Genomic DNA, 50,797 nt, shown 5'->3' on the forward strand with positions numbered 1-50,797 from the left:
ACTTCGTCCTCGCGGGCGGTGACGACGACAAGGGCGGCGGCAAGAACGGCGGCTCCTCGAACGTGGCGGGCGGCGGCAAGGACGACTCCGGCGTCAAGGACGACGGCCCGCACAAGCTGACGACGCCGGAGACGGTCCTCACCGACTACAAGAAGGACCCGGGCCGCTCCAGCGGACTCAACGGCGTCGACCTCGACAAGGCCGAGGCGGCCGGGGTGAAGAACCCCAAGGACGTGCAGGCGCAGTACCAGTCGGGCAGCAAGGACAACCCGATGGCGCAGAAGGTGCTGACCTTCGGCGGCGTCTACGGCGACATCAAGGACCCCGAGGGCGTCGTGGACCACATGTTCACCAACGCCGAGAAGGAGGCCGGGGAGGGCGGCACGAGCGGCGGCAAGGTCACGCTGGTCGGCAGCCCCAAGGAGTACAAGCCCGCCGAGCTGGACGGCGCGGTCCTCAAGTGCCAGGAGATGAAGGTCGACCTCGGTGCCGCCCTCGGCGGCGGCTCCACGAGCGGCTCCACGGCCGGCGCCTCCGGTCCCAGCGAGATGTCCGCCTCGACCTGCATCTGGGGCGACCACAGCACCATCGGTTACGTCGTCACCACGGACGTGGCGAGCGCGCTGTCCGGCGGGGCCGCGGATCTGGACGAGGCCGCGACGACGACCGCCAGGTTCCGCGGGGAAGTCCGCGTCAAGAGCTGACACCGGCGGGCCGCCCGCGCGCGGTCCGGCCGCCTCCGGTCCAGGGCATGGGCCCGGTCACCCGACCGGGCCCCCTTGCGTCAGGATGTCGGGAACACCTAAGCGTTTCGGAGGGGAACACCCCATGAGCTACCACCAGCCGGGCCCGTACGGCGAGCAGCAGCCACAGCAGCCGGGGCCGTACGGCGGCGGCCAGCCCCCGCAGGGGCCGTACGGTCAGCCGCAGCAGCCCGGCCCCTACGGGCAGCCGCCGCAGGCCCCGCAGCCCGGCTACGGCTACCCCCAGCAGGCTCCGCCGCAGCAGCCCGGTTACGGGTACCCCCACCAGGCTCCGCCGCAGGCGCCCCCGCAGGGGCCGTACGGCCAGCCGCAGCAGCCCGGCCCCTACGGGCAGGTCCCGCCGCAGGCCCCCTATGGACAGCAGGCCCCTTACGGGCAGGTGCCGCCCCCGCCGCCCGGTGGCGGCAAGAAGAAGACGGGGCTGATCATCGGCGCCGTCGCGGTGATCGCCGCCCTCGGTGTCGGCGCGTACTTCGTCCTCGGCGGCAGCGACGGCGGCGGTGACGGGGGCGGTTCCTCCTCCGTGGCGGACGACGGCGCGCACAAGCTGGTCACGCCCGAGACGCTGCTCAGCGAGTACAAGAAGGACGCGAGCCAGACCGGCGGCTTCAACTCCAGCGACATCGCGGCGGCCGAGAAGGCCGGCGTGAAGGACCCCAAGGACGTCGACGCCGGGTACAAGACCGAGTCCGCCGACAACCCCCTGGCGCAGAAGGCCATCCAGTTCATGGGGGTCTACGGCGAGGTCGGTGACCCGGGCAAGGTCGTCGACAGCATGTTCGCCAAGGTCAAGAAGGACTCGCAGGAGCCCGGCGCGCAGACGGGCAAGCTGGTCGGCAGCCCGAAGGACTTCAGCACGGACGACGTCGTCCTCAAGTGCCAGGAGTCCATGATCAAGAACGACAGCGCGGGCGGCAGCAGTTCCTCCGCTCCCAAGGAGATCCGCATGCCGGTCTGCATCTGGGGTGACCACAGCACCGTCGCCGTCGTCGTCCCCATCGAGGTCGCGGACGCCATGGCGGGCAAGGTGTCCCTGGACGACGCCTCGGCCACCGCGCTCAAGGTCCGCAAGGAAGTCCGCGTCAAGCTCTGACGCCCCAGCACCGTTCACGAGGGGAACCCCGAACGCAGTGAGCCACAACCAGCCCGGCCCGTACGGCGCTCAGCCGCCCCAGCAGCAGCCCGGCCCGTACGGGCAGCAGCCGCAGGCCCCCTACGGGCAGCCCCCGCGCCTCCGCGGGGCGGTGGGGGCAGGAAGAAGACCGGGCTCGTCATCGGCGCCGTGGTGGTCGTGGCCGCCGCCGCCGTCGGCGGGTACTTCCTCTTCGCCGGGGACGACTCCTCCTCCGTCGCCGACGACGGCAAGACGTACAAGCTGACCGCTCCCGCGACCGTTCTCGGCGGCTACAAGAAGCTGGACGCCTCGGCCGGCGGGGGCGGCATGTCGTCCGGCGACCTGAAGGACCTGGAGAAGCGGGGTGTCAGCGACCCCAAGGACGTCCACGCCGCGTACCAGCACGGTGAGGGCACGACGATGAAGACCTTCAACTACCTGGGCGTGTACGGCGAGGTGGACGACCCGGAGAAGGTCGTCGACGCCATGTTCGCCGAGATGGAGAAGAACTCCCTGAACGGCTCCGACGGGGGCATGAAGCTCATCGGCAGCCCGAAGGAGTTCACGCCGGACGGCTTCGCCGACGGCGTCATGAAGTGTCAGATGGGCGAGTTCTCGATGGGCGGCGAGGGCGGCACGGAGGACTCCGGTGTCCCCGACAGCTTCCAGACGCCGATGTGCGCCTGGGGTGACCACAGCACGGTGGCCTACGCCGTGTTCTCCGACGCCGGCGCGACCGGCAGCGGCAAGGACATCGCGCTGAGCGACGTCGCCGCGCAGGTCGCCGAGCTCCGCGACGACGTACGCGTCGAGGTCAAGTAGCACCCGGACCACCCCGGACCACGACAAAGGGGGCGCCCGGCGAGCGAATCGCCGGGCGCCCCCTTTCGCGTACGTACGGCCGGGGCCTACGCGGACTTCTGCTCCCCGGTCCCCGGGCCCCGCACCTCGCGCGGCACCAGCGTCGGGTTCACGTTCGAGCGGACGACGTCCGCGGTGATGACCACGCGGGCGACGTCCTTGCGGGACGGCACCTCGTACATCACCGACTGGAGGACCTCTTCCATGATGGCGCGCAGGCCGCGCGCGCCGGTCTGGCGGAGGATCGCCTGGTCCGCGATGGCCTCCAGGGCCTCGCGCTCGAAGTCCAGCTCCACGCCGTCGAGTTCGAACAGGCGCTGGTACTGCTTCACCAGCGCGTTGCGCGGCTCGATGAGGATCTGGAGCAGCGCCTCGCGGTCGAGGTTGTGGACCGAGGTGATCACGGGGAGGCGGCCGATGAACTCGGGGATCATCCCGAACTTCACCAGGTCCTCCGGCATGATGTCCTCGAACTGGTCCTTCTCCTCCAGCTCGCGCTTGGAGCGGATGGTGGCGCCGAAGCCGATGCCCTTCGCCCCCGCCCGCGACTCGATGATCTTCTCGAGGCCGGAGAAGGCGCCGCCCACGATGAAGAGCACGTTCGTCGTGTCGATCTGGATGAATTCCTGGTGCGGGTGCTTGCGGCCGCCCTGCGGCGGGACCGAGGCGGTGGTGCCCTCCAGGATCTTCAGCAGGGCCTGCTGGACGCCCTCGCCGGACACATCGCGGGTGATCGACGGGTTCTCGCTCTTGCGGGCGACCTTGTCGATCTCGTCGATGTAGATGATGCCCGTCTCGGCCTTCTTGACGTCGTAGTCGGCGGCCTGGATGAGCTTCAGGAGGATGTTCTCGACGTCCTCGCCGACATAGCCCGCCTCCGTCAGCGCCGTCGCGTCGGCGATGGCGAACGGGACGTTGAGCATGCGGGCGAGCGTCTGCGCCAGGAGCGTCTTTCCGGAGCCGGTCGGGCCGAGCAGCAGGATGTTGGACTTGGCGAGTTCGATCGCGTCGTCACGGCCCTGCGCGCCGCCGTTCTCCCCGGCCTGGACCCGCTTGTAGTGGTTGTACACCGCTACCGAGAGGGCCTTCTTCGCGGGCTCCTGGCCCACGACGTAGCCCTCAAGGAATTCGTAGATCTCACGAGGCTTGGGCAGTTCCTCCCAGCGGACCTCGCTCGTCTCCGCGAGCTCTTCCTCGATGATCTCGTTACAGAGGTCGATGCACTCGTCGCAGATGTACACACCGGGGCCTGCGATGAGCTTTTTGACCTGCTTCTGACTCTTTCCGCAGAACGAGCACTTGAGCAGATCGCCGCCGTCACCGATGCGTGCCACGAGGTGCTTCCCCTTCGCCTGGGAGACGCCACGTTCAGCGGCTCCTGGTGCCTCATATCCGACGGTACCTTGCCGGGCCCCCCGTTCGGGCCCCCCTTGGCACGGTTCGCTTCGACGACGTCGTGCGCGAACCATGCCAAGGAGCGGCAGATGTTACAGCGCCTCGTCAGACAACCGCGGCGTTGTTCATCTTCCGGGTCGAGATGATCTGGTCGATCAGGCCGTACGCGAGGGCGTCCTCGGCCGTGAGGATCTTGTCGCGCTCGATGTCGTCGCGGATCTTCTCGATCGGCGTCGTGGAGTGCTTGGCCAGCATCTCCTCCAGCTGCGCGCGCATCCGGAGGATCTCGTTGGCGGCGATCTCCAGGTCGGAGACCTGACCGCGGCCCGTCTCGCTGTAGGGCTGGTGGATCAGGACGCGGGCGTTCGGCAGCGCCATGCGCTTGCCCGGCGTGCCGGCCGCGAGGAGGACCGCGGCGGCCGAGGCGGCCTGGCCCATGCACACCGTCTGCACGTCCGGCTTGACGAACTGGAGCGTGTCGTAGATGGCCGTGAGCGCCGTGAAGGAGCCGCCGGGGCTGTTGATGTAGATGGAGATGTCGCGGTCCGGGTCCATCGACTCCAGGCACAGGAGCTGCGCCATGACGTCGTTGGCCGAGGCGTCGTCGATCTGGACGCCGAGGAAGATCACGCGCTCCTCGAAGAGCTTCGCGTATGGGTCGTACTCGCGCACGCCCTGCGAGGTGCGCTCGACGAAGCGCGGGATGACGTAGCGGGACTCGGCGCGGGCGCCGGTGAACTCCGCCTGCGGGGACTGGTACTCGGCGCGGGTGCGCTCGTAGAGGCCGCTGCCGGGGTAGTTGTTCATCTGTGTGTGTCTCCTAAAGGAGCGTGGGCTGGGTTTCGGCTGTCGGGGCGCTGAGGGGTGCCTCAGGCTCCCGTGCCGCCCCCGCCCGGCATGCCGGCGGCGGTGGGCATGATGTCGTCGATGAGGCCGTACTCCTTGGCCTCCTGCGGGTCGAACCAGCGGTCGCGGTCCGAGTCGCGGGTGATCTGCTCGACGGTCTGGCCCGTGTGGTGGGCGGTCAGCTCCGCCATCCGCTTCTTGGTGTGCAGCAGCCGCTCGGCGTGGATCTTGATGTCCGAGGCGGAGCCGGCCAGGCCCGCGGAGGGCTGGTGGATCAGGATCTCGGCGTTCGGCAGCGCGAAGCGCTTGCCGGGCGTGCCGGCGCTGAGCAGGAACTGGCCCATGGAGGCGGCCATGCCCATCGCGATCGTCACCACGTCGTTCTTGATGTACTGCATGGTGTCGTAGACGGCCATGCCCGCGGTGATCGAGCCTCCGGGGCTGTTGATGTAGAGGAAAATGTCCTTGTCGGGCTCTGCGGCCAGCAGCAGCAGCTGCGCGGTGATCCTGTTGGCGATGTCGTCGTCCACGGCCTGGCCGAGGAAGATGATCCGCTCGCCGAGCAGCCGGTTGTAGACCTGGTCGCCGAGGCCACCACCGATGGAGGGGTCGCCGGCGGCGGAGGGCATCAGATTCATCACGTATCCACCTGCTCGTCTTGCGACGGCGCCGGGCCGTCTCACTCTTCACTGGGGCTGGGACCCCTCGTGCTCGCCGCTCCGGGCGGCTCCGGGGACTCCCCTGCCCTCGTATTCATGGACCCTAACGCGCGGGGTCCTCCGGGGAATCCCGCAGAGCCAACTGTTCGCTGTGAGCGCAGGTAGCGCCGAGATGCTCGCGCGGTTCCCCGCGCCCCTGACGGGGCACGACTGCGGGCCCCCGGGATCGTGTCCCGGGGGCCCGCAGTACGTACGTCAGAGCTGGAGGGCTCAGGCCTCGGTCTTCTCCTCGGAGGAGGCGTCGGCGTCGGCGGAGGTCTCGGCGGCGGGCGCCTCGTCCTCGTCCTCGTCGCTGAGGTCGATGACCTCACCCTTCGTGTCCTTGACCGTGGCGGCCTCGACGACGACCGCGAGGGCCTTGCCGCGGGCGACCTCGCCGACCAGCATCGGGACCTGGCCGCCTTCGACGACGGCCTGGGCGAACTGGTCGGGGGACATGCCGGAGGACTGCGCGCGCCGCATGAGGTGCTCGGTGAGCTCCTCCTGGTTGACGTTCAGCTTCTCCTTGTTGACCAGCTCGTCGAGGACGAACTGCGTCTTGATGCCCTTCTCGGCCTGCTCCTCGGTCTCGGCGTCGAACTCTTCCTCGGTCTTGCCCTGGATCTCCAGGTACTTCGCGAGGTCGAGGCCCATCTGGCCGAGCTGGTGGTTCACCAGGTTGTGCTTGCGGGTCTGGATCTCGTCCGCGAGGAGCTTCTCGGGGACGGGGACCTCGACCAGCTCGAGGAGCTTCTCCAGGACGCGCTCCTGGGCCTGCGTGGCCTGGTCGTACTGCTTCATGTTCTCGAGGCGCTTGCGGCTGTCGGCCTTCAGCTCGTCGAGGGTGTCGAACTCCGAGGCGAGCTGCGCGAAGTCGTCGTCCAGCTCCGGCAGTTCGCGCTTGGCGACCTGGGTGACCTTGACGGTGACCTCGGACTCCTTGCCGGCGGCCGAGCCGCCCTTCAGCTCGGAGGTGAAGGTGGCCTCGCCACCGGCCTCCAGGCCCTTGACGGCGTCGTCGATGCCTTCGAGCAGCTCGCCGGAGCCGATCGTGTAGGAGACGCCGGACGCGACGCCGTCCTCCAGGACCTCGCCGTCGACCTTGGCCTGCAGGTCGATCGTCACGACGTCGCCGTCCTCGGCGGCACGCTCGACCGGGGACGTGGAGGCGAAGCGCTCGCGCAGCTCCTCGACGGCCTTGTCGACGTCCTCGTCGCTGACCTCGACCGCGTCGACCTCGACCTCGATGCCGGAGTAGTCCGGGATCTCGATGGTCGGGCGGACGTCGACCTCAGCGGTGAAGTTGAGGGTCTCGTTGTCCTTCAGCTCGGTGATGTCCACCTCGGGCTGGCCCAGGACGTTGAGCTCGGCCTCGTTGACCGCCTCGGTGTAGAACTTCGGGAGCGCGTCGTTGACGGCCTCCTCCAGCACGGCGCCGCGGCCGAACCGCTGGTCGATGATGCGGGCCGGGATCTTGCCCTTGCGGAAGCCCTTCACCGTGACCTGCTGGTTGATCTTCTTGTACGCCGCGTCGAGGCTGTCCTTGAGCTCCTCGAAGGGCACCTCAACAGTGAGCCGAACCCGAGTCGGGTTCAGGGTCTCCACGGCGCTCTTCACGGTTCGGTCTCCTTGGTGGGCTGACTGCTGGTTTCTGCCCGGATCAGAGACACACGGGCACACAGCTTGCATAGTAACGGCAAGCGGGAGCCGACCCACAACGCGATCTTGTGGGGAGAGACCTGCTGGTCGGGGTGGCGGGATTTGAACCCACGGCCTTCCGCTCCCAAAGCGGACGCGCTACCAAGCTGCGCCACACCCCGTCGGTGCGACACGTAGGGTACATGCCCGCAGGCCGTGCGGCCCCCGGTCGCGCGGGGGTCGTGGGCGGGGCCCGGAAGACGTGTGCGGCGCGGGGGGTGTGCGGCACGGGCCGGGGACCCGCTACGATGCCTGTCGTACCGCGGCCCGAGGGCCCTGGTGCGGCGTGCGGGCGTAGCTCAATGGTAGAGCCCTAGTCTTCCAAACTAGCTACGCGGGTTCGATTCCCGTCGCCCGCTCTGGTGAGACCTCCGGCCCGGCCCGCTGAATCCAGCGGCCGGGCCGGCGGCGTTTCCCGCCGCGCGGCCGATTCAGAAGCCGGCCGATTCAGAAGCTGATGGAGTTGATGGTCTCCGCCAGTTGCTGCATGAACCGCTCTATGGTGGGCGCCATGCCCGTCGAGGCGAGGAAGAAGCCGAAGAGCGCCGCGACGATCGCCGGGCCCGTCTTGATCGACCCCCCGCGGATCATCACTACGAGGATGATCGCCAACAGCAGTACCACTGACAGCGAAATGGCCACACTGATCACACCCTAGGTCGGTCGCTCTCCCGGCCCGGGGGGTACGACCCCGCACGCCCCCGCCACCGACCATGGTGCCACCAACAGGCGTACTCCATGCGGCCCATGACGCATCGTCGACCCCCACTTCGCGCCCCGGAGTGCGGCGGCGCCCCCGAGGGCGCGGGCCACGGCGCGGTGCCGCACGGGAATTCGCGGACCCGTGTCCATAGGGAATTCACCGTGATGCCCGCGAACACCACACACGATGTTCGCAGGAAATTCGAATTGTTGCGGGCGGCACAGCGCGGTTTCTCGGACCGCCGACCAAACGGACATTCCACCGGAGTCGACTGCGGGAGTTATGCACCATTTAAGGCGCATGAATGCGGACGTAGGGGACGTAATCGCGGCCGAATCCCTCTGCCTACCACCGTCATTCCCGGGTATGCGGACCCGATAAGCGGTAATCGCATCGGGGCCCGACCGAGGGATTGACAGGGATCGTGTTGACGAAAGTGACGAGGGTTTTACGAAGACCGCGCGGCGACGCTAGGGTGCGTCAGATGTTCCACGCTGCCACCACCCCCGTAGGCGCAGTGCGGTCCCGGATCGTCTCACCGAGCTCTTGGTGGGAGGGCCTGTGACCAACTCGGTGCAACCGCACGGACGTCACCGTGCGCCGCTCCCCCCGGCCCAGGTGCCGGCGGCCGGACCCCCGCCCCCGCGCTTCCCCCATCCGACCCATCGGGCCGCCACCGCTCCCCCCACCCCGGCCGGCCATCGCGCGGCCGCCCGCTCGGCGAAGCCCGCCAAGCAGCGCGACGCCTTCTTCGACAACGCCAAGTACCTGGCGATCGTCCTCGTGGCGATGGCCCATGCGTGGGAACCCCTGACGGATCACAGCCGCGCCGCCGAGGCGCTGTACATGACCGTCTACACCTTCCACATGCCGGCGTTCATCCTGATCTCCGGCTACTTCTCGCGCAGTTTCGACATGCGGCCCGACCGGCTCAAGCGCCTGGTGACCGGGGTCGCCGTGCCGTACGTCATCTTCGAGGTCGCCTACACCCTCTTCAAGCGCTGGGTGGACGACGATCCGGGCCAGCCCATCAGCCTGCTCGACCCGTGGTACCTCACCTGGTTCCTCGTGGCGCTCTTCGTGTGGCGGCTCACGGTGCCGCTGTGGAAGATCGTGCGCTGGCCCGTGCCGCTCGCGCTGGCCATCGCCATGCTCGCCGTCATCTCCCCCGACATCGGCGACGACCTCGACCTCCAGCGCGTCCTGCAGTTCATGCCGTTCTTCGTGCTCGGCCTCTTCCTGAAGCCCGAGCACTTCCAGCTGGTGCGCCGTCGTGAGATGCGGGTCCTGTCCGTGCCGGTCTTCGCCGCCGCCGTGCTGCTGGCCTACTGGGCGGCGCCCCGCATGACGTCCGTGTGGTTCTACCGCCGGGACAGCGCCCAGGAGCTGGGTGTGCCGTGGTGGGTCGGCATCGTGATGACGCTGGCGCTGTTCGGCTGCTCGGTGGTGCTGACCGCCTGCTTCTTCGCGTGGGTGCCGCGCCGCAAGATGTGGTTCACGGTCCTCGGCGCGGGCACGCTGTACGGCTATCTGCTGCACGGCTTCCTCGCCAAGGGCTCGCGCTTCTGGGGCTGGTTCGAGGATTACGCGTGGTTGCACAAGCCGCTCGGCGAGGTCTTCGTGACGGCGGTCGCCGCGACGGTGGTGACGCTGCTGTGCACGCCTCCCGTGCAGCGCGTGTTCCGTTTCGCCATGGAGCCCAAGATGGAGTGGGCCTTCAAGCGGGACGCGGCGGAACTGGCGCGGCAGCGCACCCGGTCCACCTAGGGGGACGACTTACGAGGGGCGCGCCCGGCGGCGGAACACGCTGCCGGGCGCGCCCTCGTCATATATGTACGGGCGGGGTCAGGCCGCCGATTTCAGGGCCGCACGGGCCGGGATCGTGGTGGCGGCCAGGCCGAGGAGCAGGACGGCGCCGACGAAGGAGCCGTAGACCAGCGGCGGGATGTAGGGGGCCTCGCCGGTCAGGCCGTTCATCATCGGGACGAGGGTGGCCAGGGCGATGGCCGAGCCGATGGCGATGCCCGCGACGGCGACGATCAGGGCCTCCCAGCGGATCATCCGCATCACCTGGCGGCGGGTGGAGCCGATGAGGCGCAGGGTGCCCAGTTCGCGGCGGCGGTCGAGGACCGTCATGACGAGGGTGTTGGCGGCGGCGACGGCCGCGAAGCCGCCGAGGACGGCCGCCATGGTGGTGTTGGCCCAGGCGTTCAGCTCGCGGTCCATGGACTGCGCCGTGGTGTAGCCGGCGCGGTCCTTGAGGGTGCCGAGGCCGGCGAGGTCCCGGGCCGCGCCGCCCTTGGCCCACAGTTCGGTGCTGAAGGCCGAGGTGACGTGCCCCCGCACGTCGGCGGCGGGCAGGGTGAGCTGGGAGAGGCCAAGTCCCCTGCCGTACGTCGCGACGATCTTCGGGGACGCCTTGGTGCCGTCGGGCAGGAGCAGGGCGAGGCGGTCGCCCGTGGTGACGTGGGCGGAGCGGGCGAGCGCGGTGTCCACGGCTATCTGGCCCCGGCCGAGGGTGAGACCGCCGGTCTCGATCTTCAGGTCCTGGACCTTCCGGAGGTCGGCGGCCGTGCCGGTGATGCCCTGTGTGGAGGCCGATTCCAGCCAGCGGTCGGCGCCCGAGCCGACGGGGACGAGTACGGACGTCTTGAGCAGGGTGACGGCGGAGGTGACCCCGTCGGTGTTCCTGGCCTTGGTGAGGGCGCCCGGGGCGAGCCCGCCGTCGGAGGTGACGATGTGGTCGGCGGTGATGGCGGCGCGCTGCTGGTCGGCGGCGACCCGGTCCTCGCTGGTGTGCATGAAGACCAGGACGGAGGAGAACGCCATGGCGAGCACGATGGGGGTGATCGCGGAGGCCAGCCGACGGGCGTTCGTCCGGGAGTTGGCGGCGGCGAGGAAGCCGGAGGCGTCGGCGCCGCGCAGCGGGAGGCCGAAGAGGGCGGCGCAGGCCCGGGCCACCAGGGGGCCGAGCAGGGCCACGGCCAGCATGAAGAGCATGACGACGCCGAGTGCCGCGTTGGCCGCGTCCTCGCCGGCGGCGCTCGCGGCGATGCCGGAGAGGACCACGCCGCCGACTGCGGCGGCGACACCGAGCGGCGTACGTATCCAGCCGACGCGCACGCGCTCCACCGAGGCCTCGCTGAGGGCCTGGCCGGGCTTGATGCGCGAGGGGCGGCGGGCGGCCAGGTAGCCGGCGCCGAGGGCGGTCAGTACGGCGGCGCCGACGGCGGCGGTGAGCGGCAGGTAGGAGACGGACAGGTCGACGGCGCGCGGGATGGCGCCCTTGTCCTTCAGCTGCCCGAACCACCAGGTGGCGAGGGCGATGCCGGGCAGCAGACCGGCGGCGCCGGCGAGCGGGGCGACGAGCAGGGTCTCGGTGGCGATGGTGCGGCGGATCTGGCGGGGGGTGGTGCCGATGGCGCGCAGCAGCGCGTATTCGCGGGCGCGCTGGCCGACGGAGAGGGCGACGGTCCCGGCGGCGGTGAACACGGCGGTCAGGGCGGCGATGCCGCCGAAGGAGCCGCCGAGGGCGACGAGCATCTCCTTGGCGTAGCCGAGGAGGGAGTCCTCGGTGGCCCCTCGGTCGTCGCCGGTGTGGACCTCGGCCTTGGAGCCGAGGGCGTGTGCCGCCCGGGACTTGAGGGTGGCGTCGGAGACGCCCGGCTCGGGCAGGACGGCGATGGCGTCGATGCGTCCGGGGTGGCCGGACAGGCGTATGGCGTCGGAGTCGGTGAACCAGGCGGTGGCAGTCTCCTGGCCGCTCTTGACGGTGCCCGAGACGCGGAAGGCGCGCGGGCCGTCCGAGGTGGTGAGCGTGATGTGGTCGCCGACGGCGGCGCCGGGGGCTGCGAGGGCCACCTCTCCGGTGCGGGGGGCGCGGCCCGCGCTCAGCTTCTCGCCGGTGAAGGCGGTGGAGCCCCAGCCGTGGGCGGTGACGTCCTTGTCGCCGGACCGGACGGGGAAGGTGACGTCGGCGACGGCGGCGCGGGCGCCGGGCACGGCCCCCGCCTTGGTGACGAGGGAGGCGTCGAGGCGGGCCCGGTCGGGCAGCGGGGTGGCGGTCTCGGAGCGGGAGTCGCCGCTGCCGGTGACGAAGTGGGCCTCCTGGTCGGCGGCGGCCACGACCGGCGCGTTCGCGTACCGCACCGGGGGTACGGAGGCGCGCAGGCCGGTCTCCAGGAGGATGCCGCAGGCGGCCACGATGAGCGAGGCCATCATCAGGGCGACGAAGGTGCCCGCGAAGGCGGCGGGTTTGAAGCGGACGGCGGCGCGGGCGAGGCCGTTGGGGACGAAGGCCATTACGCGGCCACCCCCGCGTAGGCGGGCGCGGTCAGGGTGGTCATGCGGGCGGCGATCTGCTGGGCCGACGCGCGCTCCAGGCGGTCGACGATGGCGCCGTCGGCGAGGAAGAGGACGCGGTCGGCGTAGGCCGCCGCGGCGGGGTCGTGGGTGACCATGACGACGGTGGCGCCCATGGCGTCGACCGCCGAGCGCAGCAGGCCGAGGATCTCGGTGGCGGTGGTGGTGTCGAGGGCGCCGGTCGGCTCGTCGGCGAAGATCACGTCCGGTTCGGTGATCAGGGCGCGGGCGATGGCGACGCGCTGCTGCTGGCCTCCGGAGAGCTGCCCGGGGCGGCGGCGCCCCTTGTCGCCGAGGCCGACGCGGGCCAGCATCGCGGCGGCTGCGCGCCGGTCGGGGCGGTGGCCCGCGAGGCGCATGGGCAGGACCACGTTCTGCTCGACGGTCAGGGACGGCAGCAGGTTGAACGCCTGGAAGACGAAGCCGAGTCGGGTGCGGCGCAGGGCGGTCAGTTTGTTCTCACTCATGCCGGTGATCTCGGTGCCGCCGAGGTGCACGGTGCCCGAGCTGGGCCGGTCAAGGCCCGCCGCGCACTGGAGGAACGTCGACTTGCCGGACCCGGAGGGCCCCATGACGGCGGTGAAGCTGCCGCGCGGCAGGGCGAGGTCGATGCCGGCGAGCGCGTGCACGGCGCCCGCGCCGCGCCCGTACTGACGGCGGACCCCGCGCAGTTCGACGGCCCAGTCGCCGGGCCGGGCGCCCGGCACCGGAGGCGTCACGACGGCTCCCGCGCGCTCTTCGGTCCGATGCTTCCGTCGCAGCCCCATGGCTGTGCCGCCTTCCGTTCGTCCGCCGCCGAGCCGTCTCGGAGACATCCCTGATCGATGTCTCGAACCTACGGATCAAGCAGTGGCCGCCACCATGAGGACGGCTGGCGAACCGGAGGTGGGGTTAACCCCCGTGACCTCCTTCAGCTTCCGCCGCCCAGCGCCTTCTCGAAGCTTCCGCCGCCCAGCGCCTCCTCGCGGTTTCTGCCGCCCAGTGCCGCCCGTAGCCGTTCCACATGGCCCCGGACCCGTTCGGCGGGGAGCGCCGCGCCCGTGCGGCAGCCGCCGCACAGGCCGCCCGGCAGCGCGGCGGCGGATTCCCCCGGTTCGCCGCACGCGGTGCACTCCACGATGTACCGGGATGCCGGTGTCGGCGGGGGCGGCGGGAGTTTGGCCAGCAGGCGGGCGCGTACGAAGCCGTAGGGGTGGGCCACCTCGGACGGCAGACCGGCGGCGAGCGCCCGCAGGAGCTGCGCCTCGGTGGCCTCCCGCGCGAACCACTCGGCGGCCAGCGGCGCGAGGGCCTCGCAGTCGGTGGCGGACAGCATCAGGCGCGGGTCGGTCCGGCCGAGCCGCGCCAGCAGGTCGTACGCCTGTCCGGTCGGCGCCTCTTCCACGGGTGCCGGGTCCGCGTCCCGCGCCGGGTCCCCGGCGAAGAAGGCCGCCCACCAGGCGTCGTCCCGTGGCGTGCGGGAGAAGAAGGTGTGCCAGACCCAGCGCGGGCCGCCGTCCGCGCCGGTGACGGGCCGTCGTACGCGCCGCAGGTGCCCCTCCCCGGACAGGACCCGCAGGACGGTCGAGAGCGCGCACTGGCCGTACGGCAGGTGCTTGGCGAGGGTCTTGATGGACATGTCGGCGCCCTCGGGGAGCCGGTCCAGGTACCCGGCGACGGCGGCCTCACGCTTGGGCAGATGTGCGAAGTCCCGCCGGGAGCGGGGCGCTTGCCCCGGGGCGGACTTCTTCCCGTAGCCGGGGTTGGCCAAGGGATGCGCGCTCGGGCGCAGGGCAGGACTAAGCTGGTCCATAGCCATCCGATCGGTCTTGCGATCTTGTGGTCAGACCCTCGCGTGGTGCTGAGAACACCGCACGGGGGTCGCTTTATGCGACTTGTGCGGCGCACGCTACACGGCGGCAGCCCTGCGTGGCGACTCGGTCACGAAAAGTCATCTGCGGCCCGTGGTGTGCCCCAGGGAGGGTGGGCGGGTGAGACCGCCCTTCCATTCCTTGCAAAAGAGGCTCGAATCCCGTGCCCCGAAGCTCAAGCGTCAACGGGCCGGACCTTGCCAGCAGTTGAAGCATTCGCCTGACCCGATAGCTACGGTGTGCTTACGCTTGAACACGATCCGAAATCGACCCTCCGTGACGCTGGAGGCAGGCGTGACACAACCCCGCGCGCTCGACGCGAGCGCCTCACCACTCGACTATTACGGCGCCGAATTGCGCCGCCTGAGGAAAACGGCCGGACTGAGCCAGGCGCAGTTGGGCGACTGCATCTTCTGCACGGGGTCCCTGGTGGGCCAGATCGAGACGACGAAGAGGGTGCCCACGCGGGAGTTCTCCGAACGGGTGGACGCGGCGCTGGGGACGGACGGCCAGCTGTCGCGTCTGGTGGGCCTCGTGCTACGCAGCCAGCTGCCGAGCTGGTTCCAGGCGTTCGCTGAAATGGAGGCGCGGGCCGCGTACATCTCTACGTATCAAGCGCAGTTGGTGTACGGGCTTCTCCAGACGGAGGCCTACGCGCGGTCCGTGCTGGGTGTCACGACAGACGACAACCTCGCTGCGCGGGTTGAGGCCCGCATGGACCGACAGCGCGTCTTGGCGAAGGAGAACCCGCCACTGCTGTGGGTGGTGCTGAGCGAGGCAGTACTGCATCAGGAGATCGGAGGCCACGAGGTCATGCGAGAGCAGCTCGCCCACCTCCTGCGGTTCCGCGACAAACAGTGGGTGAACCTCCAGGTCCTGCCCTTCACGGCAGGTCAACACGCGGGCTTGCCGGGCACGTTCACCACGCTCCGCTTTGATGTCGACCCTGACCTCATCTACACCGAGGACTTCGTTCAGGGGCACATGACGGCCCATCCCGAGAAGGTCAAGGAAAGCTCTCTTCGCTACGCTCGCTTGCAGGCATCCGCCCTGTCCGTGGAGGACTCGGCGGAACTGATCGCGCGCGTAATGGAGGAACGGTATGGGGACCAACCAGCGGCTGACGGGCGCGACATGGCGTAAGTCGAGTTACAGCGGCGACAATGGTGGGGCATGCGTCGAGTGTGCGCCAATCGGCCTCGTGGCCTGGCGCAAGTCGTCGTACAGCAGTGACACAGGGGGCGAGTGCGTCGAGTGCGCCCCGCTCGGTGGTGCCGCCTGGCACAAGTCGTCGTACAGCGGGGACACCGGGGGTGACTGCGTCGAGGTCGCCGACCTCAGCGCGCACGTCGCCATACGCGACTCCAAGGACCCGGAGGGCCCCGCCTTCACCGTCGCGCCCGGCGCCTTCGCCGCGTTCGTCTCGGCGGCGGCCAAGGGCAGCGTGTGACTCAGGAGACGGTCGCGGCGGGCCGCTGGTATCCCGACGGGACAGCCGGTCTCGTCATCTTCCTCGTCGCCATGGCGACCCTGGTCGCCATGGTGTTCTACGGGCGGTGGAAGAGGAAGCGGGGAGAGGGCTAGCCGTCAGATGACGGCCGCCTCGGCGGGGCGAGCTTCTGCAGAGAGGCGCCCTTGACCTTGTCGCGGCTCATGGCATGAGGTGCGTCAGCGGCGGCTTTCGATCTTCATGTCGCCGGTGGTGACCGCTCCTCCAGTTGCGCGAGGGTGCGGGCGCCGATGATGGGGACCGTCACGCCCGGGGAGTGCAGGTTCCAGGCCAGTGCGACCTGGGCAGGTGTGTGGCCCAGCTCGGTGGCCAGCTCCTTCACCACCTCGGCGATGGTGAGGTTGCGGTCCGTGACCCAAACCCAGCGCGGCGTTCAGGCCCTTGCGGTCGCCGGCACTCTCGCCGGCGACCGGGCCCGCCGGGTTCTGGTCCTTCCTGCCGTACTTGCCGGTGAGCACCCCGCCCAGCCGTCTGCTCTCCGTGGCCGGCGCGCCCGAGCAGTGCCCGCAGCTGAACCGCATGCTGGACGTCGTCGTGGACGGACTCAGGCCCCGCTGAGCGAGGGCGGTCGTGGTAACCCGGCGGGCCGGGGGTCGGTCGACGCGGGTCCGCTCACGCCTCCCGGCAGATCAGCAGCAGCGCCCTGTCGTCGTTCACGTCCTTCGCGACCGCCTCGATGAGGTGCCAGGCCGCGCCGTGGAAGCCGCCGGCCACATAGCGGTCGGCCTCGCCCGTGAGGCGGTCGATGCCCTCGGCGATGTCCCGGTCGGAGGTCTCCACCAGGCCGTCGGTGAAGAGCATCAGGACGTCGCCGGGGCGCAGCATGCCCTTCACCGGGTCGAACTGCGCGCCGTCGTAGACGCCGAGGAGCGGGCCCTGGCCCGTCTTCTCCTCCCAGCGGCCGCTGCCCGCGCTGAGCTGGAGGCCCGGCGGATGGCCCGCCGAGAAGAGTTCGTAGTCGCCGGTCTCCAGGTCCAGGACCAGATGGATGGAGGTCGCGAAGCCCTCCTCCCAGTCCTGGCGGAGCAGATAGCCGTTGGCGGCGGGCAGGAAGGAGTGCGGGGGCAGCGAGCCGAGGAGGCCGCCGAACGCGCCGGACAGGAGCAGCGCCCGCGAACCGGCGTCCATGCCCTTGCCGGACACGTCGGTGAGGACGACCTCCAGGGTGCGGCCGCCGTTCGTCCGGGCCGCGACGACGAAGTCACCCGAGAACGACTGCCCGCCCGCCGGGCGCAGCGCCATCTCGCGGTGCCAGCCGCGCGGCAGCTTCGGCAGCTTGCTCTGCACCCGGATGCGCTCGCGCAGGTCGAACAGCATCGTGCCGCCGCCGCGCCAGGGCACGCCGACCCGGCTGCGGAACTGGGCCACGACCAGCCCGAAGAAACCGCAGGCGGCCACCACCAGAACCACGCCCGGCGTGACGCGCGAGGGGCCTTCGGCATACGGGCCGAGCCGGACGGTCTCCACGATCAGCGCCACGGCGGTGGCCGCGTACAGGCCGAGGAGGCTGGCGGGACGCAGCAGCAGTCCGCCCGCCACGATGGGCAGCACCAGGGCGGCGGGCGCGCACCAGACGTTGTTCACCATCGTGCCGAAGGCGATCAGCGGGACGGTGACGAGCAGCCCGGCCAGGGCGACCCAGTCCGAGCCGTCGCCCCGGAAGTAGTCGACCCCGGATTTGCGCAGCACTATGCGGACCCGGTGCAGCCGCTTGTTCATCCGGGCCGTGAATGTCTCGGCCTGCGCCCGCCGTTCGCCGCGCTCGCCTCGTGCTCCTCGTACCGCCATTGCTCGTGGACCCTATCCAGCGGGCCGCACCCTTCGCACGGGAGGTCCCGCTTGTCCCTCGTCAGAGGCACGGGCGGACGGGCCGTGACGGCTTGTTCCAGCCGTGGGAAATGCCCTCGCATCAGGTGGTATCGCCCTGGTAGGCATGCGGTATGACGACAGACTCACGCGGTATGCCGACAGACTTGCGGGTCCTCGCCGAAGCCGAATGGGACGACTGGTTCGCAACGTTCGCCCTCGCCTTCGGCGGGACGCCCACGCCGGCGGGGAAAGAGGAGCTGTGGCGCGACCTCGTGGAGGCCGACCGGATGCTGGGCGCCTGGGACGGCGACACCTGCGTGGGCACGGCGGGGTCCTTCTCCTTCCGGCTCTCCGTGCCGGGCGGCGCCCTCGTGGACGCGGCGGGCGTCACGACGGTGAGCGTCGCGGCCACGCACCGCAGGCGCGGCATCCTGACGGCGATGATGCGCAGGCAGCTGGACGACGTGCGCGCGCTCGGCGAGCCGCTGGCCGTGCTGACCGCCTCCGAGCCGGTCATCTACGGCCGGTTCGGGTACGCCCCGGGCACCCTGCAGCTGAAGGCGGACATCGACACGACGCGGGTACAGCTGTCCGTCCCGCCCGGCACGGACGACGTACGGCTGCGGTACGCGCGGCCCGCCGACGTCCTCGACGCGTGCGAGGAGCTGTACGCGCGCCGGGTCGTCGCCCGTCCGGGGATGCCGGCCCGGCAGCCCGGCTGGGAGCGGCTCGGACTGTTCGACCCGGAGAGCGAGCGGGACGGCGCGTCGCCGGTGCAGTGCGTGGTCGCCGAACGCGCGGGCGAACTGGTCGGCTATGTGCGGTTCGCCGTCAAGCCCGAGTTCGACTGGAAGGGCCCCAAGGGCGTGGTGCGGGTGCGGGACCTGGAGGCGGAGGACCCGGCGGCGTACGCGGCGCTGTGGCGGTTCGTCTTCACCATCGACCTGACGACGTCGGTCCTCGCGTACAGCCGTCCGGTGGACGATCCGCTGCTCCAGCTCGCCTCGGACATCCGGCGGTGCGATCTCGCGGTGCGGGACTCGCTCCACGTACGGCTCGTGGAGGTGGGGGCGGCGCTGGCGGCGCGTACGTACCGTACGCCGCTGGACGTCGTCCTGGAGGTCGAGGACGCCTTCTGCCCCTGGAACGCGGGCCGTTGGCGGCTCGCCGGTGACGCGAAGGGCGCCTCCTGCGAGCGGACCCGGGACCCGGCCGACCTCGCCCTGTCCGTACGGGAACTGGCCGCCGCCTACCTCGGCGGGACCTCCCTGACGTCACTGGCGGGCGCGGGGCGGGTGCGGGAGCTGCGGCCGGGGGCGCTGGCGGAGGCGTCGGTGGCCTTCGGGTCGGACGTGGCGCCTTGGCTGCCACACGGATTCTAGGGCGGGTTCCAGGGCGGTGCGTGTCCTTGTGCGGGGCCTTGTGCGTGTCCTTGTGCGGGCCGGGGTCTCAGGCCGACAGGGGCAGTGGGGACTTCGGCTTGCGGGTGGCCAGGTAGAGGGCGACCAGCCAGGCGACCGCCGAGTGGCCGACGGCGACGTTGAGGACGAGGACCACCCAGCGGAGTTCCGCTCCCCGGTTGAAGGCGATGAGGGACGGCAGGATGTAGAGCACGACGGTGAGCACCGCCAGGACGAGGCCGCCGAGCGAGCCGAGATCGAAGCCGAGATGGAAACTGGGCATGTTGAACTCGAACATGAAGAGAACCCCCCGTGGAGCTGGTCACGCGACCGCTGGTCAGGCGGTCGAACTGGTGAGCCGATCTTAGTCGCGTCGCGTCAGCGCGTGTCCCGCCGTCAGCGGGCGCCGGGGCGTTGGCAGGTGGGGCACCAGAAGAGGTTGCGCGCGGCGAGGCCGGCGGTGCGGATCTCGCCGCCGCAGAGGTGACAGGGCTGGTTCGCCCTGCGGTAGACGTACACCTCGCCGCCGTGGTCGTCCACGCGCGGCGGACGGCCCATCGCCTCCGGCGTGTGCTCGGGGCGGACGGTGTCGATGCGGTTGAGGCGTACGCCCTCGCGCATCAGCTCCACGAGATCCGCCCAGATCGCCTGCCATCGGGCCTCGGTGAGGTCCTTGCCCGGGGTGTACGGGTCGATGCCGTGCCGGAAGAGGACCTCGGCGCGGTAGACGTTGCCGACGCCCGAGACGACCTTCTGGTCCATGAGCAGCGCGGCGACGGTGGTGCGGCTGCGGGAGATCCGGCGGTACGCCTTGTCGGGGTCGTCGCCGTCCCGGAGGGGGTCCGGGCCGAGGCGCTCGTGTATCGCCCGCTTCTCGTCGTCCGTGATGAGCGCGCAGGTCGTCGGGCCGCGCAGGTCGGAGTAATAGGTGTCGTTCCGCAGGCGGAGGCGGACGGTGTCCGTGGGGGGCGGCGCGGGGTGCTCGCCGAGGGCGTACTTGCCGAAGAGGCCGAGGTGGATGTGGACCCAGTCGGCTTCGCCGAACCCCAGGAAGAGGTGCTTGCCGTGGGCCTCGGCGGTTTTCATCGTCCGGCCGTCGATCAGGGCGGCGCCGTCGGAGAACTTGCCTTGGGGGCTGGTCGCCGTTACGGGGGTGCCCTGGAAGCGGGCGCGGTGGTCTGCCGCGAGGCGGTGAATGGTGTGGCCCTCCGGCATGGTCCCTCCGGGGGTTGAATGAATCAGCCCCTCCGGCGTTTGAGGAGCGGGGTCCGGGGCGGAGCCCCGTGGCTTAGCTCCGGCTGGGGGCTACGCGGTCAAAGAATCGCCTTGAGGGCTCGTCCTCAAACGCCGGACGGGCTGAAAACCGGCGGCGTCGTCCGGCGAAGAGTCGCCCTAAAGGCTCGTCCTCAAGCGCCGGACGGGCTGAAAACCGACGGCGTCGTCCGGCGAAGGATCGCCTTGCGGGCTCGTCCTCAAGCGCCGGACGGGCTGGGGTGGCAGCGCCGTCCGGCGGAGGGGGGCCGTTACTGCTGGGGGTGCCCGGCCGGGATCGGCGGAAGGTCGCCCGTTTCCTCGTAGGCGGAGAGCATGTCGATGCGGCGGGTGTGGCGCTCCTCACCCGAGTACGGCGTGCTCAGGAAGATCTCGACGAACTTCGTCGCCTCCTCCTGGGAGTGCATCCGACCGCCGATCGAGATGACGTTGGCGTCGTTGTGCTCCCGGCCGAGCGCCGCGGTCTGCTCGCTCCAGGCCAGCGCCGCGCGGACGCCCTTGACCTTGTTCGCGGCGATCTGCTCGCCGTTGCCGGAGCCGCCGATGACGATGCCGAGCGCCTCGGGGTCCGCGGCGGTCCGCTCCGCGGCACGCAGGCAGAACGGCGGGTAGTCGTCCTGGGCGTCATAGATGTGGGGCCCGCAGTCGACGGGCTCGTGGCCGTGGCCCTTGAGCCATTCGACCAGGTGGTTCTTGAGTTCATAGCCGGCATGATCCGAGCCGAGGTACACGCGCATGCGTCCGAGTGTGGCACGTCGGGCACCGGGTAGCCGCGATCGGGGCCGGGCCTTCGGGACCAAGGTCCCGACCAGGTACGGCCAGTCCGGGGCGGGCGCAGGCCAGGTCCAGGCCAGGTCCAGGCCAAGTGGCTTGAATGCAACGATCCGGATTCAGGACTTCCGTCCCGATCGCTCCTGAGTTTGAATGCGGGGGCTCGTGACCCGAGAACTTAAGGATTCGTCCATGACCTCGCAACCCTCCCTTGCGAAGGCAGACAGCAACCCCCCATCCCCTGGGGATCCGCGGTCTGGCGACACTGGTGACACCGGCGACGGCCTGAAAGCGGGTCTCAAGAACCGCCACCTCTCCATGATCGCGATCGGCGGCGTCATCGGCGCCGGCCTCTTCGTGGGATCCGGCTCCGGCATCGCCGCCGCGGGCCCCGCCATCCTCGTCTCGTACGCCCTCGTCGGCGCCATGGTCGTCCTCGTCATGCGGATGCTGGGCGAGATGGCCGCCGCACGGCCGACGTCCGGCTCCTTCTCCACCTACGCCGACCAGGCGCTCGGCCGCTGGGCCGGCTTCTCCATCGGCTGGCTGTACTGGTTCTTCTGGGTCGTCGTCCTCGCGGTGGAGGCCACCGCCGGGGCCGTGATCCTCAACGGCTGGGTACCCGCCGTCCCGCAGTGGGGCTGGGCGCTCATCGTGATGCTGGTGCTCACCGCGACCAACCTCGTCTCGGTCGGCTCGTACGGCGAGTTCGAGTTCTGGTTCGCCGGCATCAAGGTCGTCGCGATCGGCGCGTTCGTCGTCATCGGTCTGCTCGCCGTCTTCGGCGTGCTGCCCGGCTCCGACAACCCCGGCGCCGGATTCGCGCACCTCACCGACGCGGGCGGCTTCATGCCCAAGGGCGCGGGCGCCATCCTCACCGGCGTACTGATGGTCGTCTTCTCCTTCATGGGCAGCGAGATCGTCACGCTGGCCGCCGGTGAGTCCGAGGACCCGCAGCGCGCGGTCACCAAGGCGACCAACAGCGTGATCTGGCGCATCGGCGTCTTCTACCTCGGCTCGATCTTCATCGTGATCACGCTCCTCCCGTGGAACGACAAGTCGATCACCGAGGACGGCAGCTACGTCGCCGCACTCAACTCGATCGGCATCCCGCACGCCGGTCAGGTCATGAACGTCATCGTGCTCACCGCCGTGCTCTCCTGCCTCAACTCCGGGCTCTACACCGCCTCCCGCATGGCGTTCTCGCTCGGGCAGCGCGGCGACGCGCCCAAGGCCTTCGCGCGCACCAACAAGCGGGGCGTGCCGCAGGCCGCGATCCTCGGCTCCGTCGTCTTCGGCTTCCTCGCCGTCTGGTTCAACTACCAGTGGAAGGACACCGTCTTCGACTTCCTGCTGAACTCCTCGGGCGCCGTGGCCCTGTTCGTGTGGCTGATGATCTGCTTCACGCAGCTGCGGATGCGCGGGATCATCCTGCGCGAGGAGCCGGAGAAGCTCGTCGTGAAGATGTGGCTCTTCCCGTACCTGACCTGGGTGACGATCGCGATGATCTCGTTCGTCCTCATCTACATGCTGACCGACGAGACCGGGCGCAAGCAGGTGCTGCTGTCGCTCCTCGCGGCCGCGTTCGTGGTCGTGTTCTCGGTCGTGCGGGAGAAGATCCGGCCCCGTGAAGAGGCCGAGCAGGTCTGAGCGGTTCCCCTAGGGGTGCCGTCAGGGGTCCCATTGAGGTCCCGCGTTAAGTTGACGGAGGTTGTCAGCTTTTCGCGGGACCCTCTGCGTTGTCCGGCAGATGTACGCGGCTCAGGCGCCACGTACGCGGCACAACGGAGGCTCCTCGTGGATTTCACCGGTTTCAGCGCCCAGCGACTCGTGTTCCGGCCCGGCGACCCCGGGTACGACGATGAGATCGCCGGATTCCAGACCGGCTTCGCGACGCGGCCCGACCTCGTCCTCGGCGCCACGAGCCCCCAGGACGTCGTCGCCGCCGTGTCGTACGCCGGTGAGCACGGGCTGCCCGTAGGGGTCCAGGCCACCGGCCACGGGCTGCCGGGGGCGTCCCGGGGCGGCCTCCTGATCAGTACGCGGCGGATGGACTCCGTGCGCGTCGACGCCGCCGCCCGCACCGTCACCGTCGGCGCCGGCGCCCGCTGGGGGCAGGTCGTCGAGGCCGCCGCGCCCCACGGGCTCGCCCCGCTGAACGGCTCGGCACCGGGCGTCGGCGTCGTGTCGTACACCCTCGGCGGCGGCCTCGGCATCCTCGCCCGGCAGTTCGGCTACGCGGCCGACCACGTCCGCTCCCTCGACGTCGTGACGGGCGACGGCACTCTGCGCCATGTCACCGCCGACAGCGACCCCGAACTCTTCCAGGGGCTGCTCGGCGGCGGCGCGACCCTCGGCGTGGTCACCGAGCTGGAGATCGGCCTCGTGCCGGTGGCGCGGCTGTACGGCGGGGCGATCGCGTTCGACGGCCGCACGACGGACCCCGCCGCCCTGCTGCGCGGCTACGAACGGTGGACGCGGACCCTGCCCGAGGAGCTGACCTCCTCGCTCTGCGCGCTGCTCTACCCCGACATCCCCCAGCTCCCGCCGCTCCTGCGGGGCCGCTACCTGATCTCGGTGCGCGTCGCGTTCACGGGGACGCGGGCCGAGGGCGAGCAGCTGGTGGCGCCGTTGCGCGCGCTGGCCCCCGCCGTGTCGGACACCCTGCGGGAGATGCCGTACACCGAGAGCCACACCATCCACGGCGACCCCGACTTCCCGCACGCCTACTACGGGGACAGCGTGCTGCTCAGCGGCCTCGACGTCGACGCGGCCGGTGAACTGCTCGCGCTGACCGGCCCCGACGCCGACTCGATGCACGTCGTCCAGATCAACCACCTGGGCGGGGCGCTGGCGCGGCCCGCGAAGAACACGGTGCCCCACCGCGGGGCGGGCTGGCTCGTCCGCGTCCTCTCCCCGCTGGACGGCACGGACGTGGCGACCGTACGGGAGCTGCACGCGCGGGCGTTCGGGCGCGTGGCGGGGCAGCGGCTGGGCCGCTCGCTGAACTTCGCCTTCGGCGGCGCCGACCGGCCCGAGGGGCTGTACGACGCAGAGACGCGGAAGAGGCTCGCCGGGCTGAAGGTCGCGTACGACCCGGCGAACCTCTTCAGGCGGAGTTACGGCGTCGGTGCCAGCTGACGGGTGGTGCAGGGGTGTTGACGGGTGCGTCGGCTGGCGTGTTCACCGGCGGGCGTGTTCGCCGACGGGCGTGTGCGTCAGCGGACGTGTGCGTCAGCGGGCGTGTTCGCCGGTGGACGTGTTCGCCGGTGGACGTGTGCGTCGGCGGACGTGTTCGTCGGCAGGCGTGTTCGCCGGTGGACGTGTGCGTCAGCGGTCGAGCAGCTTCCAGGCCGTGGGCAGCGCGCCCATCGCGAGGGCGGCCTTCAGGGCGTCGCCGATCAGGAAGGGCGTGAGTCCGGCGGCGACGGCCTGGGTCAGCGACATGCCGGTGGCGGCGGCGAGGTACGGCACGCCGACCGCGTAGATGATCGCGGAGCCGAGCACCATCGTGCCCGCGGTGCGCAGCACGGAGCGGTCGCCGCCCCGGCGGGCGAGGGCGCCGACCACGGTGGCGGCGAGCAGCATGCCGAGGACGTAGCCGAGGGAGGGGGCCGCGACGCCCGAACCCGCCTGCGCGAACCACGGCATGCCGGCCATGCCGACCAGCGCGTACAGCGCGAGGGAGAGGAAGCCGCGGCGGGCGCCCAGCGCGGTGCCGACGAGCAGCGCGGCGAAGGTCTGACCGGTCACCGGCACGGGGGAACCCGGGACGGGCACCGCGATCTGGGCCGCGACACCGGTGAGCGCGGCGCCGCCGAGCACGAGGGCGGCGTCCTTCACACGGGACGCGGGCAGCAGGTCGGCGAGGACCTGGCCGGGACGGGGGGTGGCAGCGGCGATGCTCATCGGGGACTCCGCGGGAGGGCTGGGGCGGGTTGGGACGCGTCGACGCTATCCCAGGCGGGGGCGCCCTCACAGCGGCTCCGGGTGACAACCCCGGGGCGGGGGCTTGGTGGGCTCCGGACAAAGGGCCTCCCGTACACCTCGCCGGGCGTGACGCTCGTCACGGAGGTCGGCGGGTGGGTGGCCCGTTTTGCGCGGAGGGGCGCCGCCCGGGGAGACTGTGGAGTCCCGCCAAAGTCTCCGTGACGCCGTGAGCCCGTGATCCCGTTACCCGTAACGCCTTGAGCCCGTGACGCCGTAAGCCCGTAAGCCCGTAAGCCCGTAGCCCTAACGCCTTAAGCCCGTAATCCCGTAGTCCCGTAGCCGTACGCCGTAAGCCCGTAAACCCGTAATCCCGTAGGCCCGTGACCCCGAGAGCAGCGCTGAGCACCATGCACGACCCCCAGGCCTCGGCCGCTTCCTCCACCGAGCCGCTCGGCGGCGGGCTCAAGCAGCGGCATCTGACGATGCTCGGGCTCGGCGGCGTCATCGGGGCCGGGCTCTTCGTCGGCTCGGGGGCGGGGATCGCCGTCGCGGGGCCCGGGATCGTCGTCTCGTATCTGATCGCGGGCGCGCTCGCGATGTGCGTGATGCGGATGCTCGGCGAGATGTCGGCCGCGATGCCCGCCTCGGGCTCCTTCTCCGTGCACGCGGAGCGCGCGCTGGGCCGCTGGGCCGGGTTCAGCGTCGGCTGGCTGTACTGGTTCCTGCTGGTCGTCGTGCTCGCCGTGGAGGCGACCGGCGCCGCGCAGATCGCCCACAGCTGGGCGCCCGCGGTGCCGCAGTGGGCCTGGGTGCTGCTCTTCATGCTGGTCTTCACCGGCGCCAACCTCGCCGCCGTGAAGAACTTCGGCGAGTTCGAGTTCTGGTTCGCGACGCTGAAGGTCTGCGCGATCGTCGCGTTCCTGGTGCTGGGGCTGCTCGCGATCTTCGGGGCGCTGCCGGACACGGACCCCGTGGGCCTCACCCACCTCAGCGGTGACGGCGGTTTCCTGCCCAACGGCTGGGCCGGCGTGGTCTCCGGGGTCCTCGCCGTCGTGTTCGCCTTCGGGGGCCTGGAGGTCGTCACGATCGCGGCCGCCGAGTCCGACGACCCGGTCCGCTCGGTCGCCCGCGCGGTGCGCAGCGCCGTCTACCGCATCCTCTTCTTCTACGTCGGCTCGATGCTGGTCATCGTGACGGTGCTGCCGTGGACCGCGCAGAAGGCGGGAGCCAGCCCGTACGTCACCGTGCTCGACTCGATCGGGGTGCCATCCGCCGGGACCATCATGAACATCGTGGTGTTCGTGGCCCTGCTCTCGGCGCTCAACGCCAACCTCTACGGGTCCTCCCGGATGGTCTTCTCCCTCGCCGAACGCGGCGAGGCCCCGAAGGCCCTCCTGAAGGTGTCCGGCGGCGGGGTCCCGCGCCGCGCGGTCCTCGCCTCGGTCGCCTTCGGCTTCGTATCGGTCGTACTCAATCTGAAGTGGCCCGACTCGGTCTTCCTCTACATGCTCAACTCGGTCGGCGCGGTGCTGCTGTTCGTCTGGGCGCTGATCGCGGTGTCGCAGCTGCGGCTGCGGCGGCGCATCGAGCGGGAGGCCCCGGAACGGCTGGTCCTGCGAATGTGGGCGTTCCCGTATCTGACCTGGGCGGCGCTGGTCGCGATGGCCGCCGTACTCGCCCTGATGCTGAACGACGACGGGGCGCGGCCCCAGCTGCTGTGGTCGGCGGGGGCGACGGGCGTGGTGCTGGCGGTCGCCGGGCTGCGGGAGTGGCGGGGCCGGCGCCGGCCGTGACCTCGCGTGAAGCGTGAACGCGCCGTGAACTTCTTGTGGCGGTTTCTTCACGACGTGTAAGCGTCGTGTCCGTATACCGGTCGGTGGTTCCCTGTCAGCGGTGCCGGACCTCAGACTGTGGGCCCGCTCGACTCCCCCGCCCCGGCTCTCGACCCGTTTTCTCCGTCCCGGTTCCTGGTCCGCTTCCTCCCGTCCCGGCTCTGCCGGTCATGACCCGCTTCCCCTTCCGCCCCTCCCCCGTCTCGGCTACTGAACAGGGCACGCCCATGTCTCGGACGTCCAGCTCCAAGGACGCCGCATCCGCACCCGATGCGACACCAGCACCTGATGCCGCACCCAAGGCCGACTCACCGCTCGTCCACGGCCTCAAGCAGCGGCACCTCTCCATGATCGCCCTCGGTGGCGTGATCGGCGCCGGCCTCTTCGTGGGCTCCGGAGCGGGCATCGCCAAGGCCGGGCCCTCGATCGTCCTCGCCTACGCGATATCCGGCGCGCTCGTCATGCTCGTGATGCGCATGCTGGGCGAGATGTCGGCCGCCAACCCGGCCTCGGGCTCCTTCTCCGTGCACGCCGAACGCGCCATCGGCCCCTGGGCGGGCTTCACGGCGGGCTGGGGCTTCTGGTTCCTGCTCTGCGTCGCCGTGGGCCTGGAGGGCATCGGCGCCGCGAACATCATGGTGGGCTGGTTCCCCGGCACCCCGCAGTGGGCCTGGGTCGCCCTGTTCATGCTGGTCTTCTGCGGCGCGAACCTCACGGCCGTGAAGAACTTCGGCGAGTTCGAGTTCTGGTTCGCCGCCCTCAAGGTCGGCGCCATCGCCCTCTTCCTCGGCATCGGCGTCCTCGCGATCCTCGGCATCCTGCCCGGCTCGGACACCCCGGCCCCCGGCCTGGAGAACCTCACCGGCGAGGGCGGCTTCATGCCGAACGGCACGGACGGCCTGATCATCGGCCTCCTCGCCTCGGTCTTCGCGTACGGCGGTCTGGAGACCGTCACCATCGCCGCCGCCGAGTCCGAGAACCCGGTCAAGAGCGTCGCCAAGGCCGTACGCACGGCGATGTGGCGCATCGCCCTCTTCTACGTCGGCTCCATGCTCGTCGTCGTCACGCTGCTGCCGTGGGACAACAAGGACGTCGCCACCAAGGGCCCCTACGTCGCCACCCTCGACCACCTGGGCATCCCCGGCGCCGGGCAGATCATGAACGTCATCGTGCTGATCGCCCTGCTCTCCGCGATGAACGCCAACATCTACGGCGCCTCGCGCATGTCGTACTCCCTGATCGAGCGCGGCCAGGGCCCCAAGGCGCTCGGCCGGGTGTACAGCGGCGTGCCGCGCCTCGCCGTGCTGGCCTCGTCGGTCTTCGGCTTCGGCTGCGTGCTGCTCAGCTACTGGAGCCCCGACCAGGTCTTCCCCTGGCTGCTCAACATGATCGGCGCGATGATCCTCGTCGTCTGGATCTTCATCGCCGTCTCGCAGCTCCTCCTGCGCCGCCGGACGGAGCGCGAGGAGCCGCAGAAGCTGGTCGTGCGGATGTGGGCCTACCCGTACCTGACCTGGGTGGCGCTCGCCGCGATGGCGTACATCTTCTTCCTGATGACCGAGCAGCCCGACACGCGCAAGCAACTGCTCGCCACGGGGGCGCTGACGCTGTGCCTCGCCGTCATCGGTTTCGTGCGGCAGAAGCGGGCGGAGCGGGGGGCGGTCACGGCCGCCGAGTAGGACACGTTTACGCGGAGGGGCCCTGGGTCGATGACGACCCGGGGCCCCTTTGTCGTATCCGGGGGGGCTTCGTCGTTTCGGGGGGCTTCGTCGTTTCGGGGGGCTTCGTCGTTTCGAGGGGGCCTAGGGCGAAGGGCTGATCAACTTGTGGGGCCTACTGCTGTTAGCCTGCACTTGCGCATGACTTGCAATAAGAAGTAAGAAGCAGTGAGAAGCAGCAGTCGGAGGGCTCGGACCATGGCCATTTACACGCTTCCAGAACTTCCGTACGACTACGCGGCGCTCGAACCGGTCATCAACCCGCAGATCATCGAGCTGCACCACGACAAGCACCACGCCGCGTACGTGAAGGGCGCGAACGACACCCTGGAGCAGCTGGCGGAGGCGCGCGACAAGGAGACGTGGGGCGCCATCAACGGCCTGGAGAAGAACCTGGCCTTCCACCTCTCCGGCCACATCCTGCACAGCATCTACTGGCACAACATGAACAGCCCCAAGGACGGGGGCGGCGGCGAGCCGCTGGCCGCCGACGGCGTCGGCGAGCTGGAGGACGCGATCACCGAGTCCTTCGGCTCCTTCGCCAAGTTCAAGGCCCAGCTGACCAAGGCCTCGGCGACGACGCAGGGTTCGGGCTGGGGCGTCCTCGCCTACGAGCCGCTCAGCGGCCGCCTCATCGTCGAGCAGGTCTACGACCACCAGGGCAACGTCGGCCAGGGCTCCACGCCGATCCTGGTCTTCGACGCCTGGGAGCACGCCTTCTACCTCCAGTACAAGAACCAGAAGGTCGACTTCATCGAGGCCATGTGGCAGGTCGTCAACTGGCAGGACGTCGCCAAGCGCTACGAGGCCGCCAAGCAGCGGGGGAACGCCCTGCTGCTCACTCCGTGAGGCGTGTCCGGCGCGTGGGACATCTCCCGTGCGTGAGGCCGGCCGCCTCGTGAAACGTCCTGCCTCGTGATCGTCTTCTCAACTTTCGCCGAGGCGGGCGGATAAAGGAGAGACCCCCGTGAGGACGTGACTCACGGGGGTCTCTCTGTTGTACGGGGCTACCGGCTGCGCGGGCTCACCGGCTGTGCGCGGCGGCTCGCGGGGTCACTCGAAGTTCGGGCCCTCGGTCCGCGTCCGCTTGATCTCGTAGAAGCCCGGCGTCGAGGCGACGAGCAGCGTCCCGTCCCACAGGCGCGCCGCCGCCTCGCCCTTGGGCGCGGGGGTGACGACGGGGCCGAAGAAGGCGATCTGCTCGCCGTCGGCGCCAGGGACGGCGATGACGGGCGTGCCGACGTCCTGGCCGACCTTGTCGATGCCCTCCTTGTGCGAGGCCCGCAGCTCGGCGTCGTACACGTCGGAGTCCATGTGGTCGACGAGGTCGGCGGGCAGGCCGACCTCCTCCAGAGCCGCGACGACGGCCTCACGGGTGGCGCCCTCGCCACGGTTGTGGAAGCGGGTGCCGAGCGCGGTGTAGAGCTTTCCGGTGATCTCCTCGCCGTGCTTCTGCTGGGCGGCGATGACGACCCGCACCGGGCCCCAGGCCTGGGTGGCGAGCATCTCCCGGTACTCCTCGGGCAGCTCGTCGAGCCTGTTCTCGTTCAGGACGGCGAGGCTCATCACGTGCCAGCGGACCTCGACGTCACGGACCTTCTCCACCTCCAGCATCCAGCGCGAGGTCATCCAGGCCCAGGGGCAGAGCGGGTCGAACCAGAAGTCGACCGGGGTCTTGACGGTGTTCTCGGACATGTCTCTCCCTAGGGAATGTGTTCGGCGCCTGGGGAGGGGAACGTCGGGGGTCCGTCGGGGCATTCCCGGATGTCGGCGGCCGACGCCACATGCGAGGATCGTAGACATTCGTACGAGTCATGCGAGTCACAAGGGAGTGCCGCCCGTGCCCGGTGAGAATCTGTCCCGCGACGAGGCCCACGAGAGGGCCGCGCTGCTGTCCGTCGAGGGCTACGAGGTCTTCCTGGACCTGCGCTCGGCGGTCGGCGACGGCGGCGGGGAGCCGCGCACGTTCCGCTCGGTCACCACGATCCGCTTCCGCGCCGAGGCGGGCGCGGCGAGCTTCGCGGACCTGGTCGCGCCCAGCGTCACGGCGGTGTCCCTCAACGGCAAGGACCTGGACCCCGCCGCGGTCTTCGACGGCACCCGGATCGCGCTGGACGACCTGGCCGAGGAGAACGAGCTGGTGGTGGACGCCCAGTGCGCCTACAGCCGCACCGGTGAGGGCATGCACCGCTTCGTCGACCCCGAGGACGGCGAGGTCTACCTCTACACCCAGTACGAGCCGGCGGACGCCCGCCGGGTCTTCGCGGGCTTCGAGCAGCCGGACCTCAAGGCGCCCTACCGCTTCGAGGTGCGGGCCCCCGAAGGCTGGACGGTGTGGTCCAACGGTGTCGGTGAACTGACCGACGGCGTATGGCGGTTCGCCGAGACGAAGCCGATCTCCACCTACATCACGGCGGTCGTGGCCGGCCCCTACCACCACGTCACCGACACCTACGAGCGCGTCCTGGCCGACGGCACGCGCCTGGAGATCCCGCTCGGCGCGATGTGCCGCAAGGGCCTCGCCCCGCACTTCGACGCGGACGACGTCTTCCTCGTCACCAAGCAGGGCCTGGACTTCTTCCACGACAACTTCGACTTCCCCTACCCCTTCGGGAAGTACGACCAGGCCTTCGTGCCGGAGTACAACCTGGGCGCGATGGAGAACCCGGGCCTGGTGACCTTCCGCGAGGAGTTCATCTTCCGCGGCAAGGTGACCCAGGCGTCGTACGAGCGCCGGGCCAACGTGATCCTCCACGAAATGGCCCACATGTGGTTCGGCGACCTCGTCACCATGCGGTGGTGGGACGACCTGTGGCTCAAGGAGTCCTTCGCCGACTTCATGGGCTCCTTCTCCATGGTCGAGGCGACCCGCTTCACCAACGGCTGGATCACCTTCGCCAACAACCGCAAGGCCTGGGCCTACCGCGCCGACCAGCTGCCCTCCACGCACCCCGTCACCGCCGACATCCGCGACCTGGAGGACGCCAAGCTCAACTTCGACGGGATCACCTACGCCAAGGGCGCCTCGGTCCTCAAGCAGCTCGTCGCCTACGTGGGGCGCGAGGCCTTCCTGGAGGGCGCCCGGCGCTACTTCAAGCGCCACGCGTACGGCAACACCGTCCTCGGCGACCTGCTTTCGGTCCTGGAGGAGACGTCCGGGCGGGACATGACCTCCTGGTCGCGGGCCTGGCTCCAGACGGCGGGCGTCAACTCCCTGACCCCGCAGGCCATCTTGAACTCGGAGGGCCGGATCACGGAACTGTCCGTGCTCCAGGAAGCCGCCGAGTCCCACCCCGAACTGCGCCCGCACCGCGTGGCGGTGGGCCTGTACCGCAGGACGGCCGGCGGCGACCTGGAGCGGTACGCCCGCGCCGAGGTGGACGTCGACGGGCCCCGCACCGTCGTGGCCGAACTGGCCGGCGAAGCCGCTCCCGAGCTGATCCTCGTCAACGACGACGACCTCACCTACTGCAAGATCCGCTTCGACGAGACCTCCCTCGCCACGCTGCGGGAACACCTCGGGGACCTCACCGACCCCCTCGCCCGCGCCCTGTGCTGGTCCGCGCTGTGGAACCTCACGCGGGACGGCCTCATGCCCGCCCGCGACTTCATCGGGCTCGTGCTGCGCTTCGCCGGGCACGAGAGCGACATCGGCGTCCTCCAGATGCTGCACGCCTGGGCCAACTCCGCCCTCACGCACTACGCCGCCCCCGACTGGCGCGAGGAAGGCGGGCGGGCGCTCGCCGAAGGCGCCCTGCGGGAACTGCGGATCGCGGCGCCGGGCAGCCAGCACCAGCTGACGTGGGCGCGGTTCTTCGCGGCGGTGGCGTCGTCGCCGGCCGACCTGCAACTGCTGGAAGGGCTCCTCGCCGGCACCGCCAAGATCGACGGCCTGGAGGTCGACCAGGAGCTGCGCTGGGCCCTGCTCGGCCCGCTGGCCGCGCACGGCGCCGCCGACGAGGACACCCTCGCCGCCGAACTGGCCCGCGACGACACGGCCTCCGGCAAGCGGCACCACGTGCGGTGCCTGGCCGCGCGGCCCTCGGCGGCCGTCAAGGCGCAGGCGTGGGCCTCCGTCGTGGAGTCGGACGCCCTGTCCAACGCGCTGGTCGAAGCGACGATCGCGGGCTTCGCACAGCCGTCCCAGCGGGAGCTGGCCGCGCCGTACGTCTCCAAGTACTTCGACGCCATCGAGCGGGTGTGGACCGAGCGGTCCATCCAGATCGGCATGGACGTGGTGCGGGGCCTGTTCCCGCACCTCCAGGCGGACCAGGCGACACTGGCGGCCGCCGACGACTGGCTCACCGCCCACGCCTCCGCCGCGCCCGCGCTGCGCCGCCTGGTCCTGGAGTCCCGCGACGACCTGGCCCGGTCCCTGCGGGCGCAGGCGTGCGACGCGGGGGCCTAGGCCGGCCGGGGGAACGGGCCTCCATGTGACCCGGGGTCCCGTTCCCCCACCCCGACCGGGGCGTCGCCCTGCCCCGCCGCTTCGCGGCGGGTGTCTCCCACCCACCCGCCCGTTTACCCCGGGTCGGGCGGTGGAGATAGGGGCGCGGGGCCTGGCCCCTACGCCCTGCGCCGCCGCTGCGCGGCGGATGTCTCCCACCCGCCCACCCGTTCACCCCGGGTCGGACCGTGGGCGTAGGGGCGCGGGCCGGACCCGCCGACCGAAGGCTCCGACCGCCCAGCCCGGGTCCGGCCAACTCGACGCCAGTAACGGGTGGGTGGGTGGGAGGACACCCGCCGCGAAGCGGCGGCATAGGGCGGGTCCGCCAGCCGAAGAACCCACCGCAGCACAGGACCCGGGCAACACAACGCCAGTAACGGGTGGGCGGCCGGGTGGGAGACACCCGCCGCGAAGCAGGCGGACACAGGCCCCGCACGGAGCGCCGCGCCCGAGGGACGGACAGGCGGACCCGGCGCCCGGAGCGGGAGATCATCGGCAGTCGAACGCCCGTGCTTTAGGGCGGGCCTGTCCCGCTTTGTCGACGGGTCTGTAACAGCGGTTAGCGGCCCGCACGGCCGAGGGAACGACCCCGGCATGAACCAGAACGCCCCGCTCCCGCTCCCCCTGCGGCACCTCCCCCACGCCCACCCCCGCATCCTCAGCACCGCCCAGCTCCGCGCACACGGCGTCTCCGCCGCCGACGCCGGCGCCCGGTGCCGCCCGGGCGGCCCCTGGCAGCAGCTCCTGCCGGGCGTGTACCTGCTGCACCCCGGCCCGCCGACCAGCGAGGAGCGGCTGCACGGCGCCCTGCTGTACGCCGGGCGCCCACCCGCCCGCGAGGCCGCCGCCGTGCCCGCCCAGCCCGGCGCCGGCGAGCCGCACGCCCCGTACACCGACGCGATGATCACGGGGCTCGCGGCGCTCACCCTGCACCGCTTCTCGGCCGTTCCCCCGCTGCCGTCACTGGAGCGCGTCGACGTCCTGGTGCCCCGCACCCGCCGGCTGCGTTCCATCGGGTTCGTCCGGCTGGTGCGCGGCACCGCGCTGCCGGCCCCCCAGCAGATCACCGGGGTCCCGGTGGCCCCCGTGGCGCGCGCCCTCGCCGACGCGGTGGCGCAGCTCACCGACGCGGGTTCGGTGCGCCGGCTGCTCACCGAGGCGGTGCGCGGCGGCCACTGCGAGCCGGCCGCCGTCGTCGGTGAGCTGCGCGCCGCCCGGCTGCTGGCGCTGCCGCACGTCGTGGACGCCGTGGACTCGCTGCTCGCCGAGGGCCGGGCCATCGCGGAGGACCGGCTGTACCGGATGGTCGCGGAGCACGGCCTGCCCGATCCGCTGTGGAACGTCGAGCTGCGGCTGCCCGGCGGCCCGCACCTCGGCGGCGTCGACGCCTACTGGCCGGAGCAGGCCGTCGCGGTGGAGCTGGACACCCGGGCGCCCCGGCAGAGCCTGCGTCAAGGCGACGAGGCCCTGTGGTCCGAGTACGCCCGCAAGCGTGAGCATTTGGAGCGGCTCGGCATCACCGTCGTCCACCTCACCCCGAAGAAGTTGCGGGACGCGGCGGAGCAGCAGGCGACCGTCGTGCGCACCGCGCTGATGGCGTCGGACGACCGGGAGCCGGCGGCGTATGTCGTGGCGCTGCCCCGCTAGCGGCCGGCCGGCCCAGCATGCGCGGCTTTGTGCCGACTCAGCGCTTATTGAGGACCAGCTCCGTGTTCCGGTCCCCCGCCTCGCCGCCCAGCGCGGGCTTCGCGCCCGGCGCGTTGAAGGACAGTTCGCGGTAGAGCGCGGCGAGGCCGGTCTGGGAGAGGTCGGTGAAATCGGTGCGGTGCGGGGCGGCGGACTCGATGAGGGTGGTGAACAGGGAGAGGGTGCCGTCGTGGTTGTCGGCGACCTCCACGACCCGCGCGAGCTGCGGGAAGTCGATGTGCGAGGCGGTGGAGACCTCCCAGAACGCGCCGTGCGGGGTGCGGTGCGGGGTGATCGCGTTCTTGTGGCTGTGGCCGTTGACCCAGGCGAGCACCGAACGGTGGCGGCCGAGCAGCGCGCGGATCTCCTCGCCGCCGTGCCGGGCCTCGCCGGGCCGGGCCGGGTCGTGGCGGAGGTTGCGCATGGTCCTGCTGGTGTGGTGGCTGAAGACGACGACGTACGAGGGTCCGCCCTGGAGCCGTTCGGCGGCGGCCAGCTCGCGCTCCAGCCAGCGCAGTTGGGCGGTGCCGAGGGACCCTTCGTAGTGGCCGGCGGGGTCCGTGCTGTCGAGGCTGATGCCGAGCACGTCGTCGCTGATGCGGAAGGAGTAGTACTGCGTGCCCGAGGCGAGGTTCTCCCGCGTGTAGCCGTGGCCGACGGGGCCGGGGCCGGTGTGGGCGGGGTCGAGGTGCGCGCGGACGTACTCGGCCGGTGTGAAGGGCGCCCGTGACGCGTCCGGCGTGATGGACCGCATGCGCCGCGCCTCGCTCCGCAACAGCTCCTTGAAGTGGACGCCCTTGGGGTCGCGTCCCTTCTTCACGGCCTTCCACAGGGCGGCGCCCCGCGCCTCGTCCAGGGACATCAGCTTCCTGCCGCCGACGGCGAACTCGGTGAGGTAGGAGTCCTGCGGCGCCCAGCAGCCGCCGGGCAGCGCGTCGTGGTTGCCGACCGTGGAGTACCAGGGCAGGCCGAGGCCGGGGCTGTTGACCTCGCGGACGGCGGAGTCGAGGAAGCCGGGCAGGCGCGGGAAGCCGAGCGCCTTGTCGGTGTCGCGCAGGGCGCCGTCCGGGTGCCAGTACAGCTTGAGTCCGCTGTCCTGCACGCCCTCGTAGCGGCGCGGGTCCCCGGTGTTGGGGGTGATGCGGCCGCCGCTCATCACCTTGAGGTACCAGTCGAGTTCGGCGCGGGAGTTGTTGTCGGTGTTGTCGCCGGTCGTCACCACGCAGTGCAGCGGGGCGCCGGTGGCGGGGGCGCCGCGCAGGGCGTTGACGCGCTCGACCAGGGAGACCGCGCCGGCCACCGAGAGGGACTCGTGGGGCCGCCAGGCGCTGGCCGTCTGGGCGCGCAGGTACTCGTAGCGCAGGGGGTGCTGGACGTCCACGAGGTGCAGGTCGGTGAATTGCACGAAGGCGGCCAGCGGGGTGCGCCGGTTCTCGCGCCCCGCCTTCGCCGCCGCGAGGTCGCCGCGCACCACCCGGGGCCAGCCGGGCCCGTCGCCGAGCCTTCGGTAGCCGGACGTGCCGCGCGGGGCGGCGGCGGTGAGCAGGGTGGTGCCGGCCTGGTAGGGCGCGAGGGGTGCGGCGGAGGCCTGCCGGGAGCGGGGCACGGTGACCCGCCCGGCGGGTGCGGCGTTGCCGGAGCCCGCGCCGGGGCCCAGCGTGTGGCCGATGCCGGCGGCGAGCGTGACCGCTCCGGTGGCGGCGAGAAGGGCACGGCGGTCGAGGCGCCCGGCGGCGCCGGCCGTGGCCGAGGCGAGACCCGCGGCGGCCGTGGCGGTTGCGGTGGCGACAGAGCGTGTGCGCGGCATGGCGCGGTCTCCCCGAGTGCGAACGCGTCGGCAGTGGTCGCGGGCGCCGGGGCCGGGTCGGCCCGCGAACTTCCCGCTCATACCGGATCGTTGGCATCGGCGGTGACCTGTGCGTGAACGCGGGCGCAACGCCCGGCGCAGATCACCGTACGTGGATCACCGGGCACCCTGCGCGGTCACGTACCTCTTTCCGGGGAGAGAGGAGACGCTTGCTCCCTGTTCACCTTCCGGGGAAGGCGAGACCCGTCAGGGGCTCACCGGCCCGGGGTCGGCGGTGCGGGCGATGTGCCCGTCGGCGGGGCGGCTGCGCCACATCTCCAGGCCGATGTCGACGAGTCCGACGCGGTCGAGGTCCGGCACGGCCTCCAGGGGGTGCCAGGCCGCGAGGTCCGTGGAGCCGTCGGTCTCGTGGCGCAGTTCGCCGCCGGTGATCCGCCCCTCGTACAGGAGCCGCACTCCGTGGAAGTCGGCGACGGCGCCGAGTCTGCGCGGGTAGCGGCGGCGCAGGGAGTCGACGCCGAGGAGCGTGACCGGTTCGACCACGTACCCCGTCTCCTCGTCGGCCTCGCGGATCACCGTGTCGTACGGGTCCTCGCCGTGGTCCATGCCGCCTCCGGGCAGCGTCCAGCGTTTGCTGCCGTCGCCCGCCACCCAGCGGGCGAGCAGCACTTGTCCGTCGCGTACGCATACGGCGTAGGCCGCCACCCTGAGTTCCTTGTGCACAGACCGACGCTAGTGCCCCCGGCCCGGATTGGCAGGGGAGTACTCCGGGCCGGACCAGCTCCAGGGGCTCGCGGCGGGGGTCTCGACGGCCTCGGCGAGGGTGAAGCGGACCGTGCGGGAGCCGTCGCCGGCGTGGTGGGTGCGGGCGGTTCCGGTGAGTTGGAGGGCGGTGCCGCTCGTCCAGTCGAGGAAGAGCAGGCCCGCCCGGGGGTCGGTGTGGAGGTTGCCGAGGGACAGGAACATGGCGTTGCCGGGGTAGTCGTCCCACTCCAGCGTGGTGGGGGACGTCACGCGGACGAAGCCGGGGTTGCCGCCGCGGTGGCCGGCGTCGGCGCCGTGCGCGTGGACCGTGGCGAGGAAGAACGTGTCGCTCGCGGCGGCGAAGTCCCGCTGCCCGGCGGTGAGGCGGGTGCCGCGCCGCGGCTCGCCGGGGCCCTCCTCGCGTCTGCCCGCGTGCAGCGAGCGCTTCTGGAGGTACTTCGGGCAGTTGGCGAAGACCTGGTCGGCCTCGACGGCGAGGCCGCCGGGCGTGGGCCGGGACCTGCCGTTCAGGCGCATCCGGCGCCGGGTGCGCGGATCGAGCGCGAGGGTGCCGAGAGGCGTGTGGTCGCGGGCGAGGGCGCCGGCCAGCGGATCGGTGGCGCGCGGGGCGCCCGCCACGGAGATCTGGTTCGGCCCGGTGGCCCGTACGAAACCGGGGTCGCCGGTGAGCGGGGAGGCGACCCTGGAGCACGTGCTGCGCGCCCGGGACGCGCTCGCCTCGGCCGTGGACTCCCCCGGCGACCCGGCCGCCGCCGCCCGCGTCGACGAGGTCCTCGCGCACGGCCGCATCCGCGCGACCCTGGGCGCCGCGGGCCCCGGCGAGGAACCCGAGTTCGCGGACGCCACCTGGGGCGCGGCCTGGCTCGCCGCGCGTGACTACCTGCGGCTGCTGGCCACCGCCCCCGACCGGATCCGCGGCTGCGCCCACGAGGCGTGCGTCCTGCACTTCTTCGACACCTCGCGCAACGGCACGCGCCGCTGGTGCTCCATGGCGGTCTGCGGCAACCGCGCGAAGGCCTCCCGCCACTACGCCCGGTCGCGCGAGGTCTAGGGCCTTTCTTCCAGGACCCCCGGACGGGAAGCGGCCGGAAAAGTTCCGGCGCAAGTCCCCCTATACGCCGCCTTGTCCCCGATGGCGCATGGCGGAATTACGCCATGCCCTGATCACGGCTCGGACAACTCTCCCCAAACGGCAGCCACTTACGTAAGGCTGAGCGGTCATCCGGTCCCGAATTCCGGACCGAATCGAAAACCCTCCTCCCGACTTACGTACAGGGATGCCGATGCCCAGATCCAGTTCCAGCGCGAGACCCGCGGTCACCGGACGCGCGGCCCGCCTCGCGATAGCCGTCGGCCTGACCGCCGCGCTCTGCGCCACCGGGATACCCGCGGCCCTCGCGGCCACCGGTGACACCCCCGCGGACCCGACCGACGTCCCGAGGTCGGCGGCCGGCAAGCTCGGCGCCGCCGACGCCGACCTGCTCGCCGAGGCCAAGGCGGACGGCGACAAGACCGTCACGATGATGGTCGCCACCGCGCCCGGCGCCACCGAGCAGGTCGCCGACCGACTCGACGCCGTCAAGGGCGGCTCGGTCGGCCGCACCTACGACAAGCTCGGCTACGTCCGCGCGACCGTGCCGACCGGCAGGGCCGACGCCGCGATCAAGTCCGCCGCCGCCCTGTCGTCCGTGCACGCCATCGACCTGCGGCACGAGATAGAACTGGACGACCCGACGCCCGCCGCCGACCGCGCCAAGGGCGCGCAGTCCGCCGCGCGGGGCGCCTACCCGGGTCCGGGCAAGGACACCCCGGCGAAGAACCCGTACAACCCGTCCGCCGAGACCGGCGCCGTCGACTTCGTGAAGAAGCACCCGAAGGCCGACGGCCGCGGCATCACCATCGGCGTCCTCGACTCCGGCATCGACCTCGGCCACCCGGCGCTGCGGAAGACCACCACCGGCGAGCGCAAGATCACCGACTGGGTGACCGCGACCGACCCGATCGTGGACGCGGACGGCACCTGGCGCCGCATGACCAACCCCGTCACCGGCCCGGTCTTCACCTGGGACGGCGAGACGTGGAAAGCCCCCGCGGGCTCCTTCCAGGTCAACCGCTTCCGCGAGGCGGCCACCGTCGGCGGCGACGCGAACGGCGACATCAACCGCGACGGCGACACCACCGACAGCTGGGGCGTCCTGTACGACCCGGCGGCCGGCACCGTCCGCGTCGACCTGGACGACGACAACGACTTCACCGACGACGAGACGATGAAGCCGTACAAGGAGGACCACCAGGTCGCCTACTTCGGCAAGGACGACCCGGCGACCGACGTCGCCGAGCGCGTCCCCTTCGTCGTCGAGATCCGCAAGGACGTCCCCACCGACCCCTACGGCGGCGACTGGGTCGGCAAGAAGGCCGACTTCGTCAACATCGGCGTCATCGAGTCCGAGCACGGCACGCACGTCGCGGGCATCACCGCGGCCAACGGCCTGTTCGGCGGCAGGATGAACGGCGCCGCCCCCGGCGCCAAGCTGGTCTCCTCGCGCGCCTGCACCTGGAGCGGCGGCTGCACCAACGTCGCCCTGACCGAGGGCATGATCGACCTCGTCACCGAGCGCGGCGTCGACATCGTCAACATGTCGATCGGCGGCCTGCCCGCCCTCAACGACGGCAACAACGCGCGCGCCGAGCTGTACACGCGCCTCATCGACACCTACGGCGTGCAGCTGGTGATCTCCGCCGGCAACTCCGGCCCCGGCGCCAACACCATCGGCGACCCGGGCCTGGCCGACAAGGTCATCTCGGTCGGCGCCGCCATCTCCAAGGAGACGTGGGCCGCCAACTACGGCTCCGCCGTGGAGAAGAAGTACGCGATGATGAACTTCTCCTCGCGCGGCCCCCGCGAGGACGGCGGCTTCACGCCGGTCATCTCGGCGCCCGGTTCGGCCATCAACACCACGCAGACCTGGCTGCCGGGCTCCCCGGTCGCCGAGGCCGGCTACAAGCTCCCGGCCGGCTACTCCATGCTCCAGGGCACCTCGATGGCCTCCCCGCAGGCCGCCGGCGCCTCGGCGCTGCTGCTCTCCGCCGCCAAGCGCGAGAAGATCGACCTGACCCCGGCCAAGCTGCGCACCGCGCTCACCTCCACCGCCGACCGCATCCGCGGCGAGCAGGCGTACGCCCAGGGCAGCGGCCTGATCAACGTGGTCGACGCCTGGAACGCCGTCGAGGACGGCGCCAAGGCGCACACCTACACGGTGCAGGCCCCGGTCGACACCGCCCTGGACCAGGAGCTGAAGAAGCCCGGCACCGGCATCTACGACCGCGAGGGCGGCCTGAAGACCGGCCAGAAGCGCACGTACGACGTCACGATCACCCGCACCTCGGGCCCGGACCGTGCGCTGCGCCACGAGCTGGACCTGGTCAACAACCACGAGGGCACCTTCGAGCTGCTCGGCGACGACGACGTGTCGCTGCCGCTGAACAAGCCGGTCACCGTCAAGGTCCGCGCGAAGGCCAAGTCGGCCGGTCTGCACAGCGCCATCCTCACCGTCGACGACGAGCGCACCGAGGGCGTCGACCGGCAGATCATGTCGACGGTCGTCGTCTCGACGCCGCTCGCCGAGCCGTCGTACACGTACAAGGCGGCCGGCTCGGTGCAGCGCAACAGCACCAGGTCGTACTTCGTCACCGTCCCCAAGGGCGTCAAGACCCTCGAAGTCGCCCTCGGCGGCCTGAAGGGCAAGAGCCAGACGCGGTTCCTCGCCGTGCACCCCTACGGTGTCCCGGTCGACTCCACGTCGTCGCTCGTCTGCTACCCGAACTACGAGAACCCGGCCAACACCTGCCGCCCCGACCTGCGCTCCTACCCGGAGCCGCAGGCCGGTGTCTGGGAGATCGAGGTCGAGTCGCGCCGCACCTCGCCGCTGCTCGACAACCCCTACGAGCTGAAGGTCTCCGCGCTCGGCGTCGACTTCGACCCGGCCGTGCAGACGCTCCCCGAGGCCAAGGTCGGCACCCCGGCGCCGGTCACCTGGAAGGCCACGAACCGCTTCGCGGCCATCGACGGCAAGCTCAAGGGCGGCTCGCTCGGCTCGTCCAGGTCGGCCCGTCCCACCATCGCCCAGGGCGCCACGCAGACCAGCACGGTCGTCGTGCCCGAGGGCGCCGAGCGGCTCGACGTCGTCATCGGCTCGCCCGCGGACATCGCCGCCGACCTGGACCTGAGCGTCAAGAAGGACGGCAAGGTCGTCGGGTCGTCCGCGGAGGGCGACTCCGAGGAGTCCGTGAGCCTCGCGAAGCCCGCCGCCGGCACGTACACGATCGAGGTCGTGGGCTACTCGGTGCCGACCGGCTCGACCGCCTACGACTACCGGGACGTGTTCTTCTCCGACGCGCTCGGCAAGGTCGCGGTCGACGAGTCCAAGACCGTGAAGCTCGGCACCGGCGCCTCCGCGCAGGTCGAGGCCAAGGTCGAGGCGAAGGCCCCGGCCGCCGAGGGCCGTGAGCTGTTCGGCGAGGTGTCCCTGCTGAACGCCGGCGGCACGGTCGCCGGCAACGGCAGCGTGAAGATCGAGAAGGTCACGCCGTAACGGTGACCTGAAGTGCCGGGACGGTGTCCCGGGCGGAGAGAACAAGCGCCGGGTGGGCTCGTACGAGTCCGCCCGGCGTTTTCCGTCGGCCACCCCCGGAATGCGGCGTCCCGGAGTGTGGCGTCCCGCACCTCGGACAATGGATTGGACAAGCCGGGCCCGGACAGACGCATGATGGAGCCACCCCCCACAGACCGGCCGAGGTCACGAGGCCGCACGCACATACGGAGGAAGTCCCTGTGAAGGTCGGAATCGTCGGAGCCACCGGTCAGGTCGGCAAGGTCATGCGCAAGATCCTCGTGGAGCGCGAGTTCCCCGTCGACGAGCTGCGCCTGTTCGCCTCGGCCCGCAGCGCCGGCACGGTCGTGGACGGCGTGACCGTCGAGGACGCCTCGACCGCCGACTACACCGGCCTGGACATCGTGCTGTTCTCCGCCGGTGGCGCCACCTCCAAGGCCCTCGCCGAGAAGGTCGCCTCGCAGGGCGCCGTCGTGATCGACAACTCCTCCGCCTGGCGCATGGACCCCGAGGTCCCCCTCGTCGTCTCCGAGGTCAACCCGCACGCGGTGGCCAACCGCCCCAAGGGCATCATCGCCAACCCGAACTGCACGACGATGGCCGCCATGCCCGTCCTCAAGCCACTGCACGCCGAGGCAGGCCTCGAAGCGCTCGTCGTCGCCACCTACCAGGCGGTGTCCGGCTCCGGCCTCGCCGGGGTGGACGAGCTGTTCGAGCAGATCAAGAAGGTCGGCGAGGACGCCCCGAAGCTCACGCACGACGGCTCGGCGGTCGACTTCCCCGAGCCGGACAAGTACGTCGCGCCCATCGCGTACAACGTCCTGCCGATGGCGGGCTCCATCGTCGACGACGGTCTGAACGAGACCGACGAGGAGCAGAAGCTGCGCAACGAATCCCGCAAGATCCTGGAGATCCCGGAGCTGAAGGTCTCCGGCACGTGCGTGCGCGTGCCCGTCTTCACCGGCCACTCCCTCCAGGTCAACGCCCGCTTCGCCCGTCCGCTGAGCCCCGAGCGCGCCACCGAGCTGCTCTCGAAGGCCGAGGGCGTCGTCGTCACCGACGTGCCGACGCCGCTGGTCGCCGCCGGCAAGGACGACTCGTTCGTGGGCCGCGTCCGCAAGGACGAGACCGTCGAGAACGGCCTCGCGTTCTTCATCTCCGACGACAACCTCCGCAAGGGCGCGGCGCTGAACGCCGTGCAGATCGCGGAGCTGGTCGCGGCCGAGCTCAAGGGCTGATCCGGCCCCCGGCCCGGCAGGGGCGGTCACCCTTCGCGGGTGGCCGCCCCTTTCGCGCGGGCCACGGCCACCAGCGCGAGCCCGGCCAGGCCGCCGCCCAGCCACAGCACGTCACCGGCCCCGCGGCTGTCCGCGACCCGGCCGCCCGCGAACGCGCCGAGCGCGATCGCCATGTTGAACACCCCGGCGAAGAGCGCGGAGGCCGCCTCGCGGGCGTGCGGGGCCGCCGCCATCACCCAGTTCTGGGCCGAGACCGACACCCCGCCGTACGCCAGGCCCCACGCCACCAGCAGCGCCGCCGACGCGGCGAGCGAGCCGCCCGCGGGCACCAGCAGGAGCACCACCGCGCCGAGACCCGCGCAGAGGGCGAGCAGGGCTCTGCGCGGGTCGCGGGCCGCGACGGCGCCGGCCGCGAAGTTGCCGACGACGCCGGCCGCCCCGTAGGCGAGGAGCAGCCCGCTGATCAGCCCCGCGCCGATGCCCGGCACCCGCTCCAGGACGGGCCGTACGTAGGTGTACGCGGCGAAGTGGCCGGTGACCAGGAGCGTCACGGCGAGCAGTCCGGCCCGCAGCGGCCCGAGGCGCAGCAGCCGCGCGAAGGCGCCGAGCCGGACGCCCGCGTCGGCGGGCAGCGGCGGCAGGACTGCGGCGAGCAGCGCGGCGACGGCCAGGGCGAGCGCGGCGAGGGCCGCGAAGCCCCAGCGCCAGCCGGCCAGTTCACCGAGGAGCGTGCCCGCGGGGACGCCGAGCACGGACGCCACGGCGATCCCGCTGAAGATCACCGCGGTGGCCCGCCCGGCGGCCGCCTCCTCGCGCACCAGCCTGACGCCGAGCCCCGCCGCGACGGCCCACACGCCGCCGATGCAGACGCCCACCAGGACGCGCGCGGCGAGCAGGACCCCGAAGCCCGGGGCGAGCGCGGAGAGGAGGTTGGCGCCGGCGAGCAGCGCCATCAGCACGCACAGCACCGTACGCCGGTCCGCGCGCCGCACGGCGACGGGCAGCAGCGGGGCGGCGAGCGCCGCGACGAGGCCGGGCAGGGTGACGGCGAGGCCGGCGGTGCCGTCCGAGACGCCGAGCCCCGCGCCGACGGAGGTGAGGAGGCCGACGGGGAGCATCTCCGTGGTGACGACGGAGAAGGTGCCGGTGGCGACGGCGAGGACGGCGAGGAACCCGGCCGGCCGGGGCGACGCGCCGCCGGACGCGGGAATGCGAGTGCTCTGGAACATGGCATCCACCCTGTGGCGCGGCGGGGCGGGGAACAACGCCGACGATCTCATCCTTGTATGAGCCGGGCTCATCGATGCCGGGCTCATCGGTGCCGGGCTCATCGATCCTGGCCGAGCGCGGGGCACACAGGGGGGCACGGACGTGAACGGGCTGGAAATCCGGGAGCTCGAATGCTTCCTCGTGCTCGCCGAGGAGCTGCACTTCGGGCGGACCGGCGAGCGGCTGTACGTCTCGCAGAGCCGCGTCAGCCAGCTGCTCGCCGCCCTGGAGCGCAGGATCGGCGCCCGGCTCGTGGAGCGCACGAGCCGCCGGGTCGGGCTGACCCCGCTCGGCGAGCGGTTCCTGGCCGAACTGCGCCCTGCCTACGACGAGTTGGCCGCGTCCGTCGAGCGGGCGAGGGCGGCGGCGCGGGGCGTCGAGGGCACGCTGCGGCTCGGCTTCCAGGGGACGGCGGACGCCCGCCTGACGGGGGCGATCACCGGCTTCCAGGAGCGGCACCCCGGCTGCGTGACTCAGATCGTGGAGATCCCCTTCGCGGACCCGTTCGGGGCGGTGCGCCGCGGTGAGGTGGACGCGGCGATCGTCCTGCTGCCGGTCGCCGAACCCGATCTGGTCCTCGGCCCGGTCCTCGCCGGTGAGCGGCAGACCGTCGCCGTCTCGTTGCGGCACGCGTTCGCGGGGCGGGAGCTGCTGAGCGCGGCGGAGCTGACGGAAACCCCGCTGATCGCGGCGGCGGCGCCGGCGCCCGCGTACTGGCGTACGGCGCACGCCCCCTCGGACGTCCCCGCGCCCGAGGTCCGCACGCTCCAGGAGGGGTTGACGCTCGTGGCGGCGGACCGGGGCGCGATGCTGCTGTGCCGTCCCACGGCGGAGTACCACGGCCGCAGGGACGTCGCCTTCGTGCCGGTCGAGGGCCTGCCGGACTCGGTGCTCGGCATGGTGTGGCACCGGGACGGGGAGACGGGCCGGGTCAGGGAGTTCGCGCGGACGCTGGCGGGGGCGGCGGGGCCGGCGGCGTGAACCGGCGAGGCCGCACCGCCCCGGGATCAGACCTCCGCACGTCCCTCGCCGCCCGCCCTGTGTCCCTCTCTGCGCACCTCGAAGTGGAAGCAGCCGTACTCCACGGCGCGTACGTGCACGAGGGCGACCTCCGGGTCGGCGAAGGCCTCCTCGAACGCGGCGTCGAACCCCCGCGTCCCCTCTTCCGGGATCTCCAGCAGCCGCCCGCCGACGATGTGGCCCCGCGCGTCGTACCGGCGGACCGTCCGCAGGGCCCCGGCCCGGGAGAACGGGTACTCCGTACGCTCCCGGGCGGGCCCCTCGCAGGGCTCGGCGTGCAGGAAGACGGGCCCCTGCTCGTCGTAGGCCCCGGGGTCCATCCCACGCCCGGCGGCCCACCGCCGCAGCGGCGCGTACGACACGAGCGCGACGCGCTCGCCGGGGGCGACCGGCCGCAGACAGCACCGCAGCGGATCGCCGCCTTCCGGGTCGACGTACGGCACGCAGGGCCGCCCGGCGTCGTCGACGACCCGCAGCTCCGCGAGGGCGTCCGGGGGAATGGGGAGCGGGGTGTAGGTGGTGGTCATGGGTCGAGCGTGACGCGGAGGGAGGGTCACCGGCTGGCGGAATTCGGACGTCGCGCTGAGGGGCGAGGAATCAGCCCGTCCGGCGTTTGAGGACGAACCGGCGAAGCCGGTGATCCACCGAGCCGAACAGGGCCGAGCAGGACCGTACAGGCTCAAGCACCGCACCGCACCGCACCGCACCGCACCGCACCGCTCAAGGCCAGGGGCCGGCCCCCGTCGTGGTGCGGTACGCCGCTCCCAGTGCCGCCAGCTCCCGCGGGGTCAGCACGTCCTCCACCCGCTCGAAGCCGTCCGGCGCCCGCTCCGCGACCGTCTGCAGGACCCGGTCCGCCGGCATGTCGCGATGGGCGAGGACGATCGCGTTGACGGCGTCCGTGCGCACCTCCTCGTAGGCCCGCAGCCCCGCCTCCCGGTCCGGCGACGCGTACGCGAGGCAGCGGGCGAGGACGCGGGCGTCGAGAATCGCCTGCGAGCCGCCGTTGGAGCCCACCGGGTACATGGGGTGCGCCGCGTCCCCGAGCAGCGTGACGGGGCCCCGGCCCCAGCGGGCCAGCGGATCCCTGTCGACCATGGGGTACTCCAGGATGTGCCGGGTCGCGGCGAGCAGCGCGGGCACGTCCAGGTCGCCGATGCGCCACCCCGCGTAGTGCGGCAGGACGTCCGAGAGCCGCCCCGAGCGGTTCCAGTCGGCGGGCCCGGCCATCGCGTGCCGGTGCGCCCGCGGGAACCGCACCTCCGCCACCCAGTTGAGCAGCGCCGCGCCCCGCTCCTGGGCCGGCCGGGAGATGGGGTAGACGACGAGTTTGGCGGCGGCGTTGCAGCCCGCCACCACGACGGTCCGCCCGCCGAGCACCGGGTGCCACTCGACGACGCCGCGCCACATCCGGATGCCGTTCCACAGCGGCGGCCCCTCGCCCGGGTGCAGCATGGCCCGAACGGTCGAGTGCAGGCCGTCCGCACCGACCAGGACCCGCGCCCGCACCGCGTGCTCCCGGCCGCGCGCCACGTCCCGCAGGATGACCCGCAGCGCGGAGCCCTCGCGTTCGGCGAGGCGGGCGAAGGCGGTGCCGGTGCGCACCGCCCCTTCGCCGAGCCGTTCGCGGACCGCGGTGAGCAGGAGGTGGTGCAGGGCGCCGCGGTGGAGGGAGTACTGCGGCCACGGCCGGCCGGGCGCGGGGCCACGCGGCTCGCCCCAGATGCGGTTGCCGTGCCGGTCGTAGTGGACCAGGGCCTCCGGTGCCACCGCGGTGGCGGCGAGCGCGTCGCCGAGGCCCAGGTCGGTCAGCTCGCGCACGGCGTGCGGCAGCAGGTTGATGCCCACACCGGCCGGGCGCAGTTCGTCGGCCGCGTCCACCACGCGTACGCCGATGCCCTCCGCGTGCAGGCTGAGCGCGGCGGTGAGCCCGCCGATGCCCGCGCCCGCCACCAGTACGTCGATCATGGCCGACGCGCGGCCGGTCTCGCACGCCCCGGCCCCTCCCTGCGCAGCATCTCCCACATCCCCCTGTGGTGCGGCGGTCCCGGCGGCCGGGCCGTGGTCGGCGGCCTGTCCGGGCCGGGCCGGTCGCGCGGAGCGTAGCGGCACGGCGGCGGTAGAACAATGGGCCGCGCGGACGGGCGAACGCGCATGGAAGGATGGCCGGAAACACCACAAGTCGCACCCCCCGAATGACCTGACCCATCGTCTGAACGACCACTCGTCGTACCCGAGGAGATGACCGCGTGCCCGGCACCAATCTGACCCGCGAAGAGGCGCAGCAGCGGGCGAAGCTGCTGACCGTTGACTCGTACGAGATCGAGCTGGATCTCTCCGGAGCGCAGGAGGGCGGCACCTTCCGGTCCGTGACCACGGTGCGCTTCGACTCCGCCGAGGCGGGCGCGGAGACCTTCATCGACCTGGTGGCCCCCGCGGTCCACGAGGCCGTCCTGAACGGGCACGCGCTGGACGTGGCCGCGGTGTTCCGCGACTCGCGCATCGCGCTGAAGCACCTGGTGGCGGGCCCCAACGAGCTGCGGGTCGTCGCCGACTGCGACTACACCAACACCGGTGAGGGCCTGCACCGCTTCGTCGACCCCGTCGACCAACAGGCTTACCTCTACACGCAGTTCGAGGTGCCGGACGCGCGGCGCGTCTTCGCGAGCTTCGAGCAGCCGGACCTGAAGGCGACGTTCCAGTTCACGGTGAAGGCGCCGAGCGGCTGGACGGTCATCTCCAACTCGCCGACGCCCGAGCCCAAGGACGACGTCTGGAGCTTCGAGCCGACGCCGCGCATCTCCTCGTACATCACGGCCCTGATCGTCGGCCCGTACCACTCGGTGCACTCCTCCTACGAGGGCCGGGACGGCCAGACGGTGCCGCTCGGCATCTACTGCCGGCCCTCGCTCGCCGAGTTCCTCGACGCGGACGCGATCTTCGAGGTGACGCGGCAGGGCTTCGACTGGTTCCAGGAGAAGTTCGACTTCGCGTACCCGTTCGCCAAGTACGACCAGCTCTTCGTGCCGGAGTTCAACGCGGGCGCGATGGAGAACGCGGGCGCGGTCACCATCCGCGACCAGTACGTGTTCCGTTCGAAGGTGACGGACGCGGCGTACGAGGTGCGGGCCGAGACCATCCTGCACGAGCTGGCCCACATGTGGTTCGGCGACCTCGTGACCATGGAGTGGTGGAACGACCTCTGGCTCAACGAGTCGTTCGCGACCTACACGTCCATCGCCTGCCAGGCGTACGCGGAGGGCTCGCGCTGGCCGCACTCGTGGACGACGTTCGCCAACTCCATGAAGACGTGGGCGTACCGCCAGGACCAGCTGCCGTCCACGCACCCGATCATGGCGGACATCCGCGACCTGGACGACGTGCTCGTCAACTTCGACGGCATCACGTACGCCAAGGGCGCGAGCGTCCTCAAGCAGCTCGTCGCGTACGTCGGCATGGACGAGTTCTTCCAGGGCGTACAGGCGTACTTCAAGCGGCACGCGTTCGGCAACACCCGCCTGTCCGACCTGCTCGGCGCGTTGGAGGAGACCAGCGGGCGCGACCTGAAGACGTGGTCGAAGAAGTGGCTGGAGACGGCGGGCATCGACGTGCTGCGTCCGGTCGTGGACGTCGACACGCGGGGCGTCATCACGTCGTTCGCGGTCAAGCAGGAGGCGCCCGCGCTGCCCGCCGGCGCGAAAGGCGAGCCGACCCTGCGCCCGCACCGGATCGCGATCGGCCTCTACGACCTGGACGAGGCGTCCGGCAAGCTGGTCCGCACCGACCGCGTGGAGCTGGACGTCGACGGTGAACTGACGGCGGTCGACGCGCTGGTGGGCAAGGCCCGCCCGGCCGTGATCCTGCTGAACGACGACGACCTCTCGTACGCGAAGGTCCGCCTGGACGCCGAGTCCCTGGCGTTCGTCACCGAGCACATCGGCGACTTCGAGGCGTCGCTGCCGCGCGCCCTGTGCTGGGCCTCCGCCTGGGACATGACGCGCGACGCGGAACTGCCGACGCGGGACTACCTCTCCCTGGTCCTCTCCGGCATCGGCAAGGAGTCCGACATCGGCGTCGTGCAGTCGCTGCACCGCCAGGTGAAGCTGGCGCTCGACCTGTACGCGGCGCCGGCCCGCCGTGAGGAGGCGCTGGCCCGCTGGACCGAGGCGACCCTGACGCACCTGCGCTCGGCCGATCCGGGCAGCGACCACCAGCTGGCGTGGGCGCGGGCCTTCGCGGCGACCGCCCGCACGGACGCCGAACTCTCGCTCCTGGAGCGGCTGCTCGACGGCACGGAGTCCCTCGACGGCCTGGCCGTGGACACGGAACTGCGCTGGGCGTTCGTGGGGCGGCTCGCGGCGACTGGCCGGCTCGACGAGGCGGGGATCGCGGCGGAGCTGGAGCGCGACAAGACCGCCGCGGGCGAGCGGCACGCGGCGTCCGCGCGGGCGGCCCTGCCGACGCCCGAGGCCAAGGCCGCGGCGTGGGCCTCCGTCGTGGAGTCCGACTCGCTGCCCAACGCCATCCAGGAAGCGGTGATCGGCGGCTTCGTCCAGACCGACCAGCGCGAACTCCTCGCCCCCTACGCGGGGAAGTTCTTCGACGCGGTCAAGGAGGCGTGGGACTCCCGCTCCCACGAGATGGCCCAGCAGATCGCCGTCGGCCTCTACCCCTCGCTCCAGGTCTCCCGCGCCACCCTGGACGCCACGGACACCTGGCTGACCACCGCGAACCCCTCGGCGGCGCTGCGCCGCCTGATCACGGAGTCCCGGGCGGGGGTGGAGCGGGCGCTGCGGGCGCGGGACGCGGACGGCGCCCTCTGACCGAGCGGGGGACCTGCCGATCTGCCGCTCGGGGGGTTGCCCCTTGGGCGGGGGGGGCGGCCTGCCGGTCTGCCGCTCGGGGGTTGCCCCTTGGGCGGGGGGTCGGCCTGCCGAGCTGCCGCTCGGGGGGGGGTGCCCCTTGCGCGGGGGTGCCCCCTGGCGGGGTGTGGGTGGCTGAGGTCTGACTGGTGGGTGGGCGGTGTTCGGGTGCCCGTGGGGTTGCTCGTCGGCTTCGGCTGCGGGCCGCTCACCCGAATCCGCCGCTTCGCGGCGGTCCCTCTCCCACCCACCCACCCGTTACCCCGCATCACCGGGCACCGCACCGCCCGGACAGCTGGGGACGCCGCCCCGCCCCCGGCACCACGCCCACCTTCCGACGCCGAGCCACGGGTGGGCGGGAGGGAGACATCCGCGCGCAGCGCGGGACAGGGCGCGGGCACGACAGCCCGCACAGGCCACACGCCCACCCCTCGGCGCCGAGCCACGGGTGGGCGGGTGGGAGATATCCGCGCGCAGCGCGGGACAGGGCGCGGGCACGACAGCCCGCACAGGCCACACGCCCACCCCTCGGCGCCGAGCCACGGGTGGGCGGGTGGGAG

At 71.6% G+C, this 50,797-nt stretch carries 39 protein-coding genes, 2 tRNA genes and 2 pseudogenes (1 of these 43 running past the window's edge); 21 read left to right on the plus strand and 22 right to left on the minus strand.

All coding sequences use genetic code 11. The features are described from left to right. The 3 genes from ACZ516_RS04045 to ACZ516_RS04055 all read left to right on the plus strand — a co-directional run. Positions 1–704, plus strand: the 3' portion of a protein-coding gene (locus tag ACZ516_RS04045) for a hypothetical protein (RefSeq protein ID WP_469008338.1). 325 nt of this gene lie to the left of the window's left edge; the window shows 704 of its 1,029 coding nt (coding positions 326–1,029); its start codon lies off the left edge, out of view; it ends in the stop codon at positions 702–704. Between the two features lie 124 nt (positions 705–828). Further along, positions 829–1,857, plus strand: a complete 1,029-nt coding sequence (locus tag ACZ516_RS04050) for a hypothetical protein (protein ID WP_469008341.1) — start codon at positions 829–831, stop codon at positions 1,855–1,857. Positions 1,858–2,046: 189 nt separating this feature from the next. After that, a complete protein-coding gene (locus ACZ516_RS04055) occupies positions 2,047–2,700 on the plus strand; it encodes a hypothetical protein (RefSeq protein ID WP_469008342.1) in 654 nt (217 codons plus the stop codon). Between the two features lie 86 nt (positions 2,701–2,786). Here ACZ516_RS04055 and clpX read toward each other — a convergent pair whose 3' ends face one another. The 5 genes from clpX to ACZ516_RS04080 all read right to left on the minus strand — a co-directional run bounded on the left by clpX (position 2,787) and on the right by ACZ516_RS04080 (position 7,498). Then, positions 2,787–4,073, minus strand: a complete 1,287-nt coding sequence (gene clpX / locus ACZ516_RS04060; RefSeq protein ID WP_358582183.1) for an ATP-dependent Clp protease ATP-binding subunit ClpX — start codon at positions 4,071–4,073, stop codon at positions 2,787–2,789. Between the two features lie 166 nt (positions 4,074–4,239). Then, positions 4,240–4,941: an ATP-dependent Clp protease proteolytic subunit gene (locus ACZ516_RS04065; protein WP_358582181.1), complete on the minus strand. Its 702-nt coding sequence runs from the start codon at positions 4,939–4,941 to the stop codon at positions 4,240–4,242. A 62-nt stretch (positions 4,942–5,003) separates the two neighbouring features. Beyond that, positions 5,004–5,609, minus strand: a complete 606-nt coding sequence (locus ACZ516_RS04070) for an ATP-dependent Clp protease proteolytic subunit (protein WP_358582228.1) — start codon at positions 5,607–5,609, stop codon at positions 5,004–5,006. Between the two features lie 300 nt (positions 5,610–5,909). Further along, the gene (gene tig / locus ACZ516_RS04075; RefSeq protein WP_469008343.1) at positions 5,910–7,295 is read right to left on the minus strand and encodes a trigger factor; all 1,386 of its coding nucleotides are present in this window, start codon (positions 7,293–7,295) and stop codon (positions 5,910–5,912) included. A 126-nt stretch (positions 7,296–7,421) separates the two neighbouring features. Next, positions 7,422–7,498: transfer RNA gene (locus ACZ516_RS04080), tRNA-Pro, on the minus strand. 166 nt (positions 7,499–7,664) lie between these two features. Here ACZ516_RS04080 and ACZ516_RS04085 point away from each other — a divergent pair. Beyond that, positions 7,665–7,735: transfer RNA gene (locus ACZ516_RS04085), tRNA-Gly, on the plus strand. Between the two features lie 88 nt (positions 7,736–7,823). Here ACZ516_RS04085 and ACZ516_RS04090 read toward each other — a convergent pair. Then, positions 7,824–8,018, minus strand: a complete 195-nt coding sequence (locus ACZ516_RS04090; RefSeq protein WP_358582176.1) for a hypothetical protein — start codon at positions 8,016–8,018, stop codon at positions 7,824–7,826. Positions 8,019–8,640: 622 nt separating this feature from the next. Here ACZ516_RS04090 and ACZ516_RS04095 point away from each other — a divergent pair. Continuing rightward, positions 8,641–9,846 carry an acyltransferase family protein gene (locus ACZ516_RS04095; protein WP_469008345.1) on the plus strand — a complete coding sequence of 402 codons (1,206 nt, stop codon included), beginning with the start codon at positions 8,641–8,643 and terminating at the stop codon, positions 9,844–9,846. A 78-nt stretch (positions 9,847–9,924) separates the two neighbouring features. On the opposite strand, the gene ACZ516_RS04100 is transcribed toward ACZ516_RS04095, so the two are convergent. The 3 genes from ACZ516_RS04100 to ACZ516_RS04110 form a co-directional block, all read right to left on the minus strand. Next, the gene (locus tag ACZ516_RS04100; protein ID WP_469008346.1) at positions 9,925–12,381 is read right to left on the minus strand and encodes an ABC transporter permease; all 2,457 of its coding nucleotides are present in this window, start codon (positions 12,379–12,381) and stop codon (positions 9,925–9,927) included. After that, positions 12,381–13,208, minus strand: coding sequence for an ABC transporter ATP-binding protein (locus ACZ516_RS04105; RefSeq protein WP_361075691.1), 828 nt, complete (start codon positions 13,206–13,208; stop codon positions 12,381–12,383). The genes ACZ516_RS04100 and ACZ516_RS04105 overlap by 1 nt, the downstream gene beginning before the upstream one ends. Before the next feature lie 143 nt (positions 13,209–13,351). Then, positions 13,352–14,239, minus strand: coding sequence for a hypothetical protein (locus tag ACZ516_RS04110; protein WP_469008348.1), 888 nt, complete (start codon positions 14,237–14,239; stop codon positions 13,352–13,354). 346 nt (positions 14,240–14,585) lie between these two features. On the opposite strand from ACZ516_RS04110, the gene ACZ516_RS04115 reads away from it, so the two are divergent. The 3 genes from ACZ516_RS04115 to ACZ516_RS04125 are packed head-to-tail and all read left to right on the plus strand — an operon-like array spanning position 14,586 to position 15,875. Next, positions 14,586–15,434 carry a helix-turn-helix domain-containing protein gene (locus ACZ516_RS04115; RefSeq protein WP_358582226.1) on the plus strand — a complete coding sequence of 283 codons (849 nt, stop codon included), beginning with the start codon at positions 14,586–14,588 and terminating at the stop codon, positions 15,432–15,434. After that, entirely contained in the window at positions 15,394–15,741 is a 348-nt protein-coding gene (locus ACZ516_RS04120) for a DUF397 domain-containing protein (RefSeq protein ID WP_469008349.1), read from the plus strand. Before ACZ516_RS04115 ends, ACZ516_RS04120 begins: the two co-directional genes overlap by 41 nt. Beyond that, a complete protein-coding gene (locus ACZ516_RS04125; RefSeq protein ID WP_469008350.1) occupies positions 15,738–15,875 on the plus strand; it encodes a hypothetical protein in 138 nt (45 codons plus the stop codon). Before ACZ516_RS04120 ends, ACZ516_RS04125 begins: the two co-directional genes overlap by 4 nt. 125 nt (positions 15,876–16,000) lie before the next feature. Here ACZ516_RS04125 and ACZ516_RS04130 read toward each other — a convergent pair. Together ACZ516_RS04130 and ACZ516_RS04135 are read right to left on the minus strand one after the other, a co-directional pair. Continuing rightward, a pseudogene (locus ACZ516_RS04130) lies at positions 16,001–16,265 on the minus strand (aldo/keto reductase); the annotation flags it as partial. Positions 16,266–16,413: 148 nt separating this feature from the next. Then, positions 16,414–17,589: a SpoIIE family protein phosphatase gene (locus tag ACZ516_RS04135; protein WP_469008352.1), complete on the minus strand. Its 1,176-nt coding sequence runs from the start codon at positions 17,587–17,589 to the stop codon at positions 16,414–16,416. A 173-nt stretch (positions 17,590–17,762) separates the two neighbouring features. Here ACZ516_RS04135 and ACZ516_RS04140 point away from each other — a divergent pair, with 173 nt between their 5' ends. Further along, complete coding sequence (locus ACZ516_RS04140) at positions 17,763–18,992, plus strand: GNAT family N-acetyltransferase (protein WP_469008353.1); 1,230 nt, start codon at positions 17,763–17,765, stop codon at positions 18,990–18,992. Between the two features lie 67 nt (positions 18,993–19,059). On the opposite strand, the gene ACZ516_RS04145 is transcribed toward ACZ516_RS04140, so the two are convergent. From ACZ516_RS04145 to ACZ516_RS04155, 3 genes are all read right to left on the minus strand, one after another. Beyond that, complete coding sequence (locus ACZ516_RS04145; protein WP_361075706.1) at positions 19,060–19,308, minus strand: superinfection immunity protein; 249 nt, start codon at positions 19,306–19,308, stop codon at positions 19,060–19,062. A 98-nt stretch (positions 19,309–19,406) separates the two neighbouring features. Further along, the gene (locus tag ACZ516_RS04150) at positions 19,407–20,225 is read right to left on the minus strand and encodes an Fpg/Nei family DNA glycosylase (protein ID WP_469008355.1); all 819 of its coding nucleotides are present in this window, start codon (positions 20,223–20,225) and stop codon (positions 19,407–19,409) included. Positions 20,226–20,533: 308 nt separating this feature from the next. Beyond that, positions 20,534–21,019, minus strand: a complete 486-nt coding sequence (locus ACZ516_RS04155) for a ribose-5-phosphate isomerase (RefSeq protein ID WP_358582154.1) — start codon at positions 21,017–21,019, stop codon at positions 20,534–20,536. 226 nt (positions 21,020–21,245) lie between these two features. Here ACZ516_RS04155 and ACZ516_RS04160 point away from each other — a divergent pair, with 226 nt between their 5' ends. Beyond that, the gene (locus tag ACZ516_RS04160; protein ID WP_469008356.1) at positions 21,246–22,703 is read left to right on the plus strand and encodes an amino acid permease; all 1,458 of its coding nucleotides are present in this window, start codon (positions 21,246–21,248) and stop codon (positions 22,701–22,703) included. Between the two features lie 147 nt (positions 22,704–22,850). Further along, a complete protein-coding gene (locus ACZ516_RS04165) occupies positions 22,851–24,194 on the plus strand; it encodes an FAD-binding oxidoreductase (RefSeq protein ID WP_469008357.1) in 1,344 nt (447 codons plus the stop codon). Positions 24,195–24,383: 189 nt separating this feature from the next. Here ACZ516_RS04165 and ACZ516_RS04170 read toward each other — a convergent pair whose 3' ends face one another. Then, positions 24,384–24,962, minus strand: coding sequence for a biotin transporter BioY (locus tag ACZ516_RS04170; protein WP_358582148.1), 579 nt, complete (start codon positions 24,960–24,962; stop codon positions 24,384–24,386). A gap of 428 nt (positions 24,963–25,390) precedes the next feature. On the opposite strand from ACZ516_RS04170, the gene ACZ516_RS04175 reads away from it, so the two are divergent. The 3 genes from ACZ516_RS04175 to ACZ516_RS04185 all read left to right on the plus strand — a co-directional run bounded on the left by ACZ516_RS04175 (position 25,391) and on the right by ACZ516_RS04185 (position 29,382). Then, complete coding sequence (locus ACZ516_RS04175; RefSeq protein WP_469008718.1) at positions 25,391–26,776, plus strand: amino acid permease; 1,386 nt, start codon at positions 25,391–25,393, stop codon at positions 26,774–26,776. 266 nt (positions 26,777–27,042) lie between these two features. After that, entirely contained in the window at positions 27,043–28,494 is a 1,452-nt protein-coding gene (locus tag ACZ516_RS04180; protein ID WP_358582146.1) for an amino acid permease, read from the plus strand. A 237-nt stretch (positions 28,495–28,731) separates the two neighbouring features. Then, positions 28,732–29,382: a superoxide dismutase gene (locus ACZ516_RS04185; RefSeq protein WP_469008359.1), complete on the plus strand. Its 651-nt coding sequence runs from the start codon at positions 28,732–28,734 to the stop codon at positions 29,380–29,382. A gap of 204 nt (positions 29,383–29,586) precedes the next feature. Here the strand turns inward: ACZ516_RS04185 and ACZ516_RS04190 are convergent, their stop codons facing one another. Further along, a complete protein-coding gene (locus ACZ516_RS04190; protein ID WP_358582144.1) occupies positions 29,587–30,228 on the minus strand; it encodes a mycothiol-dependent nitroreductase Rv2466c family protein in 642 nt (213 codons plus the stop codon). 145 nt (positions 30,229–30,373) lie between these two features. Here ACZ516_RS04190 and pepN (ACZ516_RS04195) point away from each other — a divergent pair, with 145 nt between their 5' ends. Both pepN (ACZ516_RS04195) and ACZ516_RS04200 read left to right on the plus strand, forming a co-directional pair. After that, positions 30,374–32,941: an aminopeptidase N gene (gene pepN, locus ACZ516_RS04195; protein ID WP_361075723.1), complete on the plus strand. Its 2,568-nt coding sequence runs from the start codon at positions 30,374–30,376 to the stop codon at positions 32,939–32,941. Positions 32,942–33,574: 633 nt separating this feature from the next. Beyond that, positions 33,575–34,627 carry a hypothetical protein gene (locus ACZ516_RS04200; protein WP_469008361.1) on the plus strand — a complete coding sequence of 351 codons (1,053 nt, stop codon included), beginning with the start codon at positions 33,575–33,577 and terminating at the stop codon, positions 34,625–34,627. 37 nt (positions 34,628–34,664) lie between these two features. Here the strand turns inward: ACZ516_RS04200 and ACZ516_RS04205 are convergent, their stop codons facing one another. The 3 genes and pseudogenes from ACZ516_RS04205 to ACZ516_RS04215 form a co-directional block, all read right to left on the minus strand. Next, positions 34,665–36,473, minus strand: a complete 1,809-nt coding sequence (locus ACZ516_RS04205) for a TIGR03767 family metallophosphoesterase (RefSeq protein WP_469008363.1) — start codon at positions 36,471–36,473, stop codon at positions 34,665–34,667. 246 nt (positions 36,474–36,719) lie between these two features. After that, positions 36,720–37,196, minus strand: coding sequence for an NUDIX hydrolase (locus tag ACZ516_RS04210; RefSeq protein WP_469008365.1), 477 nt, complete (start codon positions 37,194–37,196; stop codon positions 36,720–36,722). Positions 37,197–37,205: 9 nt separating this feature from the next. After that, positions 37,206–37,916: pseudogene (locus tag ACZ516_RS04215) on the minus strand (pyridoxamine 5'-phosphate oxidase family protein); the annotation flags it as partial. Here ACZ516_RS04215 and ACZ516_RS04220 point away from each other — a divergent pair. From ACZ516_RS04220 to ACZ516_RS04230, 3 genes are all read left to right on the plus strand, one after another. Then, the gene (locus ACZ516_RS04220) at positions 37,861–38,289 is read left to right on the plus strand and encodes a CGNR zinc finger domain-containing protein (RefSeq protein WP_469008720.1); all 429 of its coding nucleotides are present in this window, start codon (positions 37,861–37,863) and stop codon (positions 38,287–38,289) included. The pseudogene ACZ516_RS04215 and the gene ACZ516_RS04220 overlap by 56 nt on opposite strands. A 232-nt stretch (positions 38,290–38,521) precedes the next feature. After that, positions 38,522–41,830, plus strand: a complete 3,309-nt coding sequence (locus tag ACZ516_RS04225) for a S8 family serine peptidase (protein WP_469008367.1) — start codon at positions 38,522–38,524, stop codon at positions 41,828–41,830. A gap of 239 nt (positions 41,831–42,069) precedes the next feature. Then, positions 42,070–43,086 (plus strand): aspartate-semialdehyde dehydrogenase, encoded by a 1,017-nt coding sequence (locus ACZ516_RS04230; protein WP_469008369.1) that lies wholly within the window; start codon positions 42,070–42,072, stop codon positions 43,084–43,086. 26 nt (positions 43,087–43,112) lie between these two features. Here ACZ516_RS04230 and ACZ516_RS04235 read toward each other — a convergent pair whose 3' ends face one another. Then, on the minus strand, positions 43,113–44,315 hold the full coding sequence (locus tag ACZ516_RS04235; RefSeq protein WP_469008371.1) for an MFS transporter: 1,203 nt from the start codon (positions 44,313–44,315) through the stop codon (positions 43,113–43,115). A 142-nt stretch (positions 44,316–44,457) separates the two neighbouring features. Between ACZ516_RS04235 and ACZ516_RS04240 the strand changes: the two genes are divergently transcribed. After that, positions 44,458–45,336 carry a LysR family transcriptional regulator gene (locus tag ACZ516_RS04240; RefSeq protein WP_469008372.1) on the plus strand — a complete coding sequence of 293 codons (879 nt, stop codon included), beginning with the start codon at positions 44,458–44,460 and terminating at the stop codon, positions 45,334–45,336. A gap of 26 nt (positions 45,337–45,362) precedes the next feature. Here ACZ516_RS04240 and ACZ516_RS04245 read toward each other — a convergent pair whose 3' ends face one another. Both ACZ516_RS04245 and ACZ516_RS04250 read right to left on the minus strand, forming a co-directional pair. Further along, positions 45,363–45,902, minus strand: coding sequence for a DUF1203 domain-containing protein (locus tag ACZ516_RS04245; RefSeq protein WP_469008374.1), 540 nt, complete (start codon positions 45,900–45,902; stop codon positions 45,363–45,365). A gap of 193 nt (positions 45,903–46,095) precedes the next feature. Then, positions 46,096–47,343, minus strand: coding sequence for a flavin-dependent oxidoreductase (locus ACZ516_RS04250; RefSeq protein ID WP_469008376.1), 1,248 nt, complete (start codon positions 47,341–47,343; stop codon positions 46,096–46,098). Between the two features lie 281 nt (positions 47,344–47,624). On the opposite strand from ACZ516_RS04250, the gene pepN (ACZ516_RS04255) reads away from it, so the two are divergent. Then, the gene (pepN, locus tag ACZ516_RS04255; protein ID WP_469008378.1) at positions 47,625–50,198 is read left to right on the plus strand and encodes an aminopeptidase N; all 2,574 of its coding nucleotides are present in this window, start codon (positions 47,625–47,627) and stop codon (positions 50,196–50,198) included. Positions 50,199–50,797: the final 599 nt, after the last annotated feature.

It is taken from the genome of Streptomyces sp. NPDC034037 (assembly GCF_055575715.1).

Bases quoted from the DNA above. Each gene is read 5' to 3' on its own strand.
- ACZ516_RS04175 (WP_469008718.1), top strand. From the start codon at position 25,391: ATGCACGACCCCCAGGCCTCGGCCGCTTCCTCCACCGAGCCGCTCGGC.
- ACZ516_RS04050 (WP_469008341.1), top strand. From the start codon at position 829: ATGAGCTACCACCAGCCGGGCCCGTACGGCGAGCAGCAGCCACAGCAG.
- ACZ516_RS04250 (WP_469008376.1), bottom strand. From the start codon at position 47,343: ATGATCGACGTACTGGTGGCGGGCGCGGGCATCGGCGGGCTCACCGCC.
- ACZ516_RS04235 (WP_469008371.1), bottom strand. From the start codon at position 44,315: ATGTTCCAGAGCACTCGCATTCCCGCGTCCGGCGGCGCGTCGCCCCGG.
- ACZ516_RS04145 (WP_361075706.1), bottom strand. From the start codon at position 19,308: ATGTTCGAGTTCAACATGCCCAGTTTCCATCTCGGCTTCGATCTCGGC.
- ACZ516_RS04225 (WP_469008367.1), top strand. From the start codon at position 38,522: ATGCCCAGATCCAGTTCCAGCGCGAGACCCGCGGTCACCGGACGCGCG.
- ACZ516_RS04200 (WP_469008361.1), top strand. From the start codon at position 33,575: ATGAACCAGAACGCCCCGCTCCCGCTCCCCCTGCGGCACCTCCCCCAC.
- ACZ516_RS04150 (WP_469008355.1), bottom strand. From the start codon at position 20,225: ATGCCGGAGGGCCACACCATTCACCGCCTCGCGGCAGACCACCGCGCC.
- ACZ516_RS04205 (WP_469008363.1), bottom strand. From the start codon at position 36,473: ATGCCGCGCACACGCTCTGTCGCCACCGCAACCGCCACGGCCGCCGCG.
- ACZ516_RS04160 (WP_469008356.1), top strand. From the start codon at position 21,246: ATGACCTCGCAACCCTCCCTTGCGAAGGCAGACAGCAACCCCCCATCC.
- ACZ516_RS04180 (WP_358582146.1), top strand. From the start codon at position 27,043: ATGTCTCGGACGTCCAGCTCCAAGGACGCCGCATCCGCACCCGATGCG.
- ACZ516_RS04185 (WP_469008359.1), top strand. From the start codon at position 28,732: ATGGCCATTTACACGCTTCCAGAACTTCCGTACGACTACGCGGCGCTC.
- ACZ516_RS04155 (WP_358582154.1), bottom strand. From the start codon at position 21,019: ATGCGCGTGTACCTCGGCTCGGATCATGCCGGCTATGAACTCAAGAAC.
- ACZ516_RS04110 (WP_469008348.1), bottom strand. From the start codon at position 14,239: ATGGCTATGGACCAGCTTAGTCCTGCCCTGCGCCCGAGCGCGCATCCC.
- ACZ516_RS04105 (WP_361075691.1), bottom strand. From the start codon at position 13,208: ATGGGGCTGCGACGGAAGCATCGGACCGAAGAGCGCGCGGGAGCCGTC.
- ACZ516_RS04170 (WP_358582148.1), bottom strand. From the start codon at position 24,962: ATGAGCATCGCCGCTGCCACCCCCCGTCCCGGCCAGGTCCTCGCCGAC.
- ACZ516_RS04135 (WP_469008352.1), bottom strand. From the start codon at position 17,589: ATGGCGGTACGAGGAGCACGAGGCGAGCGCGGCGAACGGCGGGCGCAG.
- ACZ516_RS04140 (WP_469008353.1), top strand. From the start codon at position 17,763: ATGCCGACAGACTTGCGGGTCCTCGCCGAAGCCGAATGGGACGACTGG.
- ACZ516_RS04120 (WP_469008349.1), top strand. From the start codon at position 15,394: ATGGGGACCAACCAGCGGCTGACGGGCGCGACATGGCGTAAGTCGAGT.
- ACZ516_RS04070 (WP_358582228.1), bottom strand. From the start codon at position 5,609: ATGCCCTCCGCCGCCGGCGACCCCTCCATCGGTGGTGGCCTCGGCGAC.
- ACZ516_RS04245 (WP_469008374.1), bottom strand. From the start codon at position 45,902: ATGACCACCACCTACACCCCGCTCCCCATTCCCCCGGACGCCCTCGCG.
- ACZ516_RS04190 (WP_358582144.1), bottom strand. From the start codon at position 30,228: ATGTCCGAGAACACCGTCAAGACCCCGGTCGACTTCTGGTTCGACCCG.
- ACZ516_RS04065 (WP_358582181.1), bottom strand. From the start codon at position 4,941: ATGAACAACTACCCCGGCAGCGGCCTCTACGAGCGCACCCGCGCCGAG.
- ACZ516_RS04100 (WP_469008346.1), bottom strand. From the start codon at position 12,381: ATGGCCTTCGTCCCCAACGGCCTCGCCCGCGCCGCCGTCCGCTTCAAA.